Below are 48965 nucleotides of genomic sequence, written 5' to 3' on the forward strand. Positions count from 1 at the left end.
CGGCTTGCTGGGCCGGCTGGGCGGTCGGCGCCCGCATGGCCTGGGCGGCCTGCCTCAGGTCGCCGGCGCCGCTGCCGGTGCGGAAGCGGCCGAGCATTTCGGCGAGGCGCGCGCTTTCCAGGCGCAGTTCGTCGCCGGATGCGCTGACCTCCTGCACCATGGCGGCGTTCTGCTGGGTGTTCTTGTCCATGTCGTTCATGGCGATGTTCACTTCGGCCAGGCTGGAGGACTGGTCCGACGCCGCGCTGGCGATCGCGTCCATGTGGGCGTCGATCGACCGCATGAGTTCCTCGATCGCCGAGATGCTGCCGCCCGCGTCGGTGACGAGCTGGACGCCTTCGCCGACGGTGCGTTCGGAGTTCGAGATCAGGCCCTTGATCTCCTTGGCAGCCTCCGCCGAGCGCTGCGCGAGCGCGCGAACCTCCTGGGCGACCACCGCGAAGCCGCGGCCCGCGTCACCGGCGCGCGCGGCCTCGACGCCGGCGTTGAGCGCCAGAAGGCTGGTCTGGAAGGCGATCTCGTCGATGACGCCGATGATCTGCGTGATCTGCCGCGCCGACTGGTCGATGCGTTCCATGGCCCCGACCGCGTTGCGCACGACGGTGCTGGACTGCTCGGCCCGTTCGCGGGTGGAGCGCACGAGGTCGCGCGCCTCGGCGGTGCGCCGCGAGGTGGCGGTGACGTTGGCGGTCACCTGGTCGAGCGCGGCCGCGGTCTCTTCCAGTGCCGCGGCCTGCTGTTCGGTGCGGCGGGCGAGGTTGCCCGAGGCCTGCGAGATCTCGTTGGAGCCGCCGCCGACGATGGACGCCGACCGCGCGGCATCGGCCATCGCCGCGCGCAGCTGGCGCATGGAGGTGTTGAAGTCGTTGCGAAGCGGCTCGAAGCGTTCGGCGAACCGTTCCTCGATGTCGCACATGAGGTCGCCCGCCGCGAGGCGCCGCAGGCTGGCCGCGAGAGACCCCGTCGCCTGGTTCAGGCGCTGCTCGGCGTCGGCTTCGGCCTGCGCCTGCATGGCCTCGCGCTCGCGGTCGGCCGCCTCGCGCTGGCGCGCATTCTCGGCTTCGAGGTGCAGGTTGCGCAGCGCGGCCTGGCGGAAGATCTCCACCGAACGCGCCATCTCGCCGATCTCGTCGCCGCGATCCTGCAGCGGGATCGGGTTCTGCACGTCGCCCTCCGCCAGCGCATGCATGCGGCCGGCGATGCCGCGGATCGAGCCGCTGATGTTGCGAACCGCCAGGACGCACAGCGCCGACACCACGAGCACGACGGCGAGGGTGAGGCCGACATAGAACACGAAGGCCGCGCGGGCCTCCTCCAGGCGGGTTCTGGCGAGCGTATCGAGCGCCGAGGTCGACTGGTCGATCGCGGCGCGAAGAACCGGGTACTGGGCCTGCTTCGCCTGGGTCCACTGGTCGACGGTGATGCTGCTCGTGCGCCCGGCCTGGTCGTTGCGCAGAATGTCCTGGCGTGCCGCCTTCATGGTTTCGCCATTGGCGCCCGCCTCGAAGGCGCGGATTGCGGCGGTGATGTCGGCCGGCAGGAAATCCGTCAGGGCCGGGCGGTGGATGTCGGTCAGGCTGCGCGAATGAACCATGTAGGAGAAGGCAGGCGCCGGCAGGGTTTCGCCGCGCAGGAACATGAGGCCGAGATTGTTCTCGATCAGGGCCGCGTCGTTCGTCTGCATGAGGGCGTGGAAACCGGCGACGAAACGCGCGAGCTCCAGATCGGCGACGATGGCGCCGGCCCGGTCCATCAGCTTCAGGCCGGCCGCCGAGACCGGCTGGAGGATGTACAGCGCCTCGTTGAAGGTCGCCTTGTCGGTATCGACGCGAATGCGGTGCGGCGCGACCTTGTCGATGCCGTCGCGGATCACGGCCATCGTCTCCTCGATCACCGGGTCGCTCTGGCCGCTCTCCACCAGCGCCTGGTGCGCCTCCAGCACCTGCTTGAAGACGGCATCGGTGCGGGTGCGCGCGGCGGCGCGTGTCTGGGGGTTCGACAGGGCTTCGGCGGGCAGGGCGAGAGCCAGCTGCGAACCCGCTTCGGCGAGTTCCTTGACCGGCATGGCCTGCCGCAGGTCGACATATTCGCTGTGGGTTTTCCAGGCCAGGTAGCCACCCATCAGGGCGATGATGGTGAGTGGCAGGATCGCCAGTCCAAACAAGGTGCTGCGAATCGAGATCGCGCGAAAGGCCATGCTGTTCCCCGAATGACGCTGCCGCCCCGCGGGTCGCGAGGCAGCATGAAGGTTTCCCCTCAAATCATTGGAGCAGAACAGTTAAAAAAAAGCCCTCAACGGCGCGTGGCGCGGCCACGTCCTCGCCGCGCCGATGCATCCCGCTTCAAAGCGCGCAGAGCGGGTAGCCGGCGCGCAGCGCCGAGCACAGGTCCGGCCCCCAGCCGCCGAAGCCGAGCAGCAGGGCAGCCGTTCCGATCGTGACGACGGCGACGACGACCGCCGCGCGCAGGCCGAAGCCGTCCAGCGCCGGGCCGTCGCTCGGATGAGGGTGATGGTCGCGCATGCCGGTCATCCCGCCAGCGCTCCGCCCGCCAGAAGCAGCGCGGCGATCACCACCGTCACCGAGCCGACCAGCGGATAGAGCGCGATCACGAGCGTCAGCGTGGCGCCGCGCATCTCGCCATCGGCGCGGTGCGGGCGGCTCGCCTCCTGGGTGCCGGCCGGCTTGAGGCCGCCCGGATGTCCCCGCATCGGGGCCGTGGGTTCGTGCTGCGTCATGTCCATCTGTGTCGCGCCGGGATCCGCGTCCCGTTCCTCTCGGTCGTCTGCCTAGTCTCCGGCCGCAGGACGCGCGGCGAAGAATTTCACACGGGGAGGAAGATGTTCAGCGGCCAAGGCGCAATTTGGGCGCGATCTGGGCGGCTTCGGGGCAGCGGTTCACGCGCCGCGTGGTGTTGCAGGGAAGCCTCACCCTTGCCGCTTCGGGTCCCATCGGCTACACGCGCGCAGGATTGTTCTCGAGGGCCGGGGGCAGGCGCGAACCGGCCGGAAATGCGACGGAAATGACCGGAAAGAGCGAAAAGATGAAAGCGCGCATGCCGCGCGGCTTCGTCGACCGGCAGGCGGCCGACATCCGCGCCGTGGACGAGATGTGCGCGAAGATCCGCGCCGTCTACGAGCTCTACGGCTTCGAGCCGGTCGAGCAGCCGATGATCGAATACACCGATGCGCTGGGAAAATTCCTGCCCGACCAGGACCGGCCGAACGAGGGTGTGTTCTCCTTCCAGGACGACGACGAACAGTGGCTGTCGCTGCGCTACGACCTCACCGCGCCGCTCGCCCGCTACGTGGCGGAGAACTTCGAGAAGCTGCCGAAGCCGTTCCGCAGCTACCGCCAGGGCTGGGTTTTCCGCAACGAAAAGCCGGGGCCGGGCCGCTTCCGCCAGTTCATGCAGTTCGACGCCGACACCGTCGGCACGCCGGGCGTGGCCGCCGACGCCGAGATGGCGATGATGATGGCCGACGTGATGGAGGCGCTGGGCATCGCGCGCGGCGACTACGTCATCCGGGTGAACAACCGGAAGGTTCTGGATGGGGTTCTGGAGGCGATAGGCCTCGGCGGAGACGAGAATGCCGGGCGCCGGCTGACCGTGCTGCGGGCCATCGACAAGCTGGACAAGTTCGGGCCGGAGGGCGTGAGGCTGCTGCTCGGGGCCGGGCGTTGGGACGGCGGCAAGGAAGGCGAGGGGGACTTTACGAAGGGCGCGGGGCTGGATGAGGGGCAGAGCGAAACTGTCCTGTTCCAGCTAGGTATTCCGAGCAGCATCAAGGATGATAGTCTCTATCCGGCCGGCGAGACATTTGCCGCTGGCCAGGGTGAATTGATTGCGATCGAGGAATTAGTTCGCGCCGCTGGCTACGGACCCGATCGCATCCGCATCGACCCCTCCGTCGTCCGCGGCCTCGAATACTACACCGGCCCGGTCTACGAGGCCGAGCTGCTGGCCGAGATCCCCAACGAGGACGGGCAGATCGTGCGCTTCGGGTCGGTGGGCGGCGGCGGGCGCTATGACGGGCTGGTGTCGCGCTTCCGCGGCGAGCCGGTGCCGGCGACGGGCTTTTCGATCGGCGTCTCGCGGCTGATGACGGCCCTGAAGAACCTCGGCAAGCTGCAGACGGCCGACGTGCCCGGCCCGGTGGTGGTGCTGGTCATGGACCGCGACACCGAAAGCCTCGGCAAGTACCAGAAGATGGTGGGCGAGCTGCGCGCCGCCGGCATCAGGGCGGAAATGTATCTCGGCGGCTCGGGCATGAAGCCGCAGATGAAATACGCCGACAGACGGGGGGCTCCGTGCGTCGTCATCCAGGGCGGCGACGAGCGCGCCAAGGGCGTCGTCCAGATCAAGGACCTCGTCGAGGGCGCGCGGATGGCCGAGACGATCACCGACAATGCCGAATGGCGCGAGGGCCGGCCGGCGCAGGTGGAGGTTTTGGAGAGCGAGCTGGTGGCGACCGTGCGCGGCATCATCGCGGCGCAGGCGGCGGAGCGGGGCGGTCGGTGAGGGCGATTGGCGTTGCTTTGGATCCGGCCTTTGCAGGCAAGGGCGGCGCTCTACGGCGCCCCCCTCTGCCCTGCCGGGCGGGGCGAGCCACTCGTCTCGCCCGTCCTTCGGACCCCCCACAGGGGGGGAGATCGGCAGTTCCAGCGTCTGCGCTCATCTTGCAACGCTGGCGATTGGCGAGGTCGGCGGAGAGAGTGATCTCCCCCCTCGTGGGGGAGATGCCGGCAGGCAGAGGGGGGCGCGAAGGAACGCGGCATCTCCGTTCCGGATTCGCGCCCTTGTTGCGCGCGCGTCGCGAGGCGCAACTTTCTCCGCCCCAGGCCCGCCCATGACCCGCTTTCCCGCCATCGCCCCCGATCTCGTCGCCCTCTTCGCCGCGCGGGGGGCCGACATGGTCGACGTGCCGGTGATCCAGCCGGCGGACCCGTTTCTCGACATGGCGGGCGAGGATCTGCGTCGCCGCATCTTTCTCACCGAGAGCGAGACGGGGGCAGCACTCTGCCTGCGGCCGGAGTTCACCATTCCGGTCTGCCTCGACCACATCGCCAGCCAGGCCGGCACGCCGCGCCGCTACGCCTATCTGGGCGAGGTGTTCCGGCAGCGGCGCGAGGGCGGCAACGAGTTTTTCCAGGCCGGGATCGAGGATCTGGGCGAGACCGACGCCGCCATGGCCGACGCGCGCTCGGTGGCGGATGCGCATGCGCTGCTGTCGCTGTCGCTGCCCGGCCGCGCGCTCAACGTGACGCTCGGCGACCAGTCGGTGTTCGAGGCGGTGCTGGCCGCGCTCGGCCTGCCGCGCGGCTGGCGCATGCGGCTGGCGCGGGCCTTCGGCTCGGCCGAACAGCTGGAAGCGGCGCTCGCCGACCTCGCCAACCCGCCGAAGGCCTCGGTGCTGCCGGCCCGGGTCGCCGAACTCGTCGCCGATGGCGACCGCGAGGCGCTGGCGGCGCAGATCGCCGAGGGGATGGCCGAGACCGGCCTGTCGCCGACGCTCGGCCGCACGCCGGACGAGATCGCGCGGCGGCTGATCGAGAAGGCCGAACTTCGAAGCGTGCGGCTCTCGGCCGAAGCGTTCTCGGCGCTGAAGGCGTTCCTCGCCATCCGCGCGCCGCTCGACACGGCGGCCGACGTGCTGGAAGGCTTCGCCGCCAGTGCGGGCGTCTCCCTGGGGACTGCGCTGGAGCGGTTTTCGGCGCGCGCGCAGGCGGTGGCAGGGCACGGCCTGCCGGCCGGCGCCATCACCTATGACGCGGCTTTCGGCCGTCCGCTCGACTACTACACCGGCCTCGTCTTCGAGATCGCGGCCGCGGGGGCGCCGCGCACGCTGGTCGGCGGCGGCCGCTACGACCGGCTCTTGACGCTGCTCGGCGCGAAATCGCCGATCCCCGGCGTCGGCTTCTCGGTCTGGCTCGACCGGGTCGAAGCGCTCAGGGGAGGGGCGTGATGATTGCTGAACGGCTGAGCCGGCGTTCCGAGCCGCTACCCCCACCCCTCACCCCTCCCCACAAGGGGGAGGGGGACGCGAGACGCTGGCGCCCTCCCTCCCCCTTGTGGGGAGGGGTGAGGGGTGGGGGTAGCGACGCTCAATACGGTTGCGCTGCTGCCGCCTGCGCGGCCACGGCGGAGCGACGCCCATGAGCATCACCATCGCCCTGCCGTCGAAGGGCCGGCTGCGCGAGCAGGCGCTGGAGGTCTTCGCCAAGGCGGGACTGCCCGTCGAGGAGCCGGCCGACCAGCGGCGCTACCGCGCCAGGATCGGCGGGCGCGACGACATCGAGGTGGCGTTCCTCTCCGCCTCCGAGATCGCCAGCGAACTCGGCCAGGGCAACGTCGATTGCGGCGTCACCGGCGAAGACCTCGTGCGCGAGACGCTGGCCGACTGGGACGCGAAGGTGGAGATCGCGGCACCGCTCGGCTTCGGTCACGCCGACGTGGTGGTGGCGGTGCCCGACATCTGGCTCGACGTCGCCACCATGGCCGACCTCGACGACGTGGCGGCCGAGTTCCGCCAGCGCCACGGGCGGCGGCTGCGGATCGCCACGAAATACTGGCGCATGACGCAGCAGTTCTTCTCGCAGATGCACGGCATCCAGGTCTATCGCATCGTCGAAAGCCTCGGCGCCACCGAGGGCGCCCCGGCTGCCGGCTCGGCCGACGTCATCGTCGACATCACCACCACCGGCTCGACGCTCAGGGCCAATCACCTGCGCATTCTCGACGACGGCGTGATCCTGAAGTCGCAGGCCTGCCTCGTCGCGGCGAAACGGGAGCGACCGGCCGCCGACGCCGCGCTGCTGGCGGAGGTCTGCCGGCGCGTGCGCGAGGCGGTGGCATAGAGCGCGCCGCGCCGCCTGTCCGATTGCACCGGCGTTGGCGCCTGATACACTTGCCTGAAAGAGTCCGGCGGGCGCCGACGCGGCCGCCGGGGACGGACCATCGGGAGGATCATCCATGACCACTGACGCCGGCGCGCCGCATTCGCTCGCGCCCATCGACGGCTTGTCGCACGTATCCGGCGACCGCGGCCGGCCCTTGCTGGAGGAAACGATCCCGCAGGCGCTGGCCAGGACGGTCGCGCGGTTTCCCGACCGGCCGGCGGCGGTGTTTCCGGCGCAGGGCGTGCGCGTCACCTGGTCCGAGTTCGCCACCGCGGTCGACGACCTCGCCGCCGGGCTGCTGGCGCTCGGGCTCGAGAAGGGCGACCGCATCGGCATCTGGTCGCCCAATCGCTGGGAATGGCTGCTGACACAGTTCGCCACGGCGCGGATCGGGCTGGTGATGGTCAACATCAATCCGGCCTACCGGCTCTACGAGCTCGAATATGCGCTGAACAAGGTCGGATGCCGGGCGCTGGTGACGGCGGCGAGCTTCAAGAGTTCCGATTATCTCGGCATGGTGGCCGAGCTCGCGCCGGAACTGGCGACGTCGAAGCCCGGCGAACTCCAGGCGGCAAGGTTGCCGCACCTCCAGTTCGTCATCCGCATGGGCGAGGCGTCGTCGCCGGGGATGATCCGTTTCGACGACGTGGCCGGGCTCGGCACGGCAAGGGAGCGTGCGCGGCTCGATGCCATCACGGCCAGTCTCGACCGCGACGAGGCGATCAACATCCAGTTCACCTCCGGCACCACCGGCGCGCCCAAGGGCGCGACGCTCACGCATTCCAACATCCTCAACAACGCGCATTTCGTCACCGCGGCGATGAACCTGACGGAGCAGGACCGGCTCTGCATTCCCGTGCCCCTCTACCATTGCTTCGGCATGGTGATGGGCACGCTCGGCTGCGTCACCAAGGGCGCCGCGATGGTCTTTCCGGGCGAGGGTTTCGATCCGGAGGCGACGCTGTCTGCCGTGGCGGCCGAGCGCTGCACGGCGCTCTACGGCGTGCCGACCATGTTCGTGGCCATGCTCGACCACCCGGGCTTTGCGGGCTTCGACCTCTCCTCGTTGCGCACCGGCATCATGGCCGGCGCGCCGTGCCCGATCGAGGTGATGAAGAAGGTGCAGAGCCAGATGAACATGCGCGAGGTGACCATCGCCTACGGCATGACGGAGACGAGCCCGGTGTCCTTCCAGAGCCATGTCGACGACCCGCTGGAAAAACGCGTCTCGACCGTGGGGCGCGTCCATCCGCATGTCGAGGTCAAGGTGGTGGACGCCGAGGGCCGCACGGTGCCGCCGGGCGAGCGCGGCGAATTGTGCACGCGCGGCTATTCGGTGATGAAGGGCTATTGGGACGAGGCGGAAAAGACCGCCGAGGCGATCGACGAGGAAGGCTGGATGCACACCGGCGACCTCGCCACGATCGATGCCGAAGGCTATTGCAACATCGTCGGCCGGGTGAAGGACATGATCATCCGCGGCGGCGAGAACGTCTATCCGCGCGAGGTGGAGGAGTTCCTCTACCGCCATCCCAAGGTGCGCGAGGTGCAGGTGTTCGGGGTGCCGGACGCGCGCTACGGCGAGGAGGTCTGCGCCTGGATCGTGCCGGCCGGCGAGGCGCCCAGCGAGGAGGAGATCCGCGAATTCTGCCGCGGCCAGATCGCGCACTACAAGATCCCGCGCTACGTCCGCATCCGCCCCTCGCTGCCGATGACGGTGACGGGCAAGCCGCAGAAGTTCGTCATGCGCGACGAGATGGTGGGCGAACTCGGCATCGCCGAGCTGAAGACGGCCTGAGCCGCCGCGACCCGTCGCTTTCCGCGAATGCGAAGAAGGCCCGGCTTGGGAAAGCCGGGCCTTCGTCGCTGCGCGCGGAAGACTGGAGGTCAGGCCGTGGCGAGCTTGCCGCCGCGGGCGTCGAGCGACAGCGCGCCGGGGCCGGAGACGTAGAGGGCGAGGAAGCCGCCCGCGATGGTCAGGTTCTTCATGAAGGAGATCATCTGCATCTGGTCTTCCGGCTGGAAGTGGAAGACGTAGCCGGCGAAGACGCAGAAGCCGGCGAGCAGGAGGGCGGCGATCTTCGTCTGGAAGCCGACGAGGATGGCGATGCCGGCGACGGTCTCGAAGATCGCGGCGAGCCAGGCGAGGGCGGTGGCGGCCGGCAGGCCGACCGAGCCGATGTAGCCGGCGGTGCCTTCGATGCCGCCGAACTTCTGCAGGCCCGACATGATGAACATGACCGAGAGGAGGATGCGGCCGATGAGGAGGATGACGCTGTTGGACATTGGGAGGTCTCCGGGAGGATTGAGTTCGCCCGGACCATACGCCGAATGGCGGAAACCGATAGCAGCGCCTCAGCCGACTGTACGTTCACTATTGTTGAACGATGGCGGGGTGTCGTAGATGGTAGACCTCGTGCATCGCCCGTCATCCTCGGGCTTGTCCCGAGGATCTGCCAACCGGAGGGCCATGTGCCACAAATTCTCACCGACGACGAGGGTGGTTGACAGGCGAATGTGGATCCTCGGGCTTGTCCCACTGCTGTCCGGTTTAAGTATCTGGACAAGGTGCATGACATTGATTCTACTCGGTTTCAGACGTTTCGCGGCGTTTGGACACGAGCAGGGAGCAATGTCATGCGGCACGACAATAGCGTTTTTCACAGCCTTCAGAAGCACATTCCTTGGTGCGTGTTCGACGCTCTGGTGGAAAAGCACCGAACCGACAGGCGGGTTCGGCGGCTGGACACGAAGAGCCAGTTGCTGGCGCTGCTGTTTGGCCAGTTGTCCGGCGCAGCCAGCCTGCGCGAGATCGAGGCGGGCCTGGCAAGCCACGCCAGCCGGCTCTATCATCTGGGAGCCAGCCCCGCCGCGCGCTCGACGCTGGCGGACGCCAATGCGAAGCGGTCGTGGCAGGTCTTCGCCGAGCTGTTCGCCCACATGGCCAGGACGGCCTGCCGCAACACGCGCCGCCATCTGGCCGACGCCGCCTGCCTGCTCGACGCCACGCGGATCGAACTCGGCGGCGCGAGCGCCGGCTGGCTGAGCGCGCAGAACGGCCGCCGCGCGGTGAAGCTGCACATCGCCTACGACCTGGCCGTGCAGGCTCCGCTCAGCGCCGAGATCACCGACCAGAAGGTCGCCGACGTCACACCCGCCAAGACGCTTCCGATCACCCCCGGAATGACCTATGTGTTTGATCTCGCTTACTATGATTATGGCTGGTGGGCGCGGCTCGACGCACAGGGCTGCCGCTTCGTCACCCGTCTGAAGGTCCACACCACGATCGAGGCGGCGCAGCGACTCGCCTTGCCGGAAGGCTCCGACGTGCTGTCCGACCGCATCGGCTTCCTGCCGCAGCGCATGGCCGCATCGCGGCGCAATCCCTTCGCCGCCCCGGTGCGCGAACTGACCGTGCGCATCTCCATCGGCAAGATCATCCGCCTCGTCACCAACGATCTCGACGCGCCCGCGCAGGACATCGCAGACTTCTACGAGGCGCGCTGGCAGATCGAGCTCTTCTTCAAATGGATCAAGCAGAACCTCAAGATCGCCCGCTTCCTGGGAACCTCCGAGAACGCCATCCGCATCCAGCTCTTCGTGGCCCTCATCGCCTATCTGGTCCTGCGCGCCGCCCATGCCGCACAGAAGGCCGTCGCAAGACCGCTGACCTTCGCACGCCTCGTCCGCCTCAATCTCATGCACCGCAGACCCATCGACGAACTCACCACACCGCCAAACCCGCCGAGGCCAAATCCCAACCAGATCAGCTTCGCTTTCCTGCAAAGCTGAACCGGACAGCAGTGGGACGAGCCCGAGGATGACGCCGCGCAAGGGCACGATGGCCGGCGCGTGCGCCGAACCAAAGCAAGCCATCCCCGTCTTGCCCGATCCTCACCCCGGCTGCGTCATCAGTTCCGGCCGGACGATGCGGTCGTAATCTTCGGCCGTCACCAGGCCGGTCGCCAAGGCCTCCTCGCGCAGCGTGGTGCCGTTTTTGTGCGCCGTCTTGGCGATTTTTGCCGCCGCGTCGTAGCCGATCGTCGGCGCCAGCGCGGTGACCAGCATCAGCGAACGTTCCAGCGCCGCCTTGATGTTGTCCTCGCGCGCTTCGATGCCCGTCACGCAATTGTCGGTGAAGGAGCGCGCGGCATCCGACAACAGCTGCACCGACTGGAGGAAGTTGTAGGCCATCAGCGGATTGTAGACGTTCAGCTCGAAATGGCCCTGGCTGCCGGCGAAGGTGATGGCGGCATTGTTGCCGAACACCTGCACGCAGACCTGCGTCAGCGCTTCCGACTGGGTGGGGTTCACCTTGCCGGGCATGATCGACGAGCCGGGCTCGTTCTCTGGCAGCGACAGTTCGCCCAGGCCCGAACGCGGGCCGGAGCCCAGGAAGCGGATGTCGTTGGCAATCTTGAACAGGGCCGCCGCTGCGGCGTTGATGGCGCCGTGGCTGAACACCATGGAGTCGTGCGCGGCCAGCGACTCGAACTTGTTGGGCGCGGTCACGAAGGGCAGGCCGGTGATGGCGGCGATGCGCTCGGCCACCTTTTCCGCGAAACCGATGGGGGCATTGAGGCCGGTGCCGACCGCCGTGCCGCCCTGGGCCAGTTCGCAAAGGCCCGGCAGCGTCAGTTCGATGCGCCTGATGGACGATGCGACCTGCGCGGCATAGCCGGAGAACTCCTGGCCGAGCGTCAGCGGGGTTGCGTCCTGCGTGTGGGTGCGGCCGATCTTGACGATGTGGTCGAAGGCCTTGGCCTTCTCGTCGAGCGCGGCATGCAGGTGCTTCAGCGCCGGCAGCAGGTCGTGCACGATCCGCTCGGCGCAGGCCACGTGCATGGCCGTCGGATAGGTGTCGTTCGACGACTGGCTCATGTTGACGTGATCGTTGGGGTGCACCGGCTTCTTGGAGCCCATCACGCCGCCAAGCATCTCGATGGCGCGGTTGGAGATCACCTCGTTGGCGTTCATGTTGGACTGGGTGCCGGACCCGGTCTGCCAGACCACCAGCGGGAAATGCTGGTCGAGCTTGCCGTCGATCACCTCCTGCGCAGCCTTCACGATCGTTTCGCCGATCGTGGGGTCGAGCCGGCCGAGCGCCATGTTGGCTTCGGCGGCCGCCTGCTTGACGATGCCCAGCGCGCGCACGACCGAGAGCGGCTGCTTTTCCCAGCCGATCTTGAAATTGCCCAGTGATCGCTGCGCCTGCGCGCCCCAGTAGCGGTCTGTGGCGACTTCGATCGGCCCGAACGTGTCGGTCTCGGTGCGGGTGGCGCGGGCGTCGGTCATGGCGGGCTCCTGGGGACGATGTGAGCGAGGGGGTAGCGTGCAGGCGGATGCGCTTCAAGCGCAGATTGCCGGTGGACTCCTGTCAAATCGATTCAATTCACGCGGCCAAGTGCTTGAGTTCGCTTCGCTGGGGCGGGGCCGGGTGGCGCCTCTCGGCGTGGTGACCGGGCAACCCCTGCAAGGCAATCCACGCCTTCGCTTGATTTCCTCGTCCATCCTGCCGATACTCTTTTCGAGGATCGAAGAAAAGGAGGAGCGACACCCGGCAAAGATCGGGACATTGCCCACAAAAAACAGGAACAAGGGGCGGGAGGAGCCGCGCCTTCAACAGTTCTCTCGGGAGGAGACAGTCTTGAAAACCAACAAAATCCTGGTCGCCATGGCCAGCACCGCCGCCGTTTGCCTTGCGGGCGCGGCGCCCGCCTTTGCCGAGACCGCGCTCAAGTGGGCGCATGTCTATGAGGTGAGCGAGCCCTATCACACCTGTGCGGTCGCCGCCTCCGACAAGCTGAAGGCGGCGACGGACGGACGCTATTCGGTTGAGGTCTTCCCGGCTTCCTCGCTCGGCAAGGAATCCGACATCAACGAAGGGCTCGGGCTGGGCACCGTCGACATCATCTACACCGGCCAGCTGTTCGCCGGGCGCTCCTACGGTCCGATTGCCATCGGCGGCGCGCCGTTCATGTTCCGTGACTACGATCACTGGGACAAGTATCGCAACTCCGATCTCTTCACGCAGCTTGCCGACGGCTACAAGAGCGCCACCGGCAACCACATCACCTCGATGACCTATTACGGCGAGCGCCATGTGACGTCCAACGTGCCGATCGACAAGCCGGAGGATCTGAAGGGCCTGAAGATCCGAGTGCCGGATGCGCCGCTCTACATGATGTTCCCCAAGGCAGCGGGCGCCAACCCGACGCCGATCGCCTTCGCCGAAGTCTATCTCGCGCTGCAACAGGGAACGGTGGACGCGCAGGAGAACCCGCTGCCCACCATCCAGGCCAAGAAGTTCCACGAGGTGCAGAAGCACATCAACCTCACGGGCCACATCACCGACGCGTTGCTGACGATCGTCGGCGGCCCGGCCTGGAACGCCATGGACGCGGCCGATCAGCAGGCTCTCGAGGCGGTGCTCGACGAGACGTCGGATTGCGCGACCGGGCAGATCATCGAATCCGAGAAGAGCCTCGTCCAGTGGTTCCGCGACGAGGGCGTGGACGTTCGCGAGGTTGATCGGGGGCCGTTCCGCGAGGCGACGATGACCCTGCACAACGGGCCGGACGCAACCTGGGATCAGGCCACCTACGATACCTTGCAGGCCATCCAGTAGGCTGCACGCAGGCCCCTTCGGCCGCCGACGTCCCGCGTCGGTGGTCGCAAGGCCGCCGTTCGTGATCAGCCGGAGACCGGGCTCCGGTTTCCGGTCGTCATGCGGCTGCGGCCATCGGGGATGGGTTTGCTGCGATGCGTCCGGCCGATGCGCGCGCTTTCGTGCGCGTCACGGCCGATCCGGATCCATGGCGCTTGCAGACCCCTTGCCTTCTCGCATGTCCCCGTCCTGCGGCCGGGGACATGCCTGGCAGATTGCTTGCGGCGCCGTCCTGCGTCGCCCGGCTTCCTTTGCGGAGATCAATATGCGGCAAAACCCGACCGAAACCGGCGTTGAGGTGGACGAGAGCGAGCGGCTGGACGATCTCCAGCCGCAGGACGCCATCGTGTTCCTTGTTTTCTGGACCTTGGCCGTCGTGGTGTTCCTGCAGTTCTTCACGCGCTACGTGCTCAACAATTCGCTGGGCTGGACCGAGGAAATCGCCCGCTACCTCCTGATCGGGGTCACCTTCGTGGGGGCGGTCACGGCGGTTCGCAAGGAAAGTCATATCGCCGTCGAACTGGTCTACCGCTGGCTGCCCCGGCGGGCGCGGTTTGCCTTGCAGATCGCCGTCGATCTGGTGGCGCTTGCCTTCTACGGCATCACGGCCTGGCTTTGCGTGACGCTGGCGCAGCGCACCCAGCAGATGATGGGCGCGATCGACCTGCCGAAATCGATCGTCTACTGGGCGGTCGCGGCCTGCTTTGCCGCCATGACCGTCTATGGCGCGGTGGTCCTCGTGCGCCACCTGCGCACCGGCACCAGCCGTCTCGTCGATCCGGAGCGGTTCGCCGCGACCGGCCCAACCCTCTAGAGCGGCGACCGATCATGCTCCTGACCCTGCTCTTCGTCCTGCTTCTCGTGATGCTCCTGCTCGGGGTCCCGGTGGCCATCGCACTCGCGGGCGCCTCGGCCGTCTTCATCTTCATCGACGGACGCATTCCCGACGTCGTGGTCGTCCACCGGATGATCAACGGGGTGGATTCCTTCCCGCTGCTCGCCGTGCCCTTCTTCATCCTCGCCGGCAACCTGATGAACTCGGCCGGCATCACCGAGCGCATCTTCGATTTCGCCAAGGCGCTGGTCGGCTGGATGCGCGGCGGGCTCGGCCACGTCAACATCGGCGCCTCGGTCATCTTCGCCGGCATGTCGGGCGCGGCGGTGGCCGATGCCGGCGGGCTCGGCGCCATCGAGATCAAGGCCATGCGCGACGCCAACTACGATCCCGGCTTCGCCGTCGGCATCACGGCGGCGTCCTCGACCATCGGCCCCATCATCCCGCCCTCTCTGCCCATGGTCATCTATGGCGTGGTGGCTGGAGCCTCGATCGGGCAGCTGTTCGCGGCCGGCTTCGTGCCGGGACTGATCATGGCCGTCTCGCTGATGATCATGGTGGCGATCTACGCCCGCCGGCACGGCTACGCGCGCGATCAGGCCTTTTCGATCCCGGTCCTCGGCATCACCTTCGTGCGCGCCTTCCTCTCGCTGATGACGCCGGTCATCATCGTGGGCGGCATCCTGTCGGGCGCCTTCACGCCGACCGAAGCCGCCATCGCAGCCTGCGTCTGGGCGCTGTTTCTCGGCCTCGTCGTCTATCGCACCCTGTCCCTGCGCCGTTTCCTGCGTGTTTCGTTCGACACGATCGAGACGACCGCCGTCGTGCTCTTCATCGTCGCCTCGGCCTCGATCTTCGCCTGGATTCTCGCCTCCAACCGGGTGCCGGAGCATTTTGCCGCGCTGCTGCTCACCGTGTCGGAAAACCCGATCATCGTGCTCCTGCTGATCAACCTGATCCTGCTCGTCGTCGGCTGCTTCCTGGAGACGGTGGCGGCGATCACCATCCTCGTCCCGGTGCTGCTGCCGATCGCCGTCAAGGTCGGCGTCGATCCGGTCCATTTCGGCGTGATCGTCGTGCTCAACCTGATGATCGGCCTTTTGACGCCGCCGGTCGGTCTGGTGCTCTATGTGCTTGCGCGAGTCTCGAAGGTGCCGTTCGAGCGCTGCGTGGTCGCCACCGCGCCGTTCCTCGTGCCGCTGGCGATCGTGCTCGTCCTCGTCACCTTCGTCCCGTCGATCACGCTCTGGCTGCCGACGCTGCTGTATCGGTGAGGGGAATCCGCCGCCGCCTCAGGGCGACTTGGGCTATTCGACGATCTCACGGCGTGCGGCACTCGCCAGGAAGGCCGAGCGGGTCTGTTTGCGGGCCTTTGCCGCCGCATCGATGGCGTCGAGCAGGCCGAGATCGAAGGAAACGTTGATCCGAGCCGTCGAACCGCGATCGCGCACCAGAGGCACGATCGTGGTCATGGCGCCCTGTCGGTCCTCTTCGAGATCCGGATCGGACATGATGGCGTCGAAGTCGCGCGGTGGGGGGACGGGGTCGCCGTCCGCTTCCAGTATGCGGACATGGCCGGAAAGCGCCTCGACGGCGTGCTGCACCGCCTCGTCGATCGTATCCCCTGCCGAAATGCAGCCGGGGAGATCTGGGAAGCTCACGCCATAGACGCTGTCGGGTTCCTTGTGAATGAAGGCGATGTATCGCAACTTGCTACTTCTTCTGCATCAACCCCGCCTGCTTCAGAACCGATCGTATGGTTCCCATCGGGATATCCTTACGCGGGTGGGGAACGGTTACCTTCCCGGGCTTCGACGGATGCTTGAAATGGTGATGCGATCCGGTCACTCCGATCTCGAACCAGCCATCATTTTCCAGCAGTTTGATGAGGGCACGGCTGTCGCGTTCCATTCCCGTCTCCGTGTAAGATAATACACACGATCGGCGACAGCAAGATGCGCGCCGAACAGACGCACATATCTAACGTATCCGTTTGGTCGGCGTCATGCCGACCCTGACGGGCATTACTTTCCCCTTCGAAATATGCATCGGGAGTGATCCGCAGTCGACGTAAAAAAAGGCGGCCCTTGCGAGCCGCCTTTCCATGTCTGCGTGGCTGGTTCCCCGGCCGGAGCCGGGGAGGGGCCGGTCCTCGGGCGAGCCCGAGGGCGGGACTTAGAAGTCCATGCCGCCCATGCCGCCCATGCCGCCGCCCATTCCGCCCGGCATGCCGCCGCCGGCAGCTTCCTTCTTCGGAGCCTCGGCGATCATGGCCTCGGTGGTGACGAGCAGGCCGGCGACCGAAGCCGCGTCCTGGAGCGCCGTGCGCACGACCTTGACCGGGTCGACGATGCCCATGGCGATCATGTCGCCATACTCGCCGGTCTGGGCGTTGTAGCCGTAGGTCTCGCTGCCGTTGTCGAGGATCTTGCCCGCGACGATCGAAGCCTCGGCGCCTGCGTTCGACGCGATCTGGCGGCAAGGAGCCTGCAGGGCGCGGCGGACGATGGCGATGCCGGCCTTCTGGTCGGCGTTGGCGCCTTCACCCTTGATGGCCAGCGACGCGCGCAGCAGCGCGGTGCCGCCGCCGGGCACGATGCCTTCTTCCACGGCCGCGCGGGTCGCGTTGAGGGCGTCGTCGACGCGGTCCTTCTTCTCCTTGACCTCGACCTCGGTCGAGCCGCCGACGCGGATGACCGCGACGCCGCCCGCGAGCTTGGCCAGGCGCTCCTGGAGCTTCTCGCGGTCGTAGTCCGAGGTGGTCTCCTCGATCTGCTGCTTGATCTGGGCGACGCGGCCCTGGATCTCTTCCTTCTTGCCGGCGCCGTCGACGATGGTGGTGTTCTCCTTGGAGATCGACACCTTCTTGGCGCGGCCGAGCATGTCGAGGCCGACGTTCTCGAGCTTGATGCCGAGGTCTTCCGAGATCACCTGGCCGCCGGTGAGGATCGCGATGTCCTCCAGCATGGCCTTGCGGCGATCGCCGAAGCCGGGCGCCTTGACGGCAGCGATCTTCAGGCCGCCGCGCAGCTTGTTGACCACCAGCGTGGCGAGCGCCTCACCCTCGACGTCCTCGGAGATGATGACCAGCGGCTTGGAGGTCTGGACGACCGCCTCGAGCACCGGCAGCATCGCCTGGAGGTTCGACAGCTTCTTCTCGTGCAGGAGGATGTAGGCGTCCTCGAGCTCGGCGACCATCTTGTCGGGGTTGGTCACGAAGTAGGGCGACAGGTAGCCGCGGTCGAACTGCATGCCCTCGACGACCTCGAGCTCGGTCTCGGCGGTCTTGGCTTCCTCGACGGTGATGACACCCTCGTTGCCGACCTTCTGCATGGCCTCGGCGATCATCTCGCCGATTTCCTTCTCGCCATTGGCGGAGATGGTGCCGACCTGCGCGACTTCGGCGGAGGTGTTGATCTTCTTGGCGCTCTTGACGAGGCTGGCGACGGCTTCAGTCACCGCGAGGTCGATGCCGCGCTTCAGGTCCATCGGGTTCATGCCGGCGGCAACGGCCTTGTGGCCTTCCTGGACGATCGACTGGGCGAGAACGGTCGCCGTCGTGGTGCCGTCACCGGCGATGTCGTTGGTCTTCGAGGCCACTTCGCGCACCATCTGGGCGCCCATGTTCTCGAACTTGTCTTCCAGCTCGATCTCCTTGGCGACGGTGACGCCGTCCTTAGTGATGCGCGGAGCGCCGAACGACTTGTCGATGACGACGTTGCGGCCCTTGGGGCCGAGCGTGACCTTCACCGCATCGGCGAGAATGTTGACGCCGCGCAGCATCCGCTCGCGCGCATCACGGGAAAAACGTACTTCCTTGGCAGCCATGTTTTAGCTCCTCAACAGTTTCGACCGGTCGTCGGACCTGGCCGTGGATCAGATTTCGATCAGGGCTCGGCTCAGCCGATGATGCCCATGATGTCGGATTCCTTCATGATCAGCAGGTCTTCGCCGTTGAGCTTGACCTCGGTGCCCGACCACTTGCCGAAAAGCACGCGGTCGCCGGCCTTCACGTCCAGCGGAACCAGCTTGCCGCTCTCGTCGCGCGCGCCGGAGCCGACGGCGATGATCTCGCCTTCCTGCGGCTTTTCCTTCGCGGTGTCGGGAATGATGATCCCGCCCTTGGTCTTCTCTTCAGACTGGACCCGGCGGACCACCACACGATCGTGCAGCGGGCGGAAATTCGTTTCTGACATTTTGGTATCCTCGATGCGGATGATGGAATTATCTTCCGTCCGGCGTGACCGGACTGCGTTAGCACTCACCGCGAGGGAGTGCTAACGCGCCGCTCAGATAGGCGCGATACGCTTGGCTGTCAAGAGAAAGGGATGGCCTCGTCGCGCTCGTCGGAGTCGCTGGGAGCGCTTTGCCGGAGGCTTGCCGGGCGCAATCGCGAGATCGGCGCCGCAGGACTTTCGGTCGGCCTCAGGTGGCGTCGGTCGACGGCGAAATCAAGGCCGCGGTCGCCGGCTTCTGCGAAGGATCCCGGCCTGCCGGCCGCGAAAGACCGGCGATGGACGCCGGCCCTGCCTCGGGCCTGCCTGCCCGCTCAGCTGACGATGCGCAGGTTGGACAGCTCGTCGGCGATTTCCTTGAACGTCTGCTCCAGCGCGCCCCCGGTCGTGTTCCAGAACAGCTTGGCCGCGCTGCCGTCGGGCGCCTTGCGGAACTTCGAATCGGACGCGCAGCTCTTCAGGGCGTTGATCTGGCCGAGTTCGTCGGCCTTGCTCGAGCTCAGGTCCAGCGCCACCGTCATCACGACCAGGTTGCTGGACTTGGCCTTCTCGCAGATGGCGTTCATCTGCTGCGTCATCGCCGTGGTGTAGTTGCTGTTGGAATAGGTGCTGCTGCTGACCGACGTGCCCATGAAGATGCGCGACTTGGACTGTCCCGACTGGTTCACCCCGGCATAGCCATAGGCCGAATAGATCGACTTGTTGCCCGCGCCGTCGCCGTAGCCGAGCGAACCCGGCGTGTAGTAGGTGTTGGCGCCATCGGTGAGCACGATCAGCACCTTGTCGTTGCCTTTTTCGCTTTCGGGGCGTCCGTCCGCGAACGGTTCGGTGCTGGTGAGGGTCTTCCAGCCCCAGACGATGCCCTGCGGAACCGTCGTCGCGCCATTGGCGACCATGGCGTCGATCGCGCCGTTGACGGCGTTCTTTCCGTTCACCGAGGTCACGTCCGTCAGCCGCGTGATCGGCGCAGTGGTGCAGGACGTATTGGGGCCCTTGCCGCTGCCCGCCGCCGATGTGTTGTTCGGCTCGAAATATTTGGGCATGTACTTCTGCCGCACGATGTCCGTGCCGGTCGTCCCGTCGGCCCAGTAGTTTGTGTAGGCCGTCCCGTTCGTCGTGGAATCGGTCTCGTCGGGCGCGAACATCGGGACGATCAGCGTCTCGGGCTTGCTCGACGAGGGCGCGCTGGCGTCGAGATTGTAGGGATGCGGGCGCATTTCCACGCAGCCCTGCCAGCTCGCATAGCTGCCATAGGTGTAGCTGTAGGAACCCTCATCGACCCAGTTGCACTTGTATCCGCTCCAGGTCCAGCCGCACTTCTGCACCCAGTTGCTTGTCCAGACTTGGCCTGTCACGCGCTGCATGTCGTTGAACAGCGAGAAGCGGGTCACCTTCTGGCCCGCCGCGCTGCCCCAGCCGCTGCCGACCTTGTAGTAGATGCCGCCCGACAGCGAGACCTGCTTGTTCGACGGCATGGTCGACCAGTTGAAGTTCTCGTGGTGCACCGGCGAGCGCCCGTCGACGTCCATCCAGCTGGCGGTCGCATATTGTGTGCCGACGTTGACGGACCCGGCGAAGGGCACGACGGAAAACTGGACCGGCTTGTCGACCTGCTTGATCTGGGCTGCCTGTCCGGCCAGCGTGTCGACGAGCTGCTTGGCCGCGGTCTTCAGAAGGTCGATGCGCTTCTTGCCGGAACCCGAGCCGTTGTCGGTCATCGAGCCGGAATTGTCGAGGACGAGGGCGACTTCCAGCGTGTTCTTCAGCCGGACCCGCGTCTCGGCGGTGATTTGAAGGGCCGTCTGGTCTCGCGACACCAGCGAGGAAAAGGCGTCGAAGAAAAACGGCTTGAATGAGTAGGACGCGTCGATGGTCAGGAGGCCGCCACCGGTTTCGCTGCTGGGCAGGGTCAGCTGGAAATTCGCAGCGCTGGTGTCGATGCCGTTCATGTTGGCCTGGAAGAAATCCTTCGCATAGGCGATGGTGTCCTTCTCGGAGCCGCCGGCGACATAGAATCGGGCGGCCGCGATGCCGGCGGCGTCCAGCGCGTTCAGCGCCATGGCACGCTGCCGCGTCATCTCGGAATAATCGATTGCGAGGGCCAGAGCGCCCAGGATCGGGACGATGGCCACCGCCGTCGCGATCGCGAAATTGCCGCGCCGGTCCTCGATAAATCTGCGAAACATCCTGCACCTCTGCCAAGTCGACGTGCTTCACCATGGCAGAGGCGTGCTAAATTCCAGTTTTCGGTGCGGTTCAAATGCGAAAGGCCGGGTTCATCCGGCGTTAACCGGCCTGTGCGTCCGCCAGCGCCCTCGACGCTTTCGCCGGTTCGGGACGAAGCCGCTTGGGCTTGGCGAAATGGGGCCCCATCATGAGGTCGATGCCGAGGTCCAGAAGTTCGATCGCGTCCTCGTCGTTGCGGATGCCGCGCGCCACGATGGCCAGCCCGTCGGCCTTGGCGGCGGCAACCATCTCGGCGCCGCTCGCCGAGCCGCGGCGAGCCTTCTGCCGGTCGAGAAGCCGGCCCGCCTCGGCCTTCAGGGCCACCGTGCCGCGGTCGCGCAGCAGGCGGATACCAGCGGCCGGCTTGTCCCAGCCCTCGGCGGCGAAGCCCAGACCGGAGGCGGAAAGCGTGTCGATGCCCGCGGCCACCGCGCCGGTGGAGGCGATCAGCAGATGCGCCGGGACGGAGATGACGATCTGGTCGGCCAGGGCCGGCTGCATGGTCACCAGCGCCGCGATCTCGGCGCAGGCCGTCGCGTTCAACAGCAGTTCTTCGGAGACCGGACAGTGCAGCGGCGCCCGGTCGTCCTTGCCGCCGAGCCGACGCCTTGCAACTTCGGCCGCGCGAAGGACGACCGCCTTTTCGAAAGCCTGCCGCTCGACATGGCGTCCGGCAGCCGAAAGCCGGTGGATGTGATGCGTCACGCCGTTCAGCTCCAGGCAGACATGGACCTCGAAGGCGACGCCGGCATTGCGCGAAACGGAGACGATCGGCTCCAGGCTCAATTCCAGTTCGTCATCCGCCAGAACGCGCGCCAGCGCGATCTCGACCGCGTCGGCCGGATCGGGCTTGTCTCCCTTTCGCTTCGCGGAAATCGCCGGGTAAGGGATGATGTCGGCCTGCAACGGGGCCAGGCTGGCCGAAGCGCCGCGCAAGGCGATCGTGTCGATCTCGGTGCGCAGGCGTTCCTCCAGCAGCAGCCGTTCGGCGTCCGCCGACTTGGCGCGTGCGTCGAGCGAGGCCAGCGCCGCATCGAGCCCGCGCGAGAGGCGCCGAAGTTCGGCATGGGCGCGTCGCGCCTTCCAGATGGCAATGCCCGCCGTTGCCAGCGCCAGCCCCGCGACGAGCAGGCTCAGGGCCAGCGCGCCGCTCGTCGGAGGCAGGCTGTGGACGACGGCAGCAGTCGGTTCGGCGCCGACGCCGCGCAGGCCGATCCCCAGAATGACCGCCGAAATGGCGGCGCCAGCGATAAGTCGCATGCCCATCCCTCGGGTCGGTGCGACGCATGTCCGGTCGTCGGACATTCGCCGTCACATGTTTCACGCAGGAGTTTAGCAGACATTCTGCGCCATGAATGTGAAGCGAAACATAATGACAGGGTCATCGGCTTCGGTTAATTCCGGGGCCGCCGCCGACCGGGACGGGCGTCAGCGAAACCGAGGAGCGACAATGCCAGGCCAGCCGCGAATGATCGCTTCGCTCGACGACATCGCCAGCGACTACGGCGCTCTCCTGTGTGATGTCTGGGGCGTGATTCACAATGGCGTCAACGCCTTCGACGATGCGTCCGCCGCGCTGGTGCGAGCCCGCGAAAAGGGTCTGGCCGTCGTCCTGATCACCAACGCGCCGCGGCCGTTTCCGGATGTCCGGGCTCAACTCGCCGTGCTCGGCGTGCCGGCCGATGCCTACGACCGGATCGTGACCTCGGGCGACGTCACGCGCGATCTCATCGCGGAAGGATCGCGGCGCGTGTTCCACATCGGCCCCGATCGCGACCTGTCGATCTATGACGGCCTGGATATCGAGCTCTGCGAGGAGCCGGAGGCGTCGAGCGTCGTCTGCACGGGGCTCTTCGACGACGAGACCGAAACGCCGGACGATTATGGCGAGATGCTGCAGCGCCTGCGCGCCCGCAACCTGCCCTTCATCTGCGCCAATCCCGACATCGTGGTGGAGCGCGGCGACCAGTTGATCTGGTGCGCCGGTGCGCTGGCGCGCGACTTTTCCCTGCTCGGCGGCCGTACGCTGATCTCCGGCAAACCGCACCGGCCGATCTACGAGGCGGCGCTGCGGGCAGCCGGCGAGGTTCTCGGACGCCCGGTCGCTGCCTCGGAAGTGCTGGCGATCGGCGATGGCGCGCTGACCGACCTGAAGGGGGCTGTCGAGAACGACATCGACGCGCTCTACGTCTCGGGCGGCATCCATGCGCGCGACTATGGCGAGACGCTGAGCCCCGATCTCGACCGGCTCGCGGCCTTCCTCGACAGGCATGGGCATGCGCCGGCGGCGGTCATTCCGCGGTTGCGCTGACGGGGGAAGGCCAGGACGCACCGAGCCATGAGCCCGAGAACCTTCCAGCGGATCGACGATCCCGCCGCGCTGCCCGCCGATCTTCGCGGCGGCGTCGCAGCGATTGGCAATTTCGACGGTGTGCACCGCGGGCATACGACCGTGCTGGAGCGGGCGCGGGCGCTGGCCGACAGCATGGGGGCGCCGGCTCTTGCCCTGACCTTCGAGCCGCATCCACGCTCGGTCTTCCGACCCGAAATCCCGGTCTTCCGGTTGACGCCGGCATCGCTGAAAGCCGACCTGATCCACCGCGCGGGCTTCGACGCCGTGGTCGAGCAGGCTTTCACGCGTGATTTCGCCAGCCTCACGGCCGAAGAGTTCGTCGACCGCGTGCTGGTCGGGGGGCTTGGAATCGCGCATGCCGTGACCGGCTTCGATTTTCATTTCGGCCGGAACCGGCAGGGCGGCCCCGCCTATCTGATGGAGGCCGGTCAGCGCCACGGTTTCGGCGTGACGCTGGTCGATGCCTTCCGCGACGAGGGCGCCGACGTCGTTTCGTCGAGCCGCATCCGCATGCTTCTGGCGGGTGGCCACGTCGCCGAGGCCGCCGGGCTGCTCGGCTACCGCTTCACCGTCGAGGCCGAGATCGTCGGCGGCAAGCAACTCGGCCGAACGCTCGGCTATCCCACCGCCAACATGGCGCTGCCGGCCGAGACCGAGCTGAAATACGGCATCTATGCCGTCCGCCTGCGGCGCGCCGACGGCACCCTGCACGACGGCGTCGCCAGTTTCGGTCGGCGGCCGACGGTCGACGCCGACGGCGCGCCGCTTCTGGAAACCTTCGTCTTCGACTTTTCCGGCGATCTCTACGGCGAGACCTGCCGCGTTTCCCTGTTCGGCTTCCTGCGCGGAGAGGAGAAGTTCGACGGGCTCGACGCCCTCGTGGCGCAGATGAAGCGCGACGAGGCGGAGGCGCGAGCGCTGCTCGCCGGTGTGCGGCCCATCTCGGCCGTCGATGCCGGGCTCTGCTTCCCCGGCTGATCATCACGCGGCTGTTTATCGACTTGACGCCGCGCTTCGGGCAAAGCTCCCGCGCATGGGGGCAGAGCGGAATTCCTCGCGCCCGGCGCGGATCCTGATCACGGGCGCGACGTCGGGCATCGGCCTGGCGCTCGTTCGCCGGCACGCGCCGAAGGCCCGGGTGCTCGCCGGCGGCCGCCGCGCCGCAGCCGATGCCCATGGCGTCCTGCCCGACGGCGTCTCCTACGTCCAGGCCGACCAGCGCGAGCCGGAACGGGCCGTGGCGGCCATTCTGGGCGGCCTCGACGAGCTCGGCTGGGACGGGCTCGATCTCGCGATCCTCAATGCCGGGATCGGCCATGCGGTCGATCCGGCCGAGGAAACGCCGTCGATGCTGCGCGACGTGCTCGACACCAATCTGTTCGCCGCCATCGCGCTGGCCCAGGCGCTGCTGGCGCGGCTGGAGGCGGGGCAGGGGCGGCTGGTGCTGATCGGCTCGACGGCGCACAAGGGCGCGCCCGGCTTCGCCAGCTACGCGGCGGCCAAGGCCGGGCTGCATGGCTTCGCGCGGGCGCTGTCGGAAGAATGGAAGGGGCGCGTCGCCGTCCAGGTCATTCATCCTGGCCCGACCGACACGGGCATGCATGCCCGCGCCGGACATGATCCCGGGCGCGTCGCCCGCCTCTTCGCCAGGACGGAGACCATGGCGCGGCTGATCGATCGGTTGATCGCGGGCGGCCGGACGGTGGAGACCATCTCGTTTGCCCGCTTCCTCGGGCGCGGGCAGGGCGGCCGGTGAGGACCGCGCTCGTCACCGGCGGCAGCGCCGGCCTCGGTCGCGCCATGGTCGAGCGCCTGCTCGCCCGGGGCTGGCGCGTCGTCTCGGTCGACCGCGACGAGGGGCCGCGGGAGCCGAACATGGAGCACGTGGCCTGCGACCTGTCGGATCGGAGCGAAGTGGACGCGCTCCCGGCGCGGCTCGGCGCGCTGGCGCCATTCCACCTCGCCGTCTTCAATGCCGGCGTCAGCGCCACCGGCCGCTTCGAGGCGATTCCGCTCGACGCCTACCGACGCCTGATGACCGTCAACGCGGAGACGCCGATGATACTCGCGGCGGAACTGGTGAGGAGCGGCCATCTCGCGGGGCCGATCTGCTTCGTCTCGTCCCTGTCGCATTTCACCGGCTATCCGGGTGCGGTCGTCTACGCCGCGTCGAAGGATGCACTCGCCATCTACGCCAGAAGCGTACGCAAGCCGTTCGCGCGGCGCGGCGTGTCGGTCACGCTGGCCTGTCCCGGACCGCTGCGCACCGCGCATGCCGAGCGCCATGCGCCGCCCGGCGCGGATGCGGCGCGCCGCATGGCCCCCGATATCGCGGCGCGCATCATCCTCGACGCGACCTTCGCGGGGCGGCGCCTCGTCGTTCCGGGCCGGACGAACCGGCTGGCGGCCATCGCCGGCGCCTTGCTGCCCGGCGCGATGATGCGCCAGATGCGGCGGTTGATCTTCGAACGTCTCGACCGCGACGTCTGGTAGGGCGAGCGGGACGACATTCACGAAAGATTCACCCGCCGGGTTCACCATTCGTCAACGCTGGTCCATTGCGCAAGGCCGGGCGTAGAAGCACTATCGACCGTCTGGACAAGCCGTCCATCTTCTTTCGAAACGAGAGCGTCCATGCCGAGAACCATCCTCGCCGTCCTGCCTGCCCTGTTGATCGCCGCCACCGCCGTTCCCGCGCAGGCCGAGAACTGGTTTTCGGGCGACTGGTACCTGAAGGTGGGCGCGGCCGGTTTCGTGGCGCCGAACTTCAAGGGCGACGACGACTATCGCTTCCGCGGCCAGCCGTTGATCTCGTTCGGCCGGCAGGGCAGTTCTACCCCCTTCTCCTCGCGCAACGACAACATCTCGATCGGGATCCTCGACCAGGGCTATTTCCGCGCCGGCCCGACCGGCAAGCTGGTGTTCGGGCGCGACAGCGACGATTCGGGCGATCTCGTCGGGCTCGACCCGGTGCGCTTCGGCGGCGAACTCGGCGTCTTCGCGGAGTTCTATCCCGTCGACTGGCTGCGCCTGCGCGGCGAGGTCCGCCACGGCATCCGCTCGCATGACGGCATCGTCGGCGACCTTTCGGCCGATGCCTTCACCGACGTGACGCCGACGATCCGCATCTCGGGCGGGCCGCGCGCCTCGTTTGCCACCAACGACTATTTCGATGCCTGGTACGGCGTGTCTGCGTCCGAAGCACTGGCGTCGGGCCTGTCGGCCTACGATCCCGATGGCGGCGTGGAATCGGTCGGCATCGGCGGCGCCATCACCTGGAAGGCGACCGACACGATCGAGACCAGCCTGTTTGGCGAATACTCGCGCCTGATGGGATCGGCGGCGGATTCGAGCCTCGTCCGGCAGCGCGGATCGGTCGACCAGTTCCTCGTCGGCGTCTCGGCGACCTATCGCTTCGATTTTTCGATGTAGGCTGGGAGGGGTCTCACATCCGGGGCCAAGGTCATCCATAGGACCCAACCATGGAGCCGGGTGTCATCGAAGTCCCAGGAGACGACGATCGATCGGATGTCGGCTGACGCCGACGATCCGGATGCCCGACCTTTCCATCGTGCCCGGGTTGAGGATGTAGTTCCACGCAAAGGGAACGAGCGCCGACGGCACCCGCATGGCCGGGCCGGGGGTGTTCTGGAGGAAATCCATCCCCAACGCCTGCGTGACGGCGTTCTGATCGGCCCAGTTTGTCGGCAGATCCGGTTGGACCACCGCCACGTCGTCCGGCAGATTGATCATCAGCAGTTGGAAACTGGCCGGAACATCTTCCGGGTCGACGTGAACGAGCATCTCCAAAAGCGTGGAAGACGGGTGATCTGCGCAGTAAACGACGGAAACGCCTTTTCGGTGCCATCGGCCATCGGCAAGGAAGCCGCCGCGACCCGAGAGGTCGGCATGGTTCGAAATCCGCCAGACGTGCATGGTCAGGCAAACAGACCGAAGTCGATGCGGTGCAGCTCGTCCTCGACGACGTGGGCGCCGGTCTCGGTTTCGAGGAGTTCGATCGGACGCGCGTCCTCGAGCGCTCGATTTTCCTTCCGCATCCAGCGTGCAAATTTTTCTTCGCTGGCAAAGACGCGTGTTCCGAGTTCCCAGACCCGCTCCACTCGCCGCACCCTGTCGGACTCGGCCGCCGACAGCATGTCGCCCTTTTGTCTGCGACGTGACAAGGTGCGCCGGGGTGCAACGATACGGTGGATTTCGGAATCGCTCACGCCAAGCCGGCGCAGGTGGTCGAGGCGCGCTACGGGTACCGTGAAATCGAGCGTCGTTTCTTTGCGTGCTGAAAACATGGACACCGCCATGACTCCCGACTGGCAACGCTTGAATGTAGTCGCGTTCCGCCGCACAGGCAACGCTCCCCCACAATCCCCTTTATTCCGCGCGGTTCGTCGTTTACATGGTGCGGCCATGACACCGAGCGCCGGCTTTCGCCCCTTCGCGATCCGAATTATCGGCCCGGCCATCCGGGCGGCCTGAGCCGCCGGACGGTCCGGGACATTCTTCGCGTGCGATGCGCACTTCCAGTTCGACCGACCCGGCCCGGCGCGGCGTCATGCCCCGGGCCAACCTGAATGGCGAGACCATGACCGACACAGCCGACACGCTCGACTATTCCAAGACGCTTTATCTGCCCAGGACCGATTTCCCGATGCGGGCGGGCCTGCCCGAGAAGGAGCCGCAGATCGTCGCCCGCTGGCAGGAGATGGGGCTCTACCGGCGACTGCGCGAGGACGCAAAGGGCCGGCCGCTCTACGTGCTGCACGACGGGCCGCCCTATGCCAACGGCAACATCCACATCGGCCATGCGCTGAACAAGATCCTGAAGGACGTCATCACCCGCTCGTTCCAGATGCGCGGCTTCGATTCGAACTATGTGCCGGGCTGGGACTGCCACGGCCTGCCGATCGAGTGGAAGATCGAGGAGAAATACCGCGCGGCGGGCAAGAACAAGGACGAGGTGCCGGTCAACGAGTTCCGCCGCGAGTGCCGCGAGTTCGCGCAGCACTGGATCTCGGTGCAGGCGGGCGAATTCAAGCGGCTCGGCGTCGAGGGCGATTTCGACAATCCCTACACGACGATGGCCTTCCATTCGGAGGCTCGCATCGCTGGCGAACTGTTGAAGTTCGCGATGAGCGACCAGCTCTATCGCGGCTCGAAGCCGGTGATGTGGAGCGTGGTCGAGCGCACCGCGCTGGCTGAAGCGGAGGTCGAGTATCACGACTATGAGAGTGATACGGTGTGGGTGAAGTTTCCGGTGGTGGATGACTCGATACACGATGCCGCGATCGGGAAGATCCGAGACAACGTCGCCGTGCTCGGCGGCGAGGCGCTGGGGGTCGAGCAACTCGAGACCTATGTCGAGGCACAGAGCCTGTCGGACGCCTCCGTCGTCATCTGGACCACCACGCCCTGGACCATGCCGGGCAACCGGGCCGTGGCTTTCTCGCCGCGCGTCGCCTACGGGCTCTACGAGGTGACGGCGGCGGAGAACGAGTTCGGTCCCCGGCCCGGCGAAAAGCTGATCTTCGCGGACGCGCTGGCGGAGGAGAGCTTCGCCAAGGCCAAGCTACAGTTCAAGAAACTGCGCTCGGTTTCGGCCGATGAACTCGCGGCGCTGACTCTGGCCCACCCGCTGCGCGGGCTCGGCGGTGGCTACGACTTCCCCGTCCCCATGCTCCCCGGTGACCACGTCACCGACGATGCCGGCACCGGCTTCGTCCACACCGCGCCCGGCCACGGCCGCGAGGACTTCGACGCCTGGATGGATGCGGCCAAGGATCTGCGAGCGCGCGGCATCGAAACGACGATCCCCTTCACCGTCGACGATGCCGGCTTCTTCACGAAGGATGCGCCGGGCTTCGGGCCGGATCGGCCGGGCGGGGCGGCGCGGGTGATCGACGACAACGGCAAGAAGGGCGACGCCAACAAGGTCGTCATCGAGGCGCTGATCGAGCGCGGCATGCTGTTTGCGCGCGGGCGGCTGAAGCACTCCTATCCGCATTCCTGGCGCTCCAAGAAGCCGGTGATCTTCCGCAACACGCCGCAATGGTTCGTCCACATGGACAAGGAACTGGGGGGCTACGGCCTTCCCCCGGAAGGCCGAGCATCCGACCGGACGCCGGGCGACGTTTCGCCCGCCAGCGCGGAGGCCCGCGAGCGGAGCGAGCGCTCGGCCGTGAGCGAAAACAAGCCCGACACGCTGCGCACCCGCGCGCTCGCCGCCATCGACGCCACGCGCTTCGTGCCGGCGGCCGGGCAGACGCGGCTGCGCGCCATGATCGAGGAGCGCCCCGACTGGGTGCTGTCGCGGCAGCGCGCCTGGGGCGTGCCGATCTGCGTGTTCGTCAGCGAGGATGGCGCCGTCCTGAAGGACGAGGCGGTGAACGCCCGCATTCTCGAAGCCTTCGAGCAGGAGGGCGCCGACGCCTGGTTCGCGGACGGCGCGCGCGACCGCTTCCTGGGCTCACGCGCGAACGAGCCGTGGACGATGGTCAGGGACATCCTCGACGTCTGGTTCGATTCGGGTTCCACCCACGCCTTCACGCTGGAGGATCGGCCCGACCTGAAATGGCCGGCCGACGTCTATCTCGAAGGCTCGGACCAGCATCGCGGCTGGTTCCATTCTTCGCTGCTCGAGGCCTGCGGCACGCGCGGCCGCGCGCCCTACGGCGCCGTCATCACCCATGGCTTCACCATGGACGAGGACGGACGCAAGATGTCGAAGTCGCTCGGCAACACCGTCGTGCCGCAGGACGTGATGGCCAAGTCCGGCGCCGACATTCTGCGCCTGTGGGTCATGACCACCGACTACTGGGAAGACCAGCGGCTCGGCAAGAACGTGCTGCAGACCAACATCGACGCCTACCGCAAGCTGCGCAACACCATCCGCTGGATGCTGGGCACGCTCGCGCATGACGAGGGCGAGCAGATCGCCCTGGCCGAGATGCCGGAGCTCGAGCGGCTGATGCTGCACCGGCTGGCCGAACTCGACCAGCTGGTGCGCAAGAGCTACGACGCCTTCGACTTCAAGCGGATCACCAAGTCGCTGATCGACTTCATGGTGGTCGACCTGTCGGCCTTCTACTTCGACGTGCGCAAGGACGCGCTCTATTGCGACGCCCCGTCGAGCGCCCGCCGCAAGGCGTCCATCGTGGTGGTGCGGCATCTGTTCGACTGCATGGTGACCTGGCTGGCGCCGATGCTGCCCTTCACCATGGAAGAAGCCTGGCTCGACCGCTACCCGCAGGCGACATCGGTGCATCTGGCGCAGTTCCCGCAGGTCCCGGCCGAATGGCGCGACGAGGCGCTCGCCCAGAAATGGCGCAAGATCAGGCAGGTGCGTCGCGTCGTCACCGGCGCGCTCGAACTGGAGCGCGCGCGAAAGACCATCGGTTCGTCGCTGGAAGCGGCGCCGATCGTCACCATCGCGGACGAGGCCCTGATGGCCGCGCTCGAGGGAACCGACATGGCCGAGATTGCCATCACCAGCGGCATATCGGTGCGCGCCGGCGAGGCGCCGGCCGAAGCGTTCACGCTCGATGACGTGGCGGGTGTCGGCGTGGTGTTCGCACGGGCCGGCGGCACCAAATGCGCGCGCTCATGGCGCTACACGGCCGATGTCGGCACCGATCCGGAGTTCCCGGACGTGTCCGCGCGCGATGCCGCCGCGCTGAAGGAACTCAAGGCGTTGGGGCGCATCTGAGGCGTCGGAGGGCGGCGGCCTCGCGCCGTCGCCCTGTCGGCCGGGCTCGCCTGCATTGCCGTTGCGGGTCGGTTGCTATACAGGACGTTCACGCTCCTGCGTCATCTTGTTGCCGGATTTTCGACCCAACTGTCGGCAACGGCGACGTCGGGAATCGTTCGGCCGTCGGGAAAGGCAAGCATCGTATGAAGTCTGGCGTTACACACGCGCTTCGCAGAAACGCGCCGCAGGGCGTGGTTCTTGCCGTGGCGATCGCATCCTTGTCGGGTTGCATGGGCTCGCCCACCTACGGCACCGGCAAGCCCGCCGACCAGCAGCTTCTCGAAGACATCACCGGGGTGCTGTCTCTCGCACCCAAGAACGACCAGCGCATCGAGTACAAGCCGCGTCCCGAACTGGTGAAGCCTGCGTCGCTTACCACCCTGCCGCCGCCGCAGGACAGCGTGATCAACACGTCGAGCACCGAGTGGCCCGAATCGCCGGAGCAGCGCCGGGCACGCATTCGCGCCGAGGCGACCGCCAATCGCGACAATCTGGATTTCTCGCCGGAAGTGGTCGACACCCGCACGGCCGCCGCGTCGACCGTCGTGCGCAATGCGCGCGGCGACGTGGTCGACACCTTCAACGGCAACGGAAAGCAGACCCGCGAGGAGTTCAATCGTCGCCTCGCGGAGAACAAGCAGGGCAGCGCCACGTCGCGCCGCTACCTCAGCGAACCGCCGACCGAGTATCGCAAGCCCGTCGAGACGGCGCCGGTCGGCGACGTCGGCGAGGAAGAATGGCGCAAGGAGCAGCGCCGCAAGGCCGCGGCCGGTGGCGGCAGCACGTTCAGCTGGCGCAACCTCATTCCCGGCTTCTGATCGCTCAGCCCTCGCGGCGACGGTCGCGGAAGAAGTCGCGCAGGATCGACGCGGCCTCCCGCTCGCCGATTCCCGGATACACGTCCGGCGCGTGGTGGCAGGTCGGCGACGCGAAAAAGCGGGCCCCATTGACGACAGCGCCGCCCTTCGGGTCGTCCGCGCCGAAGTAAAGGCGGCGGACGCGCGCGAAGGAGATTGCAGCCGCGCACATTGCGCAGGGCTCCAACGTCACGTAGAGATCGGCCGAACCGATGCGCTCCGAGCCTGCTTTGGCGCAGGCTTGGCGGATCGCGAGAATTTCGGCATGGGCGGTCGGATCGGCAAGTTCGCGGGTCCTGTTGCCCGCTCGGGCGACGATGAGGCCGTCGACCACCACGACCGCGCCGACCGGCACTTCGCCGCGTTCGGCGGCGGCGCGGGCTTCGATCATTGCTTCACCCATGAAATCCGGGCGTTTCACCGCTCATCCTTCCAGACAATTCCACTCGCGCCGGGCTGGCGTTGCTGTTAGTTAGCCGCGCGGAAAGGCAAAGGCCACATGGACGACGATACAAACGACAAGCGCGGCAGGGGGCCTCGCGGCGGCGACGCGCCCCGCAAGGGACCAGGCAAGCCGCGCGCGGATCGACCGGCGGGCGGTGGCGCGAAGACGTCGTCGTTCGGCGGTGCCCCGAGGAGCGATGCACGGCCGAGGCGCTTCGATGGCGACAGGCCCGGCGGTGCGGCCGGCGAGAGCAAGCCCTATCGCGGGAAGAGCCCGGCCGGCGGCAAGCCGTTTCGTGCTGATGGCCCGTCGGCGGGAGGCAAGCCCTACCGCCCGCGCGGTGCCGAAGGCGATGCCAGGCCCTATCGCGCCCGCAAGCCGGAGGGCGAGGCGGGTTCGGCGGAGCGCCCGGCGCGCCGGTTCGATCGCGACGATGCGCGTCCCGGCGGCGACCGTCCGCGCAAACCTTTCGTGAAGCGTGCTCCGGCGGGCGATGCGCCGGCCGGCGAGCGTCCCGCCCGTCGTTTCGACGGCGACAAGCCGCGCGGTGCACCCGGCGAGGGCAAGCCCTATCGTTCCAGGGCGCCCGGCGAGGGCAAGCCGTTTCGTGCCGATGGCCCGTCGGCGGGAGGCAAGCCTTTCCGCCCGCGCGGCGCCGAAGGCGATGCCAAGCCCTATCGCGCTCGCAAGCCGGAGGGCGAGGCGGGTTCGACGGAGCGCCCCGCGCGCCGGTTCGATCGCGACGAGACGCGTTCGGGCGGCGACCGCCCGCGCAAGCCCTTCGTCAAGCGCACCCAGGATGGCGACGCACCCGCCGGCGCCCGTCCGGAGCGTCGCTTCGACGGCGACCGCAAGCCGCGCGAGGATCGCGGCGATCGGCAGTTCCGGACCGACAAGCCGTTCCGCGCCGCCAAGCCCGGCTTCCGGGAGCGCCCGGCGCGGGACGCCCGCCCGGATGGACGCGGCAGCGATCGGTCGTCGGCTCCCGCCGAGGAGAGCGGCGCCGTGCCCGAGCGCATCGCCAAGCGGCTGGCGCGTGCCGGCGTCGCATCGCGCCGCGATGCGGAGTCGCTGGTGGCCGATGGTCGCGTCGCGGTGAACGGCCAGGTGCTGACCAGCCCCGCGTTCAACGTCGTCGCGGCGGACAGGATCACCATCGACGGCAAGCCGATCCCCGAGATCGAGCGCACGCGCCTGTTCCTGTTCCACAAGCCCGGCGGCCTGGTGACCACCAATCGCGACCCGGAAGGTCGGCCGACCATCTTCGAGGCGCTGCCCGACGAGTTGCCGCGCCTGATCACGGTCGGACGCCTCGACATCAACACCGAAGGCCTGCTGCTGCTCACCAACGACGGCGGGCTCGCGCGTCTGCTGGAGCTGCCGGCGACCGGCTGGCTGCGCCGCTACCGCGTGCGTGTCCACGGGCACGTCGACGAGAAGCAGCTGGCCTCGCTGCGCGACGGCGTGGCGGTGGACGGCGTGTTCTATGGCGCCATCGAGGCGACGCTCGACCGCGAGCAGGGCTCCAACGCCTGGCTGACGATCGGACTGCGCGAAGGCAAGAACCGCGAGGTGAAGAACATCCTGGCCTCGCTCGGCCTCGACGTGAACCGGCTCATCCGCATCTCCTACGGCCCGTTCCAGCTCGGCGATCTCGCCGAAGGCGCGGTGCAGGAGATCAAGGGCCGCATGCTGCGTGACCAGCTCGGCGAGCGACTGATCGAGGAGGCGGGCGCCAATTTCGACGCGCCGGTCACCACGCCCTTCACCAACAAGCCGACGGTCGCGCCGCGCCGCGAAGCCGATCCCGAGCATGCCGAGCGCGGCAGCTCCCGCTCCGAGCCAGGCGAAGGCGGGCTGATCAAGAACCGCAAGCGCGACCGCGAGGCGCATCGCGAAAACGTGCTCGGCCGCTTGCAGACGGCCAGGCCGTCCTTCGGCGGCAAGAAGCGCGAGAACCGCGAGGAGCGCGAGGAGAAGGCCTATCAGCCGCCTCGCGCGCGCTCGTCCAACGTCTGGATGGCGCCGGGCGCCCGTCCGCAAGGCAAGAAGAACGAGGCCGAGGCGGAAGCCGATGCCGCGCCGAAACGGTCGGCGGGACCGCGCAAGGGCCAGGCCGGCCCGCGCAAGGCGCCGGTCGGCACGCGAAACGCGCCGACGCGCAACGGTCCCGGCAAGGGTCCGACGGGTGGCGCCGGGCGCGGCCCGCGCAAGCCGCGCCGGGACGACTGAGCGATGCGGATCGTCGGGGGAGCGTTTCGCGGCCGCGCGCTGGCGACGCCGAAAAGCCAGGCGATCCGCCCGACGACCGACCGCACCCGCGAAGCCGTCTTCAACGTGCTGTCGCATCGCCATGGCGACCGGCTCGAAGGCGCGCGCGTGCTCGATCTCTTCGCCGGCACAGGCGCGCTGGGGCTCGAAGCCATCTCGCGCGGTGCGTCGCACTGCCTGTTCATCGAAGAAAGCGCGGAGGGTCGCGGCCTGCTGCGCGACAACATCGAGGCGTTCGGCCTTCAGGGCCGCACGAAGATCTTCCGCCGCGATGCCACCGCGCTCGGCACCGCAGGCACGATCGCGCCGTTCGATCTCGTCTTCGCCGATCCGCCCTATGGCAAGGGGCTCGGCGAAAGCGCGCTCGCCTCGGCGCGCGCGGGCGGCTGGCTGAAACCCGGCGCGCTGTGTGTCGTCGAGGAAGCGGCCTCGGCGTCCTTCCGGGCGGTGGAAGGCTTCGGGATCGTCGACGAACGTCATTATGGCGACACGATCGTCCGCTTCATCGAGGCCGACTGAGGCTTTCGCCTGGGTCGATCCGATTCGGCCTCGGCCGCATTACGGATAATTCATCCGCCTCGCGCTTCACAGACGAGGCTTGCCGCACCACTTTGGCGGCAGCAACAATCCGAGGTGATTGCGAATGCACGACACACGCTACCGCGCGCGAGGACGTCGGGTTCTTCCGGCATTGCTGGTCGCCCTTGTGGCGGGCGCCGCTTCGCTTTCCCCGGCCGCGGCGACGGCCGTCCAGCTGTCCGCCACGCAACAGCCGTCCAGCGAGGTGTCGAGCTTCACGCTCGACAACGGATTGCAGGTGGTGGTGATTCCCGACCGCCGCGCACCGGTGGTCACCCACATGCTCTGGTACAAGGTCGGCAGCGCCGACGAGGATCCGGGCAAGTCCGGGATCGCGCATTTTCTCGAGCACCTGATGTTCAAGGGGACCGAAAGCAATCCGGCGGGCGTGTTCTCGCGCAGGATCGCGGAGATCGGCGGACGGGAAAATGCTTTCACCTCCTACGACTATACCGCCTATTTCCAGCAGGTCACTCCGGATGCGCTTCGTTCCATGATGGCGTTCGAGGCCGACCGCATGACCAACCTCATCCTGACGGACGAGGTCGTCGCCCCCGAGCGCGAGGTGGTGATCGAGGAGCGAAACTCGCGCGTGGAAAGCGAGCCCCGCTCGCTGCTCGGCGAGGAGTTCGACGCCACGCTCTACCAGAACCATCCCTATCGCATTCCGGTGATCGGCTGGATGCACGAGATCGAGCAGTTGAACCGCGCCGATGCGATCGAGTTCTACCAGCGCTTCTACGCCCCCAACAACGCGGTCCTCATCGTGGCCGGCGATGTCGAGGCCGAGGCGGTCCGGCAGCTCGCCGAGGAGACCTATGGCGCCGTGCCGCGCGGACCCGACCTGCCGCCGCGCCTGCGCCCCAGCGAACCCGAGCAGAACACGGCCCGCACCGTGACGCTGACCGACCCGCGCGTGTCCACGCCGAGCTTTCGCAAGGGATGGATCGTGCCGTCCTACACCACGGCCGAAAAGGGCGAGGCCGAGGCGCTCGACCTCCTTTCGGAGATTCTCGGCGGCGGCCCGCGCTCGCGCGCCTACGAGGCGCTGGTGGTGGAACAGGGCATCGCCTCTTCGGCGGGCGCCTGGTACCAGTCGGGCGCGCTCGACGCGACCAGCTTCCAGATCTACGCCTCGCCACGCGGGGAGGCGACCCTCGAGGACGTCGAGAAGGCGATGGACGCCGAGATCAGGCGCATCGCGGACGACGGCGTCACCGAGGCCGAGCTGGCCGCCGCCAAGAAGCGATACGTGCGCAGCATGATCTTCGCGCGCGACAACCAGAGCGGCATGGCGCGGATCTATGGCTCGACGCTGACAACCGGCGGGACGATCGAGGACATCGCCAGCTGGCCGGATCGGATCGAGGCCGTCACGGCCGAACAGGTACAGGAGGCCGCGCGCCGGCATCTCGACTTCAACCGCGCGGTGACGGGCTATCTGCTTCCGGCCGCAGGAGACCGCTCATGATGTTTCCCGCCGCCGCAGCCCCCGCAACGGACATCGTCATGAAACCCGTCTTCGCCGCTCTCGTCGCGCTGTCCTTCACCGCCCCGATGATGATGGTCGCGCCCGCGCAGGCGGCGGTCACGATCCAGGAGGTCACCAGCGACAGCGGCGTCACCGCCTGGCTGGTCGAGGACTACACCGTGCCGATCATCGCGGTGAACTTCGCCTTCGAAGGCGGCAGCACGCAGGACCCCGTCGGCAAGGAGGGCCTGGCCCAGCTCATGAGCGGCCTCTTCGACGAGGGCGCGGGCGACATGCCGCGCGCGGCGTTCCAGGAGGCGCTGGACCTGTCCGGCGCCGAGATGTCGTTCAACGTCAGCCCGGACGCCTTCTACGGGTCGTTGCGCACCCTGGCGGACGATCGCGCCGAGGCATTCCGGCTCCTCCAGCTCGCCGTCAACCAGCCGCGCTTCGACGCCGAGCCGCTGGCGCGCATCCGCGCCCAGATGGTCGCGGGTATCGAGGCGCGCGCCAACGATCCCGACCAGGCGGCGTCCATCGCCTGGGCGAACGCCATCTATGGCGACCATCCCTATTCGCGCCGCAGCGAGGGCACGCCCGAAACGCTGGCGACGATCACCCGGGACGATCTGGAGGCGCTGCACCGCGCCTTGTTCGCCCGTGGCAATCTCGTCGTCGGCGTGGTCGGGGCCATCGACGCGGAGACGCTCAAGGCCGAGCTCGACCGGACCTTCGGCGCGCTGCCCGAAAGCCCGGACATGCGGCCCATCGAACGCGTCGAGCCGAAGCTCGACCAGTTCATCGGCGTCTCGTTCCCGGTGCCGCAGGCAAGCCTCAGGCTGGCCTTTCCGGGCGTCGAGCGGGACGATCCGCGCTTCTTCGCCGCCTACATGATGAACCATGTCCTGGGTGGTGGCACGTTTTCGTCGCGGCTGTTCGACGAGGTGCGCGACCGGCGCGGTCTGGCCTACGGTGTCGGCTCGTCGCTGGCCAACCGGGACCACTCCTCCGCCTTGATCATCGGCACCTCGACCCGGGCCGACCGGGCCGGCGAAGCCTTGCAGGTGATCCGCGACGTCATCGCGCGCATGGCCGCCGAGGGGCCGACCGAGCAGGAACTCGCCGATGCCAAGGCCTATATCGTCGGAAGCTACGCGATCAACAATCTCGATTCATCCGCTGCGATCGCCCGCACGCTGGTCCAGTTGCAGATGGACGACCTCGGGATCGACTACATCGAGCGGCGCGGCGACCTCATCGGGGCGGTGACGCTCGACGAGGTCAAGGCGGCCGCACGCGACTTGCTGTCGGTGGAGCCGGCGATCATGATCCTGGGACCGGATGCGGCGGCCAACGTCCGCTAGTCCGATTCCGACATCTGCATCCCGCCGGGCTAAGCGCCGGCGCCGATGTCGGACGCAAAGGACCATCAACAAGTTCAAGGCTCCGCTGGAGCTTTGAGCCCGATACTGGACCAGTGGCTCGCGGCGAACCGGACTCGAGTGTCACACTCGCTCGAACAGGGCGCTTGCCGGAAGGACGATGTCGATGCACGGACATGTTTCCGTTTCGAGAATGGCCTCTGCCGGGCCGACGGTGGCCATCGCCTTCGGAGGCGGTGGCGCACGCGGCCTTGCGCATATCCATGCCATCGAAGCGCTCGACGAACTGGGGATCCGCCCGGCCGCCATCGCCGGCTCGTCCATCGGCGCGATCATCGGCGCCGGGATGGCCGCTGGCATGAGCGGGCGGGACATTCACCGCTACGCCCATTCGATCCTCAGCCGCCGCGCGGAGGTCGCGGCGCGGATGTGGCGGGCCCGACCCGGCACGTTCTCGGAGTTCATGGACGGCGGGTTCCGGCTCACCCAGTTCAACATCGAGCGCATTCTCGGCGCCTTCCTGCCGGCCGCGATCCCGCAGACCTTCGAGGAGCTGGAGATTCCGCTCTTCGTGACGGCGGTGGATTTCTACCGGCACGAGCAGGTGATCTTCAGCGAAGGCGGGCTGTCTTCGGCGATCGCCGCCTCTGCCGCCATCCCGGCCGTGTTCCGCCCCGTCCGGCGTGAGGGACGCATTCTGATCGACGGCGGCATCTGCAATCCGGTGCCTTTCGACCTCATAGAGGGGAAGGCCGACATCACCATCGCCATCGACGTGGTCGGCATGCCGACGCCCAACAACCACCGTATCCTCAACTCGCTCGAGCTGGTCTTCGGCTCCACGCAGCTGATGATGCAGTCGATCATCCAGATGAAGTTGAAAACCTGCCGGCCGACGATCTTCCTCCGTCCGCCGGTATCGCGCTTCCGCGTCCTCGACTTCCTGCGCATGGAGGCGATCATGGCCCAGACGGCGCCGCTGAAGGACGAGCTGAAGCGGGCCATCGAGGCGGCGTTCCTCGCCCACGACGCGCTGGAGCACGCCTGAACCTCAGTCGAGCATGGTCGAGGCCTTGCCGGTCGAGAAGGGCGAATGCGATGCCGGCGGCGGTCCGGGCAGCGGTGGCCCGGGCGGGGCGCGATCGGCCACGTCCCGCACGATCCGGAAGCACCAGATCAGGGCGGCGATGCCGAACATCACGGAACCCAGCGCCCATCCGCCGATGACGCCCGATGCGCCGTAGTGGTGCGCGCCGATCCAGACGAAGGGAATGGTGCCCAGCGTGGCGCGGCCCCAGTTGAAGATCGTCGAATAGCCCGGATAGCCGAGATTGTTGAACGCCGCATTCGCCACGAACAGCGCGCCGTTGAACAGGAAGCTGCCGGCGGCAAACAGGCAGAAGAACTCGATCAGGTCGCGCGCCGCCGCGGTCGCCCCGAACAGGTCTGCGATCTGGTGCCTGAAGATGGCCAGCAGCGCCCAGGCAGCGATGACATAGGCCAGCGTGACCAGCAGGCTGTCGCGCATCACCGACATCAGCCTGTCGTAGCGGCGCGCGCCGTAGTTCTGGCCGAGAATCGGTCCGACCGCGCCGGACAGCGCGAAGATCACGCCGAAGGCGACCGGGACCAGCCGCCCGATGATGGCCCAGCCGGCGACCGCATCGTCGCCGAAGCGTGCGATCTCGGCGGTCACGTAGGCGTTTCCGACCGGCGTCGCCAGTTGTGTGGCGACAGCGGGAAGGCCGATGACGAAGAAGGGCCGGGCCGCGTTGCGCAGCCGCGCGAGGTTCGGCCATGCCACCAGCCGGTGCACCACCATGGCGCCATGCAGGCCGACCACCACCATCAAGACGCGCGCCAGGACGGTGGATATCGCCGCGCCGTCGAGCCCCAGCCCGAAGCCGAAGATCAGGATCGGATCGAGGATCGCGGCGGCGAAGCCGCTCGACAGCGTCACGTACATGGAGCGACGCGCGTCGCCGGCGCCGCGCATGATCCCGGTCGTGCACATGCCCACCGCGACCAGGGCCGAAGACGGAAGCACGATCTGCATGAAGCGGGTGGCGAGCTCGAGCGTCTGCCCGGTGGCGCCCAGCAGCGCCAGCAGCGGGTGCAGGAAGGGCCAGACGATCGCCGACAACACCGCCAGCGTGAGCGCCATGATGACGATCGCCGCGCCGCCCATGGCGGCCGCATCTTCCCGGCTGCCGCGCCCCAGCGCCCGCGACACCAGAGCCGACGTCGCGATGGTGAAGCCGATCGCCACCGAGACGGTGAAGAACATCAGCGTGGCGGAGAAGCCGATCGCGGCGGCGAGTTCCTTCACGCCGAGCAGGGAGATGTAGAACAGGTTCAGCGCGTCGACGAGGAAGATGGCGATCAGCCCGATCGAACCGGTGGCCGTCATCACGACGACATGGCGCAGCGTCGAGCCGGTGGTGAACTTGGCCGGCGCCGGCCCGGCGGGGCTTGCGGATGGGGTGCTCACGTCGTCTCCTGATGTCGATGCCGCATGGAGTGCATCAGCTGCGCGCAGGTTCGGTCTCGTCGGGCCCGTCGGGCAGGCGGTCGATGCGCCGGCCCTCGCGCTTCGGCCTGACCAGCGGTTCGGGGAACGAGAGCGAGATGCCCGGATCCTTCAGGCCCGCCGCCTGGATCGACAGGCGTTCCTCGTCCCGGTGCCGCACGTCGTCGACGATGTCGGCCGCCGTCTCCTCCTCGATCCCGACCGCCTGGAGGGTCATCCTGCCGAACAGCAGGCCGGACTCCAGCGTCTCGCGGATCTCGTACTCGACGTCCCGCGCCCGCAAGGACAGGGTGTGGTCGCGGTCGTAGGAGCGGACGAACAGGCGCACATGCGGGAACTCGCTCTGAATCAGGTTGACGATCTGGTCCGTCCCTTCGCGGCCATGGGTGCACACCGCGACGATGCGGGCCTCGCGGATGCCCGCCGCTTCGAGGACGTCCTTGCGGCGGCCGTCGCCGAAATAGATGCGGAAGCCGAACTTCTCCACCGCCCGCACGCGGTTGGCCGAATGGTCGATGATCGTGACCCGGGCGCCGCCCGACAGGAGAACCTGCGAGGCGATCTGGCCGAAACGGGAGAAGCCGATCATCAGGACGTCGGAACCCGCGCCTTCGAAGTCCTCCTCCATGGTCTCTTCCTTCTCGGCGGGGATCAGGAAGCGCCCGAGTGACACCGCGAGCGGCGTGGCGACCATCGTGACGGTGATCACGGCGATCAGCAGCGACGAAAGCTCGGGCGGCAGGAGGACCGCCGCGGTGGCGGCCGAGAAGATGACGAAGCCGAACTCGCCGCCCTGCGGCAGGAGCAGCGCGACCCGCACGGCGTCGGCATGCGTGGACCCGAAGGCCCGGCAGAGCCCATGGCAGATCACCGCCTTCACCAGCATCAGCACCGGCACCGCGACCAGGATGGTGAGCCATTCGGCCAGGACGATGTCGATGTCGAGCGACAGCCCGACCGCCATGAAGAAGACGGCGAGCAGGATGCCGCGGAAGGGCTCGATGCTGGTCTCGAGTTCGTGGCGGTAGGATGATTCGGCCAGCATGACGCCGGCCACGAAGGCGCCCATGGCCATCGACAGGCCGACGGACTGCATCAGCGTGGCCGCGCCGAGCACGACGAAGAGCGCGGCGGCGATCATCGCCTCGCGCGCGCCGGTGTTGGCGATGACGCGAAACAACGGGTTGAGCAGGTAGCGTCCGGTCGCGATCAGGGCCGCGATGGCGCCGACCGCGAAGGCGAAATGGCGAAAGCCGAACTCGCTGCCGTCTTCCGTGCCGGGTGCCAGCAAGGGCACGAGCGCCAGCAGCGGCACGATCGCCAGGTCCTGGAACAACAGGATGGAGAACGCGGTCTGGCCGTAGCGCTGGTTGGTGCCCTGGCTCTCGTCGAGCAGCTGAAGCGCGAAGGCGGTCGAGGAGAGCGCGAGGGTCATGCCGATGATCGTCGCCTGTTCCCAGCCAAGGCCCGCCGCCAGGCGCACGAGGCCGGTCAGCACGAGGCCGGTCACGATCACCTGCGCGGCGCCGAGGCCGAAGATGTCGCGGCGCATGGCCCACAATCGGCTCGGCTTCAGCTCCAGTCCGATCACGAAGAGCAGCAGCACGACCCCCAGCTCGCCGAAATCGAGCAGGTCCTCGCCGCCGATGATGAGCGTGGCGATCGGGCCGAGGACGATGCCTGCGGCGATGTAGCCCAGAACCGTCGCCATGCCGATGCGTTTGAAGATCGGCGCGGAGACGGCGACCGCGCCGAGCAGGATCAGGATTTCCGTGAACTGGGCACCGTGTTCCGTCGCCATCCGTCTCTCCGGGCAGGTCCGTGTGCCGCGCCATTGCCGGCCACCCATTGCACAGTCCCGTCCGGAGCCATAGATGGTCCAGCAGACGGGCCGGCGCGCCGCGCCCGAAACGTCATAGCCGAGGCGGCACCCCAACCGGAACTATTGCATGTCCCTGAACACAGACAAACTCACCGATCTCGTCGGCTCGCTGGTGGACGCGGCCCGCCGCGCCGGCGCGGACGAGGCCGACGCGGTCGTCGCTCGCGGCCGTTCGACCAGCGTGTCCGTGCGTCTCGGCAAGGTGGAATCCACCGAGGCGTCCGAAGGCGACAGCCTCTCGCTGCGCGTTTTCGTCGGCAAGCGCGTGGCGAGCGTCTCGGCGACCATCGATTCCGACGTGAATGCGCTGGCGCAGCGCGCGGTGGCGATGGCGAAGGTGTCGCCGGAAGATCCCTATCAGGGCCTCGCGGATCCGGACCTCCTGGTGAAGGGCGTGGCCGACCTCGACCTGTTCGACGCGACCGAGGTCTCGGCGGAACGGTTGCGCCAGGACGCGCTCGCCGCCGAGGCGGCGGCGATGGACGTCCAGGGCGTCACCAATTCGAGCGGTTCCGGCGCCAGCGCGGGGCTCGGCGGAATGGTGCTTGCCACGTCGGCCGGATTTCTCGGCCACTACGTCGGCTCGCGCTTCTCGCGCTCCGTCAGCGTCATTGCGGGCGAGGGCACGGGCATGGAGCGCGACTACGACTTCTCCTCGCGCCTGTTCTTCGACGAGCTCGATGCGCCCGAGGCGATCGGCCGGCGCGCCGGCGAACGTGCGGTGCGGCGTCTGGGCGCGCGCAAGGTCAAGAGCGGCCCGGTGACGGTGGTCTACGATCCGCGGGTCGCGCGCGGCATCGCCGGGCATCTCGCATCCGCCATCAACGGCGCATCGGTCGCGCGCAAGACGAGCTTTCTGCGCGACCGGATGGGCAAGCCCATCGCGTCGGCCTCGATCACCGTCACCGACGACCCGAAGAAGCGTCGCGGCACCGCGTCGCGGCCCTTCGACGGCGAGGGAGTGGCCGGCGAGGCGCTCACCATGGTCGACCAGGGCGTCCTCCAGCACTGGTTCCTGTCCACCTCCACGGCGCGCGAACTCGGGCTCGTCACCAACGGGCGCGGTGCGCGGTCGGGAACGTCGGTCAACCCGACCTCGACCAATCTCGCGATCGAGCCGGGCGAAGCGAGCCCGCAGGACCTGATCGCCGGCCTTCCCAGCGGCTTCTACGTCACCGAGGTGTTCGGCCAGGGGGTCAACATGATCACCGGCGAATACAGCCGCGGTGCGTCCGGCTTCTGGATCGAGAACGGCGCGCTGGCCTATCCCGTGTCCGAGGTGACGATCGCCTCGAACCTGAAGGACATGTTCATGGCCATGACGCCGGCCAGCGACATCGACCGGACGTTCGGAACAGCGGCGCCGACCCTTCTCGTCGAAGGAATGACCCTTGCCGGAAGCTGACGCCGCGCGCAACGCCGCCGATCTCGACCTCATCCTGACGGCCGCCCGCCAGGCGGGCGACATCGCCATGGGCTATTTCGGCCGCAAGCCCGAGGTGTGGCTGAAGGCGGGTAGCTCACCCGTCAGCGAAGCCGACTTCGCGGTGGACCGATTCCTGCGCGACAGCCTTTCGGCGGCGCGCCCCGCCTATGGCTGGCTGTCGGAGGAAACGGCCGACACACCGGAGCGGCTCGGCGCCGAGCGCACCTTCGTCGTCGATCCGATCGACGGCACCCGCGCCTTCATCGACGGGCGCGACACCTGGTGCGTCAGCATCGCCGTGGTGGAGCAGGGGGTGCCGGTGGCGGGCGTTCTGGCCTGTCCGGCCCTGAAGGAGACCTACTGGGCGGCCTCGACCGGCCCGGCCTTTCTCGACGGCGAGCCGATCTCCGTGCGCAGCGACGGCGGCCGGCCGAAGGTCGGCGGCCCGAAGGCGATCTTCAACATGCTGCCCGACGCGTTGCGGGATCGCTTCCTCATCACGCCCTACGTGCCCTCGCTCGCCTATCGGCTGGCGCTGCTGGCGCGGGGCGGCCTCGATGCCGCCCTCGTCAAGCCCGATTCGCATGATTGGGATCTCGCTGCCGCCGATCTCATCCTGCGGCAGGCGGGCGGACAGGTCGTGGACGAACACGGACGGACGCTCCGCTACGCAGGCGAGCATGTCCGCCACCAGATGCTCGTCGCCGGCAGCGGCGCACTGCTGGCGGAAATCCTCGAGGCCTTCGCCGCCAGGCGGCTCGCGCCGGTTTCCAACACCGGCGGAATGGTCTAATCAGGCTCGGCTCAAACCACATCAGCGGATTGGAACATGACAGAAAACGCCGAAGGCAAGCAACTCTTGCACCTCGTGTTCGGCGGCGAGCTGCAGTCGCTCGGCGAGGTCCGCTTCCGCAACCTCGACGAGCTCGACATCGTCGGCATCTTTCCCGATTACCGATCGGCCCAGACGGCCTGGCGCGCCAGGGCGCAGGCGACCGTCGACAACGCCCACATGCGCTATTTCATCGTCCATCTGCATCGCCTGCTGGATCCCGACGCCGACATGACGCCAAAAGTCGGCGGGGCCTGATGACGGACGTGCCTCCCTTGCTCGCCGCCGGCAACACCGGCGGACGGAGAAAGTCCCGATCCGCCAGGCCGGGTCCGTTGAAGGCGCTCTGGCGCAAGATCCGAACCCCTCTGGCCGAATCGCGCTTCGTCGCCGATGCGGTGGCGTTCGCGCTGGCCCAGACGCTCCGGTTCATCTTCGTCACCAATCGCACGGTGCCGGGATCGGACAGCCTGGACGATGCCTATGCGCAGTTCGCACCGGGAATCGCGGCGTTCTGGCATGGCCAGCACCTCATGGCGCCGTGCCTGAAGCCGCGTTCGCTCAAGATGGCGGCGCTGTTTTCGAAAAGCCGGGATGCCGAGCTCAATGCGCGCGTGGCGGAGCGGTTCGGCTTCGAGACGGTGCGCGGCTCGGGCGGCCGCGCAAACACCCACAACGCCGACAAGGGCGGTGCACGCGCCCTCATCATGCTGAAGCGCCTGCTCGACACGGGTCGCTCGGTGGCGATGATCGCCGACATTCCGCACGGCACGCCGCGCGACGCCGGGCTGGGCATCGTCATGCTGGCCAAGTTCTCGGGCCGGCCGGTTGTGCCGGTCGCGCTGGCCACGAGCCGGCGCAAGGTCATCGAATCGAGCTGGGACAAGACCACCATCAATCTGCCCTTCGGGCGCAAGGCGGTCATCGTCGGCGAACCCGTCTACGTGCCCGCGGACGCCGACGAGGCGATGCTCGAGCAGAAGCGGCGGGAGGTGACCGAAAGCCTCGACGCAGCCACGCGGAAGGCCTACGGGCTGGTCGATCGGTCGTCATGAGCGAACGCTGGGCACGTGCCATGCTGACGGCCTATCGCTTCGCCGGAGCGGCGGCCTACCCGTTCGTGGGCGGCTACATCGCCTGGCGCACGACGCGGGGCAAGGAAGAGCGGTCGCGCCGCCGCGAACGCTATGGCTTTGCCGTGGTCAAGCGTCCGCCCGGGCCGCTTGTCTGGATCCATGCGGCGAGCGTGGGCGAATCCTATGCGGTCATTCCGCTGGTCCGGCGCATTTCGGGCTTCGACATCAACGTGGTGTTCACGACGGGCACCGTCACGTCGGCGCAGATCGTCCAGTCGCGCTTCGACGAGAGGGTGCTGCACCAATATGTGCCGCTCGACCTGAAGCCGGCGGTGAGCCGCTTCCTCGACCACTGGAAGCCCGACCTCGCCATCATCGCCGAGTCCGAAATCTGGCCGATGACCATTTTGGAACTCGGCGCGCGGCGCGTGCCGCAGGTGCTGGTCAACGGGCGTCTGTCGGACCGGTCCTTCGAAGCCTGGACCAAGCGCGCCTTTCTGGCCGAAGCCCTGTTCGAGAACCTGTCCCACGTGGTCGCGCAGTCGGAGATCGACGGTGAGCGGTTCCGCCAGCTCGGCGCACGGCCGGTCACGGTCTCGGGCAATCTCAAGGTCGATACCGATCCTCCGGCCGTCAACGAGCGGGAGTTGCGCCTGCTGCGTTCGCAGATCGGGCGTCGACCGACATGGGCGGCCATCTCCACCCACGACGGCGAGGAAGCGATCGCCATCGAGGTGCATCGGCTCCTGAAGCGGCGCTACCCCGACCTTTTGACGATCATCGTCCCGCGTCATCCCGAGCGAACCGAAGGCCTGCTCGGCGCCTTTTCTGCCGCCGGTCTCATGGTGGCGCGCCACAGCCTGGGCGAGCCGGTGGAGCCGGAGGTCGACATTCTCATCGGCGACACGATCGGCGACATGGGGCTTTACCTCCGTGTCACCGAGATCGCCTTCGTCGGCCGGTCGCTCACGGCGGAAGGCGGACAGAACCCGCTGGAGCCCGCCATCCTGGAAACGGCGATCCTCGCAGGCCGCAACGTCCAGAATTTCCGGGATTCCTATGAACGGCTGATCGAGCGCGGCGGTGCGCGCCTCGTCGCCGATCGCGACATGCTGGCGGGCGCGGTGAACTTCCTGCTCGCAAACGAAGACAAGCGGCATGAGATGATCGCGGCCGCGCTGGCCACGGTCAACGAGATGCGCGGCGCGCTCCCCGCCACGCTGAAGGCGCTGGAGCCCTACATCAATCCGCTGATCGTCAAGGCGCGTCTCGACGAAGGCGCGAGGCGCTGACGGGATGACGAGCGAGGCGCCGCCCTTCTGGTGGGAAACCGCGGACTGGCGGGCCTGGGCGCTCTGGCCGGCATCGGCGATCTACGGCTTCGTCGCCGCACGGCGGATGATCGGCGCCCGGCGCGAAGCGCTCGACCTGCCGGTCCTGTGCGTTGGAAACTTCACCGTCGGCGGCGCGGGAAAGACACCGACCGTGGTGGCGCTGGCGGCGGAGGCACGGCGCCTCGGCCTCAAGCCGGGTGTCCTGTCGCGCGGCTATGGCGGCAGCGTCTCGGAACCCCACCTCGTCGACGTCCATCACGATACGGCACGCCATGTCGGCGACGAACCGATGCTGATTGCCCAGCACGCGCCCGTGGCGGTGTCGCCGGACCGGGCGGCTGGCGCGCGCATCCTGATCCGGCTGGGCTGCGACTTCCTCCTCATGGACGACGGTTTCCAGAGCGCGCGGGTCCATTTCGACCAGGCTTTGCTGGTCATCGACGCCGCAAGGGGGCTCGGCAACGGCCATGTCATTCCCGGCGGGCCGATGCGAGCGCCGCTGCTGAGCCAGATTCGCTTCGCCGATGCCATCCTGGCGATCGGAATCGGTGCGGGCGCCGAGGAGACCGTCCGCAAGGCGGCCCGTGCCGGCCGGCCGGTCCATCGCGCGCGGGTGAAGCCGCGCGACGCAGCCCGGATCGCCGGCAAGCAACTTCTGGCTTTCGCGGGAATCGGCGATCCCTCGAAATTCTTCGCCACCGTCGAGGAGGCCGGGGGCACGATCGCCGCCCGGCGCGTGTTCGGCGACCATCACCCGTTCACCGATGCCGAAATCGCAGAGTTGTCGGCCGAAGCCGATCAGGCGGGGCTCATGCTGGTCACCACCGAGAAGGACGCCATGCGCCTGAAGACCGGCACCCAGGCCGCGCGCGCGCTGGCCGAAAAGACGACGACGCTGCCGATCGATCTCGTTTTCGACGATCTCCAGGTGCCTCGGCGGCTGATCGAAGACACGGTCAAGGCGTTCGAGAAGCGACGGTTCGGCGTTGCCAAGAAACGGTAGCCCGGCGGCTCGCGGCTTGGGTCAGCCGCGTCGGCGCAGTTCGGGATTGGCTTCGATCTCGCGGGCCAGCGAGACGGCTGCGCTGACATAGGCTTCCTGGCGGGCGACGGACCAGTATTTCAGCTCGTCCAGCGGGATCGATTCGCCGGTGACCGCGCAGCGCACGAAGGCGCCCGGGCTGGCGACCTGAAAGTCCCCGTCCAGATATCTCAGTCGGGCTTCCCTCGCGCCGGGGCCTTCGAACCTGTTCATCGCTCTCTCACTCGTCGCGCCCTTAGCGCCACAAATCCTTCGCCCGGTCAAGCTTCGGACATCGCATGCGCTCGTCAACGACGGCCGAACAGGCGCTCGATGTCGGTGAGCTTCAGTTCGATGTAGGTCGGACGCCCGTGGTTGCAGGTCCCGGAGCCGGGCGTCGCTTCCATCTGGCGCAGCAGGGCGTTCATCTCCTCCGGCCGCAGCCGGCGGCCCGAACGCACGGAGCCATGGCAGGCCATGGTGGCTGCGATGGCGTCGAGGCGCCCCTTCAGTCCGTCGGCCGAATCGGTGTCGGCGATCTCGTCGGCGAGGTCGCGCACGAGGCCCTGCACGTCGGTCTCGCCCAGCATGGCCGGAGTCTCGCGCACCGCCACGGCGCCGGGCCCGAAGCGTTCGAGGCCAAGGCCGAAGCGGGCGAGCGTGCCGGCATGGGCGGCCAGCCGCTCGGCGTCCTCCTCGGGAAGGTCGACGATTTCCGGCAGGAGCAGCATCTGCGCGGGCAGGGGGCGTGCGTGGATCGCCTGCTTCAGCGCCTCGTAGACCAGGCGTTCATGGGCGGCGTGCTGGTCGACGATCACCAGCGAATCCTCCGTCTGGGCGACGATGTAGTTGGCATGGACCTGCGCGCGGGCGGCGCCGAGC

The 48965-nt window shown here is 67.8% G+C and carries 44 protein-coding genes; 26 read left to right on the forward strand and 18 right to left on the reverse strand.

Annotated elements, in window-relative coordinates; genetic code table 11:
- The 3 genes from EJC49_RS07535 to EJC49_RS07545 form a co-directional block, all read right to left on the reverse strand.
- On the reverse strand, positions 1-2197 hold a 2197-nt coding region (locus EJC49_RS07535; RefSeq protein WP_126698883.1), incomplete at its 3' end, for a methyl-accepting chemotaxis protein.
- A 145-nt stretch (positions 2198-2342) separates the two neighbouring features.
- The gene (locus tag EJC49_RS07540) at positions 2343-2522 is read right to left on the reverse strand and encodes a hypothetical protein (protein WP_126698885.1); all 180 of its coding nucleotides are present in this window, start codon (positions 2520-2522) and stop codon (positions 2343-2345) included.
- A gap of 5 nt (positions 2523-2527) precedes the next feature.
- Positions 2528-2737, reverse strand: coding sequence for a hypothetical protein (locus EJC49_RS07545; protein WP_126698887.1), 210 nt, complete (start codon positions 2735-2737; stop codon positions 2528-2530).
- Positions 2738-3021: 284 nt separating this feature from the next.
- On the opposite strand from EJC49_RS07545, the gene hisS reads away from it, so the two are divergent.
- From hisS to EJC49_RS07565, 4 genes are all read left to right on the forward strand, one after another.
- Entirely contained in the window at positions 3022-4521 is a 1500-nt protein-coding gene (hisS, locus tag EJC49_RS07550) for a histidine--tRNA ligase (protein WP_126698889.1), read from the forward strand.
- Positions 4522-4849: 328 nt separating this feature from the next.
- Positions 4850-5965 (forward strand): ATP phosphoribosyltransferase regulatory subunit, encoded by a 1116-nt coding sequence (locus EJC49_RS07555; RefSeq protein ID WP_126698891.1) that lies wholly within the window; start codon positions 4850-4852, stop codon positions 5963-5965.
- Between the two features lie 190 nt (positions 5966-6155).
- Entirely contained in the window at positions 6156-6857 is a 702-nt protein-coding gene (gene hisG, locus EJC49_RS07560; RefSeq protein ID WP_126698893.1) for an ATP phosphoribosyltransferase, read from the forward strand.
- Between the two features lie 115 nt (positions 6858-6972).
- A complete protein-coding gene (locus tag EJC49_RS07565; protein ID WP_126698895.1) occupies positions 6973-8697 on the forward strand; it encodes an AMP-binding protein in 1725 nt (574 codons plus the stop codon).
- Positions 8698-8786: 89 nt separating this feature from the next.
- Here the strand turns inward: EJC49_RS07565 and EJC49_RS07570 are convergent, their stop codons facing one another.
- Positions 8787-9185, reverse strand: coding sequence for a DoxX family protein (locus EJC49_RS07570; RefSeq protein ID WP_126698897.1), 399 nt, complete (start codon positions 9183-9185; stop codon positions 8787-8789).
- A 351-nt stretch (positions 9186-9536) separates the two neighbouring features.
- On the opposite strand from EJC49_RS07570, the gene EJC49_RS07575 reads away from it, so the two are divergent.
- Positions 9537-10691 carry an IS4 family transposase gene (locus EJC49_RS07575; protein ID WP_126698899.1) on the forward strand — a complete coding sequence of 385 codons (1155 nt, stop codon included), beginning with the start codon at positions 9537-9539 and terminating at the stop codon, positions 10689-10691.
- Positions 10692-10793: 102 nt separating this feature from the next.
- Here the strand turns inward: EJC49_RS07575 and fumC are convergent, their stop codons facing one another.
- The gene (gene fumC, locus EJC49_RS07580) at positions 10794-12194 is read right to left on the reverse strand and encodes a class II fumarate hydratase (RefSeq protein ID WP_126698901.1); all 1401 of its coding nucleotides are present in this window, start codon (positions 12192-12194) and stop codon (positions 10794-10796) included.
- Between the two features lie 379 nt (positions 12195-12573).
- Between fumC and EJC49_RS07585 the strand changes: the two genes are divergently transcribed.
- From EJC49_RS07585 to EJC49_RS07595, 3 genes are all read left to right on the forward strand, one after another.
- Positions 12574-13527 (forward strand): sialic acid TRAP transporter substrate-binding protein SiaP, encoded by a 954-nt coding sequence (locus tag EJC49_RS07585; protein ID WP_126698955.1) that lies wholly within the window; start codon positions 12574-12576, stop codon positions 13525-13527.
- A 304-nt stretch (positions 13528-13831) separates the two neighbouring features.
- On the forward strand, positions 13832-14380 hold the full coding sequence (locus EJC49_RS07590) for a TRAP transporter small permease (protein WP_126698903.1): 549 nt from the start codon (positions 13832-13834) through the stop codon (positions 14378-14380).
- Positions 14381-14400: 20 nt separating this feature from the next.
- Positions 14401-15675, forward strand: a complete 1275-nt coding sequence (locus tag EJC49_RS07595) for a TRAP transporter large permease (protein WP_425358802.1) — start codon at positions 14401-14403, stop codon at positions 15673-15675.
- Positions 15676-15708: 33 nt separating this feature from the next.
- Here the strand turns inward: EJC49_RS07595 and EJC49_RS07600 are convergent, their stop codons facing one another.
- The 6 genes from EJC49_RS07600 to EJC49_RS07625 all read right to left on the reverse strand — a co-directional run bounded on the left by EJC49_RS07600 (position 15709) and on the right by EJC49_RS07625 (position 22122).
- Complete coding sequence (locus tag EJC49_RS07600; protein WP_126698907.1) at positions 15709-16110, reverse strand: type II toxin-antitoxin system HicB family antitoxin; 402 nt, start codon at positions 16108-16110, stop codon at positions 15709-15711.
- Positions 16111-16114: 4 nt separating this feature from the next.
- Entirely contained in the window at positions 16115-16312 is a 198-nt protein-coding gene (locus EJC49_RS07605) for a type II toxin-antitoxin system HicA family toxin (protein ID WP_126698909.1), read from the reverse strand.
- Between the two features lie 264 nt (positions 16313-16576).
- Positions 16577-18229 carry a chaperonin GroEL gene (groL, locus tag EJC49_RS07610; protein WP_126698910.1) on the reverse strand — a complete coding sequence of 551 codons (1653 nt, stop codon included), beginning with the start codon at positions 18227-18229 and terminating at the stop codon, positions 16577-16579.
- A gap of 71 nt (positions 18230-18300) precedes the next feature.
- A complete protein-coding gene (gene groES, locus EJC49_RS07615) occupies positions 18301-18597 on the reverse strand; it encodes a co-chaperone GroES (protein ID WP_126698912.1) in 297 nt (98 codons plus the stop codon).
- Positions 18598-18950: 353 nt separating this feature from the next.
- Positions 18951-20822, reverse strand: coding sequence for a TadE/TadG family type IV pilus assembly protein (locus EJC49_RS07620; protein WP_126698914.1), 1872 nt, complete (start codon positions 20820-20822; stop codon positions 18951-18953).
- Between the two features lie 100 nt (positions 20823-20922).
- On the reverse strand, positions 20923-22122 hold the full coding sequence (locus EJC49_RS07625; RefSeq protein WP_170314648.1) for an EAL domain-containing protein: 1200 nt from the start codon (positions 22120-22122) through the stop codon (positions 20923-20925).
- A 190-nt stretch (positions 22123-22312) separates the two neighbouring features.
- Here EJC49_RS07625 and EJC49_RS07630 point away from each other — a divergent pair, with 190 nt between their 5' ends.
- The 5 genes from EJC49_RS07630 (at position 22313) to EJC49_RS07650 (ending at position 26647) form a co-directional block, all read left to right on the forward strand.
- Positions 22313-23173, forward strand: a complete 861-nt coding sequence (locus tag EJC49_RS07630) for a TIGR01459 family HAD-type hydrolase (protein ID WP_126698918.1) — start codon at positions 22313-22315, stop codon at positions 23171-23173.
- Between the two features lie 27 nt (positions 23174-23200).
- Positions 23201-24193 carry a bifunctional riboflavin kinase/FAD synthetase gene (locus EJC49_RS07635; RefSeq protein WP_126698920.1) on the forward strand — a complete coding sequence of 331 codons (993 nt, stop codon included), beginning with the start codon at positions 23201-23203 and terminating at the stop codon, positions 24191-24193.
- Positions 24194-24248: 55 nt separating this feature from the next.
- Positions 24249-24971 (forward strand): SDR family NAD(P)-dependent oxidoreductase, encoded by a 723-nt coding sequence (locus EJC49_RS07640; protein WP_126698922.1) that lies wholly within the window; start codon positions 24249-24251, stop codon positions 24969-24971.
- Complete coding sequence (locus tag EJC49_RS07645; RefSeq protein WP_245453312.1) at positions 24968-25708, forward strand: SDR family NAD(P)-dependent oxidoreductase; 741 nt, start codon at positions 24968-24970, stop codon at positions 25706-25708. Before EJC49_RS07640 ends, EJC49_RS07645 begins: the two co-directional genes overlap by 4 nt.
- Positions 25709-25849: 141 nt before the next feature.
- Entirely contained in the window at positions 25850-26647 is a 798-nt protein-coding gene (locus EJC49_RS07650) for a MipA/OmpV family protein (RefSeq protein WP_126698924.1), read from the forward strand.
- Positions 26648-26710: 63 nt separating this feature from the next.
- On the opposite strand, the gene EJC49_RS07655 is transcribed toward EJC49_RS07650, so the two are convergent.
- Together EJC49_RS07655 and parS are read right to left on the reverse strand one after the other, a co-directional pair.
- Complete coding sequence (locus EJC49_RS07655) at positions 26711-27151, reverse strand: RES family NAD+ phosphorylase (protein ID WP_126698926.1); 441 nt, start codon at positions 27149-27151, stop codon at positions 26711-26713.
- A 2-nt stretch (positions 27152-27153) separates the two neighbouring features.
- The gene (gene parS, locus EJC49_RS07660) at positions 27154-27534 is read right to left on the reverse strand and encodes a type II RES/Xre toxin-antitoxin system antitoxin (protein WP_245453313.1); all 381 of its coding nucleotides are present in this window, start codon (positions 27532-27534) and stop codon (positions 27154-27156) included.
- 281 nt (positions 27535-27815) lie between these two features.
- Between parS and ileS the strand changes: the two genes are divergently transcribed.
- Together ileS and EJC49_RS07670 are read left to right on the forward strand one after the other, a co-directional pair.
- Positions 27816-30935: an isoleucine--tRNA ligase gene (ileS, locus tag EJC49_RS07665; protein WP_126698928.1), complete on the forward strand. Its 3120-nt coding sequence runs from the start codon at positions 27816-27818 to the stop codon at positions 30933-30935.
- A gap of 185 nt (positions 30936-31120) precedes the next feature.
- Positions 31121-31795 carry a hypothetical protein gene (locus tag EJC49_RS07670; protein WP_126698930.1) on the forward strand — a complete coding sequence of 225 codons (675 nt, stop codon included), beginning with the start codon at positions 31121-31123 and terminating at the stop codon, positions 31793-31795.
- Positions 31796-31799: 4 nt separating this feature from the next.
- Here EJC49_RS07670 and EJC49_RS07675 read toward each other — a convergent pair whose 3' ends face one another.
- The gene (locus EJC49_RS07675) at positions 31800-32255 is read right to left on the reverse strand and encodes a nucleoside deaminase (RefSeq protein WP_126698932.1); all 456 of its coding nucleotides are present in this window, start codon (positions 32253-32255) and stop codon (positions 31800-31802) included.
- Positions 32256-32333: 78 nt separating this feature from the next.
- On the opposite strand from EJC49_RS07675, the gene EJC49_RS07680 reads away from it, so the two are divergent.
- The 5 genes from EJC49_RS07680 (at position 32334) to EJC49_RS07700 (ending at position 39030) form a co-directional block, all read left to right on the forward strand.
- Positions 32334-34511, forward strand: coding sequence for a pseudouridine synthase (locus EJC49_RS07680; RefSeq protein WP_126698934.1), 2178 nt, complete (start codon positions 32334-32336; stop codon positions 34509-34511).
- A gap of 3 nt (positions 34512-34514) precedes the next feature.
- On the forward strand, positions 34515-35069 hold the full coding sequence (gene rsmD, locus EJC49_RS07685; protein WP_126698936.1) for a 16S rRNA (guanine(966)-N(2))-methyltransferase RsmD: 555 nt from the start codon (positions 34515-34517) through the stop codon (positions 35067-35069).
- A gap of 124 nt (positions 35070-35193) precedes the next feature.
- Positions 35194-36600, forward strand: a complete 1407-nt coding sequence (locus EJC49_RS07690) for a M16 family metallopeptidase (RefSeq protein WP_126698938.1) — start codon at positions 35194-35196, stop codon at positions 36598-36600.
- Positions 36600-37964 (forward strand): M16 family metallopeptidase, encoded by a 1365-nt coding sequence (locus tag EJC49_RS07695; RefSeq protein WP_126698961.1) that lies wholly within the window; start codon positions 36600-36602, stop codon positions 37962-37964. Before EJC49_RS07690 ends, EJC49_RS07695 begins: the two co-directional genes overlap by 1 nt.
- A gap of 184 nt (positions 37965-38148) precedes the next feature.
- Positions 38149-39030 (forward strand): patatin-like phospholipase family protein, encoded by an 882-nt coding sequence (locus EJC49_RS07700; RefSeq protein ID WP_245453314.1) that lies wholly within the window; start codon positions 38149-38151, stop codon positions 39028-39030.
- A 3-nt stretch (positions 39031-39033) separates the two neighbouring features.
- Here EJC49_RS07700 and EJC49_RS07705 read toward each other — a convergent pair whose 3' ends face one another.
- Complete coding sequence (locus EJC49_RS07705; protein WP_342635349.1) at positions 39034-40473, reverse strand: MATE family efflux transporter; 1440 nt, start codon at positions 40471-40473, stop codon at positions 39034-39036.
- 34 nt (positions 40474-40507) lie between these two features.
- On the reverse strand, positions 40508-42313 hold the full coding sequence (locus EJC49_RS07710; RefSeq protein ID WP_126698940.1) for a monovalent cation:proton antiporter-2 (CPA2) family protein: 1806 nt from the start codon (positions 42311-42313) through the stop codon (positions 40508-40510).
- A gap of 148 nt (positions 42314-42461) precedes the next feature.
- Between EJC49_RS07710 and EJC49_RS07715 the strand changes: the two genes are divergently transcribed.
- The 6 genes from EJC49_RS07715 to lpxK are packed head-to-tail and all read left to right on the forward strand — an operon-like array spanning position 42462 to position 48065.
- Positions 42462-43799, forward strand: a complete 1338-nt coding sequence (locus EJC49_RS07715) for a TldD/PmbA family protein (RefSeq protein ID WP_126698942.1) — start codon at positions 42462-42464, stop codon at positions 43797-43799.
- Complete coding sequence (locus tag EJC49_RS07720; protein WP_126698944.1) at positions 43786-44613, forward strand: 3'(2'),5'-bisphosphate nucleotidase CysQ; 828 nt, start codon at positions 43786-43788, stop codon at positions 44611-44613. Before EJC49_RS07715 ends, EJC49_RS07720 begins: the two co-directional genes overlap by 14 nt.
- Positions 44614-44649: 36 nt before the next feature.
- The gene (locus tag EJC49_RS07725; protein WP_126698945.1) at positions 44650-44910 is read left to right on the forward strand and encodes a DUF4170 domain-containing protein; all 261 of its coding nucleotides are present in this window, start codon (positions 44650-44652) and stop codon (positions 44908-44910) included.
- Positions 44910-45707 (forward strand): lysophospholipid acyltransferase family protein, encoded by a 798-nt coding sequence (locus EJC49_RS07730; RefSeq protein ID WP_126698947.1) that lies wholly within the window; start codon positions 44910-44912, stop codon positions 45705-45707. Before EJC49_RS07725 ends, EJC49_RS07730 begins: the two co-directional genes overlap by 1 nt.
- On the forward strand, positions 45704-47020 hold the full coding sequence (waaA, locus tag EJC49_RS07735; protein WP_126698949.1) for a lipid IV(A) 3-deoxy-D-manno-octulosonic acid transferase: 1317 nt from the start codon (positions 45704-45706) through the stop codon (positions 47018-47020). The genes EJC49_RS07730 and waaA overlap by 4 nt, the downstream gene beginning before the upstream one ends.
- A gap of 4 nt (positions 47021-47024) precedes the next feature.
- Positions 47025-48065, forward strand: coding sequence for a tetraacyldisaccharide 4'-kinase (gene lpxK, locus EJC49_RS07740; RefSeq protein ID WP_126698951.1), 1041 nt, complete (start codon positions 47025-47027; stop codon positions 48063-48065).
- Positions 48066-48086: 21 nt separating this feature from the next.
- Here the strand turns inward: lpxK and EJC49_RS07745 are convergent, their stop codons facing one another.
- Complete coding sequence (locus EJC49_RS07745) at positions 48087-48317, reverse strand: DUF2093 domain-containing protein (protein WP_126698953.1); 231 nt, start codon at positions 48315-48317, stop codon at positions 48087-48089.
- Between the two features lie 74 nt (positions 48318-48391).
- On the reverse strand, positions 48392-48965 hold a 574-nt coding region (locus EJC49_RS07750; protein ID WP_483458062.1), incomplete at its 5' end, for a DNA mismatch repair MutL family protein.

Origin of the sequence: Aquibium carbonis (assembly GCF_003970795.1) — a bacterium.
In the GTDB taxonomy this organism is placed as follows: Bacteria; Pseudomonadota; Alphaproteobacteria; order Rhizobiales; family Rhizobiaceae; genus Aquibium; species Aquibium carbonis.

Coding starts and splice junctions, on each gene's coding strand:
- EJC49_RS07545 (WP_126698887.1), bottom strand. CDS start 2,737: ATGACGCAGCACGAACCCACGGCCCCGATGCGGGGACATCCGGGCGGC.
- EJC49_RS07745 (WP_126698953.1), bottom strand. CDS start 48,317: ATGAACAGGTTCGAAGGCCCCGGCGCGAGGGAAGCCCGACTGAGATAT.
- EJC49_RS07730 (WP_126698947.1), top strand. CDS start 44,910: ATGACGGACGTGCCTCCCTTGCTCGCCGCCGGCAACACCGGCGGACGG.
- EJC49_RS07640 (WP_126698922.1), top strand. CDS start 24,249: ATGGGGGCAGAGCGGAATTCCTCGCGCCCGGCGCGGATCCTGATCACG.
- hisS (WP_126698889.1), top strand. CDS start 3,022: ATGACCGGAAAGAGCGAAAAGATGAAAGCGCGCATGCCGCGCGGCTTC.
- EJC49_RS07670 (WP_126698930.1), top strand. CDS start 31,121: ATGAAGTCTGGCGTTACACACGCGCTTCGCAGAAACGCGCCGCAGGGC.
- EJC49_RS07650 (WP_126698924.1), top strand. CDS start 25,850: ATGCCGAGAACCATCCTCGCCGTCCTGCCTGCCCTGTTGATCGCCGCC.
- EJC49_RS07725 (WP_126698945.1), top strand. CDS start 44,650: ATGACAGAAAACGCCGAAGGCAAGCAACTCTTGCACCTCGTGTTCGGC.
- EJC49_RS07575 (WP_126698899.1), top strand. CDS start 9,537: ATGCGGCACGACAATAGCGTTTTTCACAGCCTTCAGAAGCACATTCCT.
- fumC (WP_126698901.1), bottom strand. CDS start 12,194: ATGACCGACGCCCGCGCCACCCGCACCGAGACCGACACGTTCGGGCCG.
- EJC49_RS07625 (WP_170314648.1), bottom strand. CDS start 22,122: ATGCGACTTATCGCTGGCGCCGCCATTTCGGCGGTCATTCTGGGGATC.
- EJC49_RS07620 (WP_126698914.1), bottom strand. CDS start 20,822: ATGTTTCGCAGATTTATCGAGGACCGGCGCGGCAATTTCGCGATCGCG.
- groL (WP_126698910.1), bottom strand. CDS start 18,229: ATGGCTGCCAAGGAAGTACGTTTTTCCCGTGATGCGCGCGAGCGGATG.
- EJC49_RS07695 (WP_126698961.1), top strand. CDS start 36,600: ATGTTTCCCGCCGCCGCAGCCCCCGCAACGGACATCGTCATGAAACCC.
- EJC49_RS07555 (WP_126698891.1), top strand. CDS start 4,850: ATGACCCGCTTTCCCGCCATCGCCCCCGATCTCGTCGCCCTCTTCGCC.
- EJC49_RS07710 (WP_126698940.1), bottom strand. CDS start 42,313: ATGGCGACGGAACACGGTGCCCAGTTCACGGAAATCCTGATCCTGCTC.
- EJC49_RS07690 (WP_126698938.1), top strand. CDS start 35,194: ATGCACGACACACGCTACCGCGCGCGAGGACGTCGGGTTCTTCCGGCA.
- waaA (WP_126698949.1), top strand. CDS start 45,704: ATGAGCGAACGCTGGGCACGTGCCATGCTGACGGCCTATCGCTTCGCC.
- EJC49_RS07565 (WP_126698895.1), top strand. CDS start 6,973: ATGACCACTGACGCCGGCGCGCCGCATTCGCTCGCGCCCATCGACGGC.
- EJC49_RS07680 (WP_126698934.1), top strand. CDS start 32,334: ATGGACGACGATACAAACGACAAGCGCGGCAGGGGGCCTCGCGGCGGC.
- rsmD (WP_126698936.1), top strand. CDS start 34,515: ATGCGGATCGTCGGGGGAGCGTTTCGCGGCCGCGCGCTGGCGACGCCG.
- ileS (WP_126698928.1), top strand. CDS start 27,816: ATGACCGACACAGCCGACACGCTCGACTATTCCAAGACGCTTTATCTG.
- groES (WP_126698912.1), bottom strand. CDS start 18,597: ATGTCAGAAACGAATTTCCGCCCGCTGCACGATCGTGTGGTGGTCCGC.
- EJC49_RS07570 (WP_126698897.1), bottom strand. CDS start 9,185: ATGTCCAACAGCGTCATCCTCCTCATCGGCCGCATCCTCCTCTCGGTC.
- EJC49_RS07585 (WP_126698955.1), top strand. CDS start 12,574: ATGGCCAGCACCGCCGCCGTTTGCCTTGCGGGCGCGGCGCCCGCCTTT.
- EJC49_RS07630 (WP_126698918.1), top strand. CDS start 22,313: ATGCCAGGCCAGCCGCGAATGATCGCTTCGCTCGACGACATCGCCAGC.
- EJC49_RS07590 (WP_126698903.1), top strand. CDS start 13,832: ATGCGGCAAAACCCGACCGAAACCGGCGTTGAGGTGGACGAGAGCGAG.
- hisG (WP_126698893.1), top strand. CDS start 6,156: ATGAGCATCACCATCGCCCTGCCGTCGAAGGGCCGGCTGCGCGAGCAG.
- parS (WP_245453313.1), bottom strand. CDS start 27,534: ATGGCGGTGTCCATGTTTTCAGCACGCAAAGAAACGACGCTCGATTTC.
- EJC49_RS07715 (WP_126698942.1), top strand. CDS start 42,462: ATGTCCCTGAACACAGACAAACTCACCGATCTCGTCGGCTCGCTGGTG.
- EJC49_RS07540 (WP_126698885.1), bottom strand. CDS start 2,522: ATGCGCGACCATCACCCTCATCCGAGCGACGGCCCGGCGCTGGACGGC.
- lpxK (WP_126698951.1), top strand. CDS start 47,025: ATGACGAGCGAGGCGCCGCCCTTCTGGTGGGAAACCGCGGACTGGCGG.
- EJC49_RS07655 (WP_126698926.1), bottom strand. CDS start 27,151: ATGCACGTCTGGCGGATTTCGAACCATGCCGACCTCTCGGGTCGCGGC.
- EJC49_RS07700 (WP_245453314.1), top strand. CDS start 38,149: ATGCACGGACATGTTTCCGTTTCGAGAATGGCCTCTGCCGGGCCGACG.
- EJC49_RS07605 (WP_126698909.1), bottom strand. CDS start 16,312: ATGGAACGCGACAGCCGTGCCCTCATCAAACTGCTGGAAAATGATGGC.
- EJC49_RS07635 (WP_126698920.1), top strand. CDS start 23,201: ATGAGCCCGAGAACCTTCCAGCGGATCGACGATCCCGCCGCGCTGCCC.